The organism is Paenibacillus sp. 22594 (assembly GCF_052044425.1).
Classification (GTDB): domain Bacteria; phylum Bacillota; class Bacilli; order Paenibacillales; family Paenibacillaceae; genus Paenibacillus_AQ.
In genome coordinates this window covers 173,015-230,685 of sequence record NZ_JBQENA010000005.1, presented here as the reverse complement: position 1 = coordinate 230,685, position 57,671 = coordinate 173,015, and the positions used below count along the sequence as shown (strand labels likewise).

54 protein-coding genes and 2 pseudogenes (2 of these 56 running past the window's edge) are annotated in these 57,671 nt (G+C 44.0%); 43 read left to right on the top strand and 13 right to left on the bottom strand.

Translation table 11 applies throughout. The features are described from left to right. The 8 genes from nagA to ACTJKB_RS18265 all read right to left on the bottom strand — a co-directional run. Positions 1-426: the 5' portion of an N-acetylglucosamine-6-phosphate deacetylase gene (nagA, locus tag ACTJKB_RS18300; RefSeq protein ID WP_440835842.1), read on the bottom strand. The gene continues 771 nt to the left of window position 1, outside the view; only the first 426 of its 1,197 coding nucleotides appear in the window; it begins with the start codon at positions 424-426; the stop codon falls past the left edge of the window. Further along, positions 414-1,142 (bottom strand): glucosamine-6-phosphate deaminase, encoded by a 729-nt coding sequence (nagB, locus tag ACTJKB_RS18295; RefSeq protein WP_440835841.1) that lies wholly within the window; start codon positions 1,140-1,142, stop codon positions 414-416. Before nagB ends, nagA begins: the two co-directional genes overlap by 13 nt. Continuing rightward, on the bottom strand, positions 1,142-2,026 hold the full coding sequence (locus tag ACTJKB_RS18290; protein ID WP_440835840.1) for a MurR/RpiR family transcriptional regulator: 885 nt from the start codon (positions 2,024-2,026) through the stop codon (positions 1,142-1,144). Before ACTJKB_RS18290 ends, nagB begins: the two co-directional genes overlap by 1 nt. Positions 2,027-2,784: 758 nt before the next feature. After that, positions 2,785-4,758: an FTR1 family iron permease gene (locus ACTJKB_RS18285; RefSeq protein ID WP_440835839.1), complete on the bottom strand. Its 1,974-nt coding sequence runs from the start codon at positions 4,756-4,758 to the stop codon at positions 2,785-2,787. A gap of 138 nt (positions 4,759-4,896) precedes the next feature. Further along, complete coding sequence (gene efeB, locus ACTJKB_RS18280; protein ID WP_440835838.1) at positions 4,897-6,234, bottom strand: iron uptake transporter deferrochelatase/peroxidase subunit; 1,338 nt, start codon at positions 6,232-6,234, stop codon at positions 4,897-4,899. Positions 6,235-6,239: 5 nt separating this feature from the next. Next, entirely contained in the window at positions 6,240-7,136 is an 897-nt protein-coding gene (gene efeO / locus ACTJKB_RS18275; protein WP_440835837.1) for an iron uptake system protein EfeO, read from the bottom strand. Between the two features lie 476 nt (positions 7,137-7,612). Next, positions 7,613-8,587 carry a LacI family DNA-binding transcriptional regulator gene (locus tag ACTJKB_RS18270; protein WP_440835836.1) on the bottom strand — a complete coding sequence of 325 codons (975 nt, stop codon included), beginning with the start codon at positions 8,585-8,587 and terminating at the stop codon, positions 7,613-7,615. Positions 8,588-8,682: 95 nt separating this feature from the next. Then, entirely contained in the window at positions 8,683-8,838 is a 156-nt protein-coding gene (locus ACTJKB_RS18265) for a hypothetical protein (protein WP_440835835.1), read from the bottom strand. A 74-nt stretch (positions 8,839-8,912) separates the two neighbouring features. Here ACTJKB_RS18265 and ACTJKB_RS18260 point away from each other — a divergent pair, with 74 nt between their 5' ends. From ACTJKB_RS18260 to ACTJKB_RS18170, 19 genes are all read left to right on the top strand, one after another. Continuing rightward, entirely contained in the window at positions 8,913-9,137 is a 225-nt protein-coding gene (locus ACTJKB_RS18260; protein ID WP_019908812.1) for a helix-turn-helix domain-containing protein, read from the top strand. A 200-nt stretch (positions 9,138-9,337) separates the two neighbouring features. Further along, positions 9,338-10,375 carry a helix-turn-helix domain-containing protein gene (locus tag ACTJKB_RS18255; protein WP_440835834.1) on the top strand — a complete coding sequence of 346 codons (1,038 nt, stop codon included), beginning with the start codon at positions 9,338-9,340 and terminating at the stop codon, positions 10,373-10,375. 6 nt (positions 10,376-10,381) lie between these two features. Next, on the top strand, positions 10,382-11,641 hold the full coding sequence (locus tag ACTJKB_RS18250) for an FAD-dependent oxidoreductase (protein ID WP_440835833.1): 1,260 nt from the start codon (positions 10,382-10,384) through the stop codon (positions 11,639-11,641). Positions 11,642-11,932: 291 nt separating this feature from the next. Next, entirely contained in the window at positions 11,933-12,847 is a 915-nt protein-coding gene (locus tag ACTJKB_RS18245; RefSeq protein ID WP_440835832.1) for a DUF5692 family protein, read from the top strand. 162 nt (positions 12,848-13,009) lie between these two features. After that, positions 13,010-14,980: an ABC transporter substrate-binding protein gene (locus ACTJKB_RS18240; RefSeq protein ID WP_440835831.1), complete on the top strand. Its 1,971-nt coding sequence runs from the start codon at positions 13,010-13,012 to the stop codon at positions 14,978-14,980. 27 nt (positions 14,981-15,007) lie between these two features. Further along, on the top strand, positions 15,008-15,598 hold the full coding sequence (locus ACTJKB_RS18235) for a nitroreductase family protein (protein WP_440835830.1): 591 nt from the start codon (positions 15,008-15,010) through the stop codon (positions 15,596-15,598). 155 nt (positions 15,599-15,753) lie between these two features. Beyond that, positions 15,754-16,227 carry an SRPBCC family protein gene (locus ACTJKB_RS18230; protein ID WP_440836006.1) on the top strand — a complete coding sequence of 158 codons (474 nt, stop codon included), beginning with the start codon at positions 15,754-15,756 and terminating at the stop codon, positions 16,225-16,227. Between the two features lie 272 nt (positions 16,228-16,499). Further along, positions 16,500-16,817, top strand: coding sequence for a hypothetical protein (locus tag ACTJKB_RS18225; protein ID WP_440835829.1), 318 nt, complete (start codon positions 16,500-16,502; stop codon positions 16,815-16,817). Between the two features lie 213 nt (positions 16,818-17,030). Continuing rightward, positions 17,031-17,768 (top strand): hypothetical protein, encoded by a 738-nt coding sequence (locus tag ACTJKB_RS18220; RefSeq protein ID WP_440835828.1) that lies wholly within the window; start codon positions 17,031-17,033, stop codon positions 17,766-17,768. Positions 17,769-18,256: 488 nt separating this feature from the next. After that, on the top strand, positions 18,257-18,706 hold the full coding sequence (locus tag ACTJKB_RS18215; RefSeq protein WP_440835827.1) for a hypothetical protein: 450 nt from the start codon (positions 18,257-18,259) through the stop codon (positions 18,704-18,706). 767 nt (positions 18,707-19,473) lie between these two features. Next, entirely contained in the window at positions 19,474-20,052 is a 579-nt protein-coding gene (locus ACTJKB_RS18210) for a hypothetical protein (RefSeq protein WP_440835826.1), read from the top strand. Between the two features lie 656 nt (positions 20,053-20,708). Then, positions 20,709-21,470 carry a SagB/ThcOx family dehydrogenase gene (locus ACTJKB_RS18205; protein ID WP_440835825.1) on the top strand — a complete coding sequence of 254 codons (762 nt, stop codon included), beginning with the start codon at positions 20,709-20,711 and terminating at the stop codon, positions 21,468-21,470. Positions 21,471-21,480: 10 nt separating this feature from the next. Beyond that, positions 21,481-21,642, top strand: coding sequence for a hypothetical protein (locus ACTJKB_RS18200; protein WP_440835824.1), 162 nt, complete (start codon positions 21,481-21,483; stop codon positions 21,640-21,642). A gap of 351 nt (positions 21,643-21,993) precedes the next feature. Further along, positions 21,994-22,314 (top strand): GRAM domain-containing protein, encoded by a 321-nt coding sequence (locus tag ACTJKB_RS18195; RefSeq protein ID WP_440835823.1) that lies wholly within the window; start codon positions 21,994-21,996, stop codon positions 22,312-22,314. 675 nt (positions 22,315-22,989) lie between these two features. Then, positions 22,990-23,391: a hypothetical protein gene (locus tag ACTJKB_RS18190; RefSeq protein ID WP_440835822.1), complete on the top strand. Its 402-nt coding sequence runs from the start codon at positions 22,990-22,992 to the stop codon at positions 23,389-23,391. Positions 23,392-23,529: 138 nt separating this feature from the next. Beyond that, on the top strand, positions 23,530-23,700 hold the full coding sequence (locus ACTJKB_RS18185; RefSeq protein ID WP_440835821.1) for a hypothetical protein: 171 nt from the start codon (positions 23,530-23,532) through the stop codon (positions 23,698-23,700). A gap of 25 nt (positions 23,701-23,725) precedes the next feature. Next, on the top strand, positions 23,726-24,199 hold the full coding sequence (locus ACTJKB_RS18180) for a hypothetical protein (protein WP_440835820.1): 474 nt from the start codon (positions 23,726-23,728) through the stop codon (positions 24,197-24,199). Between the two features lie 413 nt (positions 24,200-24,612). Then, entirely contained in the window at positions 24,613-25,065 is a 453-nt protein-coding gene (lepB, locus tag ACTJKB_RS18175) for a signal peptidase I (RefSeq protein ID WP_440835819.1), read from the top strand. Between the two features lie 53 nt (positions 25,066-25,118). Further along, entirely contained in the window at positions 25,119-25,904 is a 786-nt protein-coding gene (locus ACTJKB_RS18170) for a hypothetical protein (RefSeq protein WP_440835818.1), read from the top strand. Positions 25,905-26,115: 211 nt separating this feature from the next. Here the strand turns inward: ACTJKB_RS18170 and ACTJKB_RS18165 are convergent, their stop codons facing one another. Further along, on the bottom strand, positions 26,116-26,991 hold the full coding sequence (locus ACTJKB_RS18165) for a hypothetical protein (protein WP_440835817.1): 876 nt from the start codon (positions 26,989-26,991) through the stop codon (positions 26,116-26,118). Between the two features lie 1,344 nt (positions 26,992-28,335). Here ACTJKB_RS18165 and ACTJKB_RS18160 point away from each other — a divergent pair. The 12 genes and pseudogenes from ACTJKB_RS18160 to ACTJKB_RS18105 all read left to right on the top strand — a co-directional run bounded on the left by ACTJKB_RS18160 (position 28,336) and on the right by ACTJKB_RS18105 (position 38,352). After that, complete coding sequence (locus tag ACTJKB_RS18160) at positions 28,336-28,590, top strand: hypothetical protein (protein ID WP_440835816.1); 255 nt, start codon at positions 28,336-28,338, stop codon at positions 28,588-28,590. A gap of 32 nt (positions 28,591-28,622) precedes the next feature. Then, positions 28,623-28,784, top strand: a pseudogene (locus ACTJKB_RS18155) (NUDIX hydrolase); the annotation flags it as partial. A 48-nt stretch (positions 28,785-28,832) separates the two neighbouring features. Then, on the top strand, positions 28,833-29,396 hold the full coding sequence (locus tag ACTJKB_RS18150; protein WP_074107042.1) for a GNAT family N-acetyltransferase: 564 nt from the start codon (positions 28,833-28,835) through the stop codon (positions 29,394-29,396). A gap of 462 nt (positions 29,397-29,858) precedes the next feature. Then, complete coding sequence (locus ACTJKB_RS18145; protein ID WP_440835815.1) at positions 29,859-31,682, top strand: ABC transporter ATP-binding protein; 1,824 nt, start codon at positions 29,859-29,861, stop codon at positions 31,680-31,682. Next, a complete protein-coding gene (locus tag ACTJKB_RS18140; RefSeq protein ID WP_440835814.1) occupies positions 31,651-33,450 on the top strand; it encodes an ABC transporter ATP-binding protein in 1,800 nt (599 codons plus the stop codon). The genes ACTJKB_RS18145 and ACTJKB_RS18140 overlap by 32 nt, the downstream gene beginning before the upstream one ends. Positions 33,451-33,575: 125 nt before the next feature. Beyond that, positions 33,576-34,028, top strand: coding sequence for a GNAT family N-acetyltransferase (locus ACTJKB_RS18135; RefSeq protein ID WP_218618992.1), 453 nt, complete (start codon positions 33,576-33,578; stop codon positions 34,026-34,028). Between the two features lie 181 nt (positions 34,029-34,209). Next, complete coding sequence (locus ACTJKB_RS18130; RefSeq protein WP_440835813.1) at positions 34,210-34,977, top strand: SPL family radical SAM protein; 768 nt, start codon at positions 34,210-34,212, stop codon at positions 34,975-34,977. A 50-nt stretch (positions 34,978-35,027) separates the two neighbouring features. Continuing rightward, positions 35,028-35,591: pseudogene (locus ACTJKB_RS18125) on the top strand (ATP-binding protein). A gap of 4 nt (positions 35,592-35,595) precedes the next feature. After that, positions 35,596-36,093: a CHAP domain-containing protein gene (locus tag ACTJKB_RS18120; protein WP_440835812.1), complete on the top strand. Its 498-nt coding sequence runs from the start codon at positions 35,596-35,598 to the stop codon at positions 36,091-36,093. Positions 36,094-36,235: 142 nt separating this feature from the next. Continuing rightward, positions 36,236-36,733 carry an AAA family ATPase gene (locus tag ACTJKB_RS18115; RefSeq protein WP_440835811.1) on the top strand — a complete coding sequence of 166 codons (498 nt, stop codon included), beginning with the start codon at positions 36,236-36,238 and terminating at the stop codon, positions 36,731-36,733. A gap of 113 nt (positions 36,734-36,846) precedes the next feature. Continuing rightward, positions 36,847-37,503 (top strand): DUF4085 family protein, encoded by a 657-nt coding sequence (locus ACTJKB_RS18110; RefSeq protein ID WP_440835810.1) that lies wholly within the window; start codon positions 36,847-36,849, stop codon positions 37,501-37,503. 36 nt (positions 37,504-37,539) lie between these two features. Further along, positions 37,540-38,352 carry a GNAT family N-acetyltransferase gene (locus tag ACTJKB_RS18105; RefSeq protein WP_440835809.1) on the top strand — a complete coding sequence of 271 codons (813 nt, stop codon included), beginning with the start codon at positions 37,540-37,542 and terminating at the stop codon, positions 38,350-38,352. Between the two features lie 103 nt (positions 38,353-38,455). Here ACTJKB_RS18105 and ACTJKB_RS18100 read toward each other — a convergent pair whose 3' ends face one another. Continuing rightward, the gene (locus ACTJKB_RS18100) at positions 38,456-38,995 is read right to left on the bottom strand and encodes a PadR family transcriptional regulator (RefSeq protein WP_440835808.1); all 540 of its coding nucleotides are present in this window, start codon (positions 38,993-38,995) and stop codon (positions 38,456-38,458) included. Positions 38,996-39,213: 218 nt separating this feature from the next. Here ACTJKB_RS18100 and ACTJKB_RS18095 point away from each other — a divergent pair, with 218 nt between their 5' ends. Both ACTJKB_RS18095 and ACTJKB_RS18090 read left to right on the top strand, forming a co-directional pair. Beyond that, entirely contained in the window at positions 39,214-40,482 is a 1,269-nt protein-coding gene (locus tag ACTJKB_RS18095; RefSeq protein ID WP_440835807.1) for an L-lactate MFS transporter, read from the top strand. Between the two features lie 39 nt (positions 40,483-40,521). Further along, positions 40,522-42,471, top strand: coding sequence for an oxidoreductase (locus ACTJKB_RS18090; RefSeq protein ID WP_440835806.1), 1,950 nt, complete (start codon positions 40,522-40,524; stop codon positions 42,469-42,471). Positions 42,472-42,621: 150 nt separating this feature from the next. On the opposite strand, the gene ACTJKB_RS18085 is transcribed toward ACTJKB_RS18090, so the two are convergent. Beyond that, entirely contained in the window at positions 42,622-45,960 is a 3,339-nt protein-coding gene (locus ACTJKB_RS18085) for an S-layer homology domain-containing protein (RefSeq protein ID WP_440835805.1), read from the bottom strand. 227 nt (positions 45,961-46,187) lie between these two features. Here ACTJKB_RS18085 and ACTJKB_RS18080 point away from each other — a divergent pair, with 227 nt between their 5' ends. Beyond that, positions 46,188-48,515 (top strand): helix-turn-helix domain-containing protein, encoded by a 2,328-nt coding sequence (locus ACTJKB_RS18080; protein WP_440835804.1) that lies wholly within the window; start codon positions 46,188-46,190, stop codon positions 48,513-48,515. A 12-nt stretch (positions 48,516-48,527) separates the two neighbouring features. Beyond that, a complete protein-coding gene (locus ACTJKB_RS18075; RefSeq protein WP_440835803.1) occupies positions 48,528-50,132 on the top strand; it encodes an extracellular solute-binding protein in 1,605 nt (534 codons plus the stop codon). A gap of 110 nt (positions 50,133-50,242) precedes the next feature. On the opposite strand, the gene ACTJKB_RS18070 is transcribed toward ACTJKB_RS18075, so the two are convergent. Together ACTJKB_RS18070 and ACTJKB_RS18065 are read right to left on the bottom strand one after the other, a co-directional pair. After that, complete coding sequence (locus tag ACTJKB_RS18070; RefSeq protein WP_074111618.1) at positions 50,243-50,428, bottom strand: hypothetical protein; 186 nt, start codon at positions 50,426-50,428, stop codon at positions 50,243-50,245. Between the two features lie 299 nt (positions 50,429-50,727). Next, complete coding sequence (locus ACTJKB_RS18065; RefSeq protein ID WP_440835802.1) at positions 50,728-51,021, bottom strand: histidine kinase; 294 nt, start codon at positions 51,019-51,021, stop codon at positions 50,728-50,730. Between the two features lie 277 nt (positions 51,022-51,298). On the opposite strand from ACTJKB_RS18065, the gene ACTJKB_RS18060 reads away from it, so the two are divergent. The 8 genes from ACTJKB_RS18060 to ACTJKB_RS18025 form a co-directional block, all read left to right on the top strand. Next, positions 51,299-53,014 carry a cellulase family glycosylhydrolase gene (locus ACTJKB_RS18060; protein ID WP_440835801.1) on the top strand — a complete coding sequence of 572 codons (1,716 nt, stop codon included), beginning with the start codon at positions 51,299-51,301 and terminating at the stop codon, positions 53,012-53,014. A gap of 112 nt (positions 53,015-53,126) precedes the next feature. Next, complete coding sequence (locus ACTJKB_RS18055) at positions 53,127-53,255, top strand: hypothetical protein (RefSeq protein ID WP_440835800.1); 129 nt, start codon at positions 53,127-53,129, stop codon at positions 53,253-53,255. A 99-nt stretch (positions 53,256-53,354) separates the two neighbouring features. Next, positions 53,355-54,365, top strand: a complete 1,011-nt coding sequence (locus ACTJKB_RS18050) for an ABC transporter substrate-binding protein (protein WP_440835799.1) — start codon at positions 53,355-53,357, stop codon at positions 54,363-54,365. Continuing rightward, on the top strand, positions 54,346-55,122 hold the full coding sequence (locus ACTJKB_RS18045) for an ABC transporter ATP-binding protein (protein ID WP_440835798.1): 777 nt from the start codon (positions 54,346-54,348) through the stop codon (positions 55,120-55,122). The genes ACTJKB_RS18050 and ACTJKB_RS18045 overlap by 20 nt, the downstream gene beginning before the upstream one ends. A gap of 50 nt (positions 55,123-55,172) precedes the next feature. After that, a complete protein-coding gene (locus ACTJKB_RS18040) occupies positions 55,173-55,868 on the top strand; it encodes an ABC transporter permease (RefSeq protein WP_440835797.1) in 696 nt (231 codons plus the stop codon). A 124-nt stretch (positions 55,869-55,992) separates the two neighbouring features. Beyond that, positions 55,993-56,244, top strand: a complete 252-nt coding sequence (locus ACTJKB_RS18035; protein ID WP_440835796.1) for an FAD/FMN-containing dehydrogenase — start codon at positions 55,993-55,995, stop codon at positions 56,242-56,244. A 75-nt stretch (positions 56,245-56,319) separates the two neighbouring features. Continuing rightward, positions 56,320-57,027, top strand: a complete 708-nt coding sequence (locus tag ACTJKB_RS18030; RefSeq protein WP_440835795.1) for a response regulator transcription factor — start codon at positions 56,320-56,322, stop codon at positions 57,025-57,027. Continuing rightward, positions 57,020-57,671: the beginning of an ATP-binding protein gene (locus ACTJKB_RS18025; protein WP_440835794.1), read on the top strand. 683 nt of this gene lie beyond the right edge of the window; 652 of the gene's 1,335 nt are visible here — the first part of the coding sequence; its start codon is at positions 57,020-57,022; its stop codon lies beyond the right edge, outside the window. Before ACTJKB_RS18030 ends, ACTJKB_RS18025 begins: the two co-directional genes overlap by 8 nt.

Genomic DNA, 57,671 nt, shown 5'->3' with positions numbered 1-57,671 from the left:
GCCTTCCAGATGGACCCCGGCCAATTGGGCAAAGGGCATCGGGGAGGAGCGGAAAGCGTATACTTCTGAAAGCGCCCGGTCGATATCCTTTTTGTCTGCAGTCATCGTTGTCGCCAGCATAGTGGTGGTCCCCTGCGAAGCGTGAAACCGTGTAATGATCTCCAGGGATTCAGCATCGGCATACATGAAGTCAAAGCCCGCTCCCCCGTGAACATGCACATCTACAAATCCGGGAATCAGCAAGCCGGCACGGGTTTCCGCGTTTCCGGCGGGCCATCCGGCATAAGCTTCCGGCAGCCAGGCCACTTCACCAACATAATGAATAGACTCCTCCGATACAGCGATCACACCCTCCTGGATGATTCCTGCAGGTGTCAGAACTTTTCCGAAGAGCAACTGGCCTGTGGTGGGTGTTATTTCAGCCATTTTGCCGCACCTTCATCCAGCAGTACAACGACATTGGGATGGCTCTGGAGCAGGGAAGCCGGGCACTGTGTGGTGATCGGACCTTCCAGCGCATTCTTCACCGCTTCCGCTTTCTCTTCGCCGCGTACCAAAAGTACAATTTGCCGTGCCTTAAGAATGCCGCCGATACCCATTGTAACCGCCTGCCGTGGAACATCTTCCCGGCTGTCAAAGAAGCGGGCATTGGCTTCCAGGGTCTCCGGCAGCAGATCAACGACATGTGTGCCGCTGGTGAGACTGGCATCCGGTTCATTGAAGCCGATATGGCCATTGCTTCCGATACCCAGAATCTGCAGGTCCACCGGCCCTCCATCCTCAAGCAGCTTATCATATGCGAGGCATTCCGCCTCCAGATCAGGGGCGTTGCCATTCGGCACATGTGTTTTGGCCAGGTCGATATCAATATGATTGAACAGATGCCCGTTCATGAAGCTGCGGTAGCTCTGCGGATGATCCGCAGGCAAACCTACGTATTCATCCAGATTATAAGACGAAGCTTTGGCAAAGCTGACGATTCCTTTTGAATGCATTTCAACCAGCTTGGCGTATACTCCGACCGGTGAGCTTCCGGTAGCGAGGCCCAGCACGGCCTTGGGGTTGCTCTGCAGCAGGCTAACAATCAGGTTGGCTCCGGTCTGTGCAAAGTCTTCATCGGTTTTAAATTTCAAAATATTCATTAGGATTGACCTCCCCGTTTATGACGGTAATGTTGGACATTCAGGTAAGACTGCTCCAGCTTGGGAATAAAATCTCCAAAGCGTGTGCTGACCATTCCGGTGAACAAAATATCGATAATATGCAGCTGTGCGATCCGCGAAGCCATGTCTCCCCGCCGCATGCCTTGCTCCAATGAGGAAGAGAACAGCGGGATATCGGCCAAAGTAGCCAGTGAACTACTGCCGTAGGAGGTCAGCGAGATAGTGGCTGCTCCACTGGCTGAGGCACAGCTTAAGGCGTCAATCGTCTCCGGGGTTTCCCCGGAATAAGAGATGGCGAATGCCACATCGCCTTCCTTGAGCGAAGAAGCGGATGTAATCTGCATATGGGAATCGGAAAAGGCAGTGCAATTCACGCCGATGCGAATCAGCTTCTGGTAAAAATCCTGGGCCACAATTGAAGAGGTGGCCATCCCGTACAGATCTACCCGCCGGGCCCGGCATAACAGATCAATTGCACTCTGCAGCCGCTCCAGATCAAGCAGTGAAGTAGTATCCCGGATGGAGGCCAAATGATTGGCCTGCATGGCTTCGACAATCACCGAAAGCGGATTGCCTGCAACTATATCCTGATAAGAGGATCCGCCATCCTGAGGGGAGTTATCGCTGTGGTTGTGGGCAATTTCCGCCGCCAACTTAACCTTGAAATCCGGAAACCCTTTAAAATGCAGAACCTTGCAGAATCGTGTAATTGTAGCCGGGCTGATACCGCATTGCTCTGCCAGCTCCGTAATCCCCATATGGACAATTTCTCCCGGAGAGGCCAGAATTCGCTCCGCCAGCTTGCGCTCCATCTGTGACAGCTTGGATTTCTCATGCTCCAGAGCATGCAGGATGGGAGACATCCCTCCACCTTCTTTTCTTTAGATGTGGTGAAATTATTTTTAATAATATAACATTATTTAAGAAAATTATTTTCATATCTAGAATAAAGCATTACCAGTGAGGATGCAAGAGGGAGTTTTATCGGGTTTCTAAAGAGGTGGCGAGTTGGTAGTTAGCGAGTAGTTACTGAGTAGTTACTGAGTAGTTACTAAAAAGAGGTTATAGTAGTGTTCCCAGGGGGTATCTCCGCTCTTCGCTCTCCGGTAGTGGGCGCAGGGTGAGTAAGCGCTTACAAATAATAAACGATGGAGTATAGTGGAAAAAAGGAAACTAATCTGTAGATTTCACCGATTTTTTATTAATTAGGTGGATAAAGTAGACTTAATTACCTCCCTTTCCACGCCATTCAGTGATTTTGAAGTAAAAAAGTGGATTTTTTCCCACTAAACACCTTTGGGGAGATTACTGAACAGCACGAAGTGGAGAAATTCCACCTAAGTTACCTGGAAACTAAGTAAGGCAATCGCCAACCGAAACGATCTGAAGTGTTGAACTGCAAGCCCCTCTATTCATAAATTCCGTAAGCGCTGTCCGATCGCCAATACAGTAAAAAAACCTCCATAGAGCGCAATAGCGGATTTGTAGTCCGCGAAGCTGACTCCATGAAGGCGGTTGTAGAGCAGATAGGATTCTGAAAAATCACACTGTAGAACGTGAACTTGAGAAGGCTCATAATTAAGAAATGCGTTGTTATTCAAGGCAGTTCCGCAATTAGCCGCTATTCCGCTGTCTGTGACTTGCCGGCTGCGCCTCTGCTGCGCAGCAGCTCCCAGAGAATGAAGATCAGCATCAACAGTTGTGGCACCAGGGTTTCCCAAGTCGGGAACAAACCGAGCCAGCCGATGGAAGGCAATCCGTTCTCCGCATGTGCAGGAAGACTGCCTGCTACCTGAAGGGCATGAATGCTCTCGCCGAGGAAGCGGAATACCAAATAGTAGATCAGCACCGTGGCTATGCGGAAGAAGGCGGCGATCGGCAATTTTGCACTTAAGGCGATAATGGCATATCCCAGGACGATCAGCACGGCCAGCGCACCCCCAATCCCGAGCAGCAGCTGTGAAGCAGCAATAGAAGGTGCCATTCCCACATAGAAGATGGTGGTTTCCGCACCTTCACGCAAAATGGCCAAAGCTGCTACCAGGAACAAGGACCATAGATTGCCCCGGGCCAGTGCGCCGTCTACCTGATTGCCTACATAATTGTTCCAGGCTGCAGTATTGGACTTGCCGTGCAGCCAGCGGCCGATCGTAAGCATCATCACCACGGCAAACAGCCCGGTAATGCCCTCAATCATCTCGCGCGCTCCGCCGGAAGCCGCTTTGGAGATGGTCATACTTAAGATGACAGCGAGCAGGATGCTGCCGGTAAGTCCGGCTGCAGCCCCGGACCAGATCCAGCGCCGGGTACCGGGAGTACCTTCCCTTTTGAGGTACGAGAGGAGAGCGGCGAACACTAGAATGGCCTCCAGACCTTCGCGCAGCAGAATCAGCGCAGCATCCCAGGCTGTATAGCTTGTTTCTCCGGCCAGCGGCGTCAGCTCAGAGAGCATATTGTCCATGGCTGCAAGCGCCTGATCGAGCTTGGGCGGATTGGAAAGAAGATCGCCAGTGACCGCTGCGCTCTCATTTTCAATATTCGCGTAGACCTTGGGCGATGCAATCTGAACCTTGCCTTCGGCTGAAGGCCAGGCCGTGATGAACTGCTCCATGATGCCGGCTGCTTCTGCGCTGTTACCCGCGGTTGCTGCGGCGGAGGCCTGCTTCAGGTAGCCGATAAGGGCTTCAACCGATGCCGGCTCCGCGGAGGCGTCCCCGGTATCGACCGCTTTGCCTTCATGGTAATCGGCTAGCAGCGTATACAGCGCTTCCGCTTCGGTCAGCGCGGCTTCTTCGCGCAGCGGCTCTGCCTGCAGCGAGATACGCAGCAGACTCATCTTCGTCTCCAGCATGCCGTAGACGGCTGGATTATCGGCGCGGATGCCGCGCTCCGCCGGCGTCCAGCCGCTCACCACGGCGCGGTACGCTTCCTTGGCCGCAGCCCAATCACCGCTGCGCGCCGCGTCCCGCACGCGCTCCGCTGCGGGCAGCAGCTTCGCCGCCGCTTCACGGCCGGCGGCGCCGGAGTCCGCGCCGCCCGTGCCGGAGGCGGCGCTCACATACGCATCCACGCTTCTGGCTAGCGTGGACAGCGCAGCTTTGGCGGGCGTTCCGCCGCCCGCCGCAAGGGCTGCCGCCGCGTCTGCGAGCGCGGCGTCCACAGCGGAAGCCGGACCGGCGAGTGCCGGGTCCGGCGTGCCGGCGTTCGCGGTGCGCCACAGCGCAGCGAACGTGTCTACATCGGCGGCGGCCGCGTCCCAGCGGCTCTGGCCGGCCTCGACGAGCGCGCTGCCGACTGGCGGCAGCAGCTCGTCCAGCGGCGTACCCGCCGCCGCGGCTGTGGCTGCTGGACTGCTGAGCAGCAGCAGGCACAGGCAGCCGAGCAACACGGCTGCCTGCAGTCCACGGCGCTGCGTCTTCCTGTGCGATTCCGGTACAGTCAGACGCTGACGTGGTTTCGGCAGCCATCTGCCCGGGACTTTTTGCACCAGTTTCTGTACCAACAACAGCATCGGGATAACCCCTTTCCATTTTAACCGGGTAAGCCGGAAGTCGGGCTTGTGCTCTTCTATGGTTGTACATGCCTTATCCTTCACTGCGATTGACCCCCGTTTATCTTTTTTTGTTCAAATAGAAGGATTTATATGTTTCACGCTAAAAATCATCCTTCTATTTCTGGCTGAAACGGATTCCGTCTCTTAAAAGGACGGCGAAGCCGTTTCCACTTGGTGTACTCAGCCCAGCAGGGCTTCCCCGAGGTAGCCACCTTCGCGCACGCCCGGCAGGCAGGCAAACACCGCGCTGCCGGTATGTACCATGTATTCGTTCAGACGGTCATTTTTGGCGAGGCGTTTCTGAATGCTCACGAACTGCTTCACCAGATCCTTCTGGAAACTGATGAACAGCAGACCCGCATCCAGCTGCCCGGTGGTAAGATCCATGCCGCTGGAAAAAGAATAGGAGCGGCGCAGCATTTTGACAGTGCCGTCCCCATGGGCCAGCGCCGAGTGGGAATCGGGCGGGATAACCGGTTTCCCGGCGGGATCGGCCGCATCGAGGTTCAGCTTGGCGAATTCATCGGTGGCTCCGATAGGTGCGCCGCTTTTACGGTGGCGTCCGAAGGTGGCCTCTTGATCACTTAGCGAGGATCGGTCCCATACTTCAATGCGCAGCCGCACGCGGCGCACGGCCATGTAAGTGCCGCCGTTCATCCAGGCGGGGCTTTCGCCGCCGCACCAGACTACCTCACGCATTTCGGCCGCATCAGTCACATCGGGGTTGCCCGTGCCATCCTTGAAGCCAAGCAGATTGCGCGGAGTGCCGCCTTTGGGGTCGGCACCGCCAGTGCGCTGGAAGCCTTCCTGTGTCCAGCGGAGTACAGCGGTTCCTCTGGCGATGCGGGCCAGGTTGCGGATGGCATGGAACGCCACCTGCAGATCGTCCGCGCAGGCCTGCACGCAGAGATCGCCACCACACCACTGCGGATCCAGACTGTCTCCCGCAAAGGCTGGAAGATCTGCGAACGTAGACGGACGTTTTGAAGCAAGTCCGTAACGTCCGTCAAACAATGAAGGGCCCACCCCAAAAGTAATCGTACATTTGGACGGTGTGAGTCCGTCGGCTTCTCCTGTATCGGATGGAGGCAGGTTTGGATTTTCATTGGCGTTGCCGATCAGGGTTCCTGAGGTCAAGGTAGCCGCAGCCGTGGTCCAGGACTGTAGCAGCTTTTTGACATCAGCGATGCTGGAAGTCGTCAGATCAAATGAAGCGAAGCAGAGGAAATTTTGCGCAGGAGTCAGAATTCCGGCCTGATGGCTGCCGTAGAACGGGATGATATCCTCACTGGAGGCTTGCGGTGCAGGAGCGGCCGGATGAACGGCACCACTGGCCGCCAATATGCCGCTGACCCCGCCGCCGCCCAGCAATAGCCCAAGGCCGGAGGCTCCGGTAAGCCGCAGCATCTCGCGGCGGCTTAGTTTTTTATCAAAAATTTGTCCACTCTTGCTTCCGTTCTTAACCTCTTCTATGTCTGCCTGCCCGTTATCGTGCAGGTTGTTTACTTTCTTTTTCATGCCGGTCACACTCCTAGAATGGTCCCCATATTGGAGAGGGGTTCCGCCAAAGCATCAAGATTCTGGCTTAATTTACGTACTTCATCTTCTTTAAGAGTTTCATAGGAAACGTATCCGTCCCCGGACTTAAAAGGAGCCAGTTCGGCCAGCAGAGCGGTGAACTTGTCACCGATCATTTTTTCCAGTGCCGGATCTTTCTTGGCCAGCTCAGGCTTCAGCAGCTCGTAAATTTTCTGCGCACCTTCCACGTTGGCTACAAAATCATATAAGTCCGTATGGGAGTAACGTTCCTCTTCACCGGTTACCTTGGAGGAGGACACCTCGTTCAGCAGCTCGACCGCTCCTGTAACAAGCAGGCTTTCGTCAATATCCACCGTTTCGACCTTGGCGCGCAGCAGCTGGGCATCCTTCAGCAGCTGATTTGCCACCTCGGCCATTCCGTTTGTGGTCTTATTCTGCCAGAGTGCTTGTTCAATCTTGTGGAACCCGCGCCATTCAGCCGGATCTACATCATTTTCACGGGCATCGATATTCGGGTCCAGATCTCCAAGCGCCTCAGCAATCGGCTCGATCCGTTCGTAATACATGCGGGCTGGAGCGTACAGCGCTTTGGCTTCATCCAGCTTTCCGGCTTTGACAGCATCGGTAAAACCTTCAGTCTTCTTCACAAAAGCATCGCTCTGTTCAATGACATACGCACGGTATTGCTCAATGGCAGAGGTGAAGTCGGGAGCGGCAGCAGAAGTTTCGGCAGTGGCTGCTGGAGCATTCGTTGCAGCAGCCGTGGCCGCTGCCTCATTATTGGAGTTGTTCCCTTTATTATTGTTACCATTGTCCCCACAGCCGGCGAACAGAATGGAGGCCGCAATCAGGCCGGCGGGAAGCGCATAACTATACTTCACTCAAAACACCCCTTTTTTATGTATGCAAATGATAATCGTTATCACTAGTACTGGATTTATCATAAGTGCCTGCACAGGGGCTGTCAATATAAAAATGTGATTTATGTCATTGTGTTGTCACGATGCGAATTATCACGCGCGCATGAGGAGTAGCTGGATAAGTGCAAGGGGATGTCAGGCAGAAGTAAGGAGAACGTGACAGGGGAGTAGGATGTTGTGTAGAAGAAGGGGGTGATAAGTAGCTGAAGTCTGGGAAACTCATTGCAGTTTGTGCATGTTGAAAGTGCAGCAGAATCCGAATTCCCCTTTTCTGAAGCTAATCTGTTACAGATGATGCAGTCATAGCCACCGTACGGCACCCAAAGAACAAACTGATCTTATCCGCTGTGACACATTTACTATAATAAGTATACGATGTACAGCCATCTTATAAGTTATAGCCGCATCGTTATCTGAAGCCTGTGGGCACCTCGGCCTTACACCGTAGACCGCTCAATAATCCGATATTCCAGCTTGCGTGTCACCGGCAGGCTGCTGCCGTGAATATGCTTATGGACAATTCCGAAGGCCGCTGAACCCATCTCATAGAGCTGGTTGTCAATCGTTGTGATCTCAAGCAGCCGTCCAATCGGCTGGTTGTCGAACCCCATTACCGCGAGCTCCTCCGGAATACGGAAGCCGTGTTTGCGGGCTTCAATAATCAGGCCTGCAGCCACATGATCGCCGGAAATAATCATTGCATCAGGCCGGCATTCCGTATCCAGCAGCCGCCGGGCCACCACCGCACCGTCCTCTTCCCGCACACAGTCGAAGATCATCCACTCCGGGTCAAAGGGAAGCCCTTTTTCCGCAAGAAAATCCTGAAAAGCACTCTGGCGGATAGAGGCACTGCTGCCGTTCTCCCGGCCTTCACAATAACCGATTTTGCGATGTCCCTTGCTGTGCAGATAATCCAGCCCGTGGCGGAATGCGGCATAATGCTCAATATATACGGAAGAGTACGGGCGTTCCCCGCTATTCTGGCAGGTTACAATCGGTCCGTACGCACAGTATGGCTCAATCGTCTCAGGCTTCAATGCGGTCGAGACAATGACTACTCCGTCAATTTCTTTGTTCCTCAGCATATCCAGCACTTTAAGCTCCTCTTCGGGGACATAGTTGGTCTGGCACAGAATCAGACGATATTGCGCCACTAGCGCTGCTTGCGCCAGCCCGTCCATCACCACCGAGAAATAGAAAGAATTGATCATCGGCAGAATAACCGCAACCGCTCCTGTGCGGCCCGTGATCAGATGAACGGCGTTCATATTGCGTGTATAATTCAGCTGCTCTATGGTTTTCAGCACGGCTGTTCTTTTGTCTTTGCTTACATAAGGATGATTGTTCAGCACACGTGATACAGTCGTTACAGAGACCCCGGCAATGCGGGCAATTTCTTTGATATTGGCCATCAGACTGCCTCCTGGGACAAGAGATATAGTTCTTCTATATTAGCATATTGTTCGCTTTCAGCCCTCCAAATATAAAGCTTGCTATGGAATCCATTTCATAAAATATACTGAAGCTGCAGCAGCATTACCGGAGAAACCGGCGTGACCGCAAGGGCGTGACGGACCGGTATATGTAACGGCTGGGCTTTCTGATGGACAAGCAGGCGCAGCCGCCCATTTATAGTTGTGACCGCACCATTATCACCCCCCATACATAAAATGATTTTGACTGTATCCCTTTACCTTGTTATACCAAACAAACCCAGGGCAAGGAGGGGTGACACCATTGAAAGGGAACGAACATCACAGCAAATTTCTCTTGACGCATCGTGAGCGCGAAGTATTCGAGCTTCTTGTGCAGGACAAAACCACACGGGATATTGCCGGATTGTTATTCATCAGTGAAAAGACAGTCCGCAACCACATCTCCAACGTCATGCAAAAACTAAACGTCAAAGGCCGTTCGCAAGCGGTTGTCGAGCTGATCAAGCTTGGGGAGCTGAAGATATAGCTGCCGTGCTACAGAAGCGACGCGTTTACGCCTTCTTTTACCTTTAGGGGTGAGGGGAGGTTTTTTGTTGTGAATAGTTTTGCAAGGATATGGCTGAGCCTTTCTAAGCAGGGTTCTGAATATATTGACCGCTTAAGTATAAGAAATAAAGCTGCTCAAAAGGCCGGATATGTATAATATAAAGACTGGGGGTGTACACATTGAATGCGAAAACTAAATATACGATCCTCATGCAAGGAACCACCAGCAAAAATGTGAGTAAAACCTGCAAAGAGTTCGGCATTTCCCGGACCATTTATTATAAGTGGCAAAGTGCTTACAAAAAACAGGGTATGGATGGTCTTACGGAGAAAGAAAAAAAACCGGTAATGCCAAATAAAGTAGACAAGCGCACGGAAAGACTGATTTTACAGTATGTTGCCAAGTTTCCTGCAGATGGTCCGAAGCGTATCTATTATGAATTGCAGGACGAGGGGGAGAAGGTAGGGGAATCCGGGATATACAATGTTTTGCGCCGGCACGGTCTTAGCAAAAGGGTGCAGCGGGAGGCCTATGCCAAAGAAATCAAGGAGAAGAAATGGCAGAGTGACACAGCTGCTAAAGTTCCAAAGAGCAAGGTAAGAGAAGACCTTTTGGACTATAAGATGAAGGATCCGAACCATGCCCACCCCGGCTATATCTGCCAGCAGAGTATTTATTATATGGGGGAGTTCCCGCAAATCGGGAAAGTATATCAATATGTGATTTATGATGTCTACTCAACGATAGGATTAGTTAAGCTCTATAACCGTAAAGCTACTATGCACTTCATTGATTTCATGCATCTGAAGGTTATCCCCTTAATGAAGTCGCTACATTTTGAGATTGACAATCTGGTGACGCACAAAAGTCGCGAATTCACAACGAACTGGGATAGAGGCAAACATAAATATAGTGACTTTTTACATAAAAACAATATTAATCAAGTAGCTGTCACTGCGAAAAATGCAGAGATATTTCAGCCTTTGCAGCAATTTGTTGCAGTGTTGACGGAGGAATTTTACCAGCAGGCCTGGGGAGATCCTACGATCAATTCCTTTGAAATGCTGGAAAACCGCTTACAAGCGTACTTAAATTATTATAACTTCAAAAGAAAGATCACAGACGGTCCTAATAAAGGCAAAATACCATCGGATGCAGCACTTGAATGTACGGGACAGCAGGAGACCTTGCCACTATGGTTATTTACAAGGAGATAACGGAAGATGGACAACATGAAGCGCGAAGACAAAATTTGTATTATCGGTGCAGGGATTTCCGGGGTTTCTGCTGCCTATCATTTGGCTAAAAAGGGCTATACCCATATTACCATCCTTGAGAAATCAGACCGTGTTGGAGGAAAGTGCTTTTCCATTGAGTATAAAGGGAAAACGTATGAAATGGGGGCGCTGTTCGGACTTCCCTCCTATGCCCATACGAAGAAACTGATGATGGAATTTGACCTGATGGACGAGGGGCCTTTATTGGAGCGGGGGTTTTTCAATATTAACGGAAGGCAGACCTCGCAAATTCCTCTAGATCAGGTACAGGCTTTTACGCAGGAGTTCAAACGTTTACCGGAGATTTCCAAACGCTACGAGCAGTTAAATGAACCGGGCCTTCTCCATTTGCCGGAGGACCTGTGCCAGCCCTTTTCCTTATGGTGCGATGAGAATGAGTTATTTGTCATTAAGCAGGTCTATATGCATTACTTCAGTACCTTTGGCTTTGGCAGTATTTATGATGTGCCTGCGGCGTATGTTCTGAAATTTCTAAGCTTCGATAATCTGCTCTCCTTTATTGAAGTTACGCATATGATCACCTGGCCTAAAGGGGTTACTGAGCTCATAAGACGCATAGCAGACCAGGTAGAGGACCTGCGTCTGACTTGTGAAGTGATCCATATGGACTACGAACCAAACGGCAAGGTGCGGGTGGAAACCAATCAGTCTGCTCTTTATTTTGACAGAGTTATTTATACGGCTTCCTTGCAGCATATTAGTGAAATCGTTGATTTACCTGCGGCAGACCAAAGGGTATTGGAGCATATTACCTATGAACGGTTTCGTGTTTACGCTTATAGAGTCGAAGGAATTCCTGAACTTTCAGGTTACATTCCCGGCAATATGTACCCTGAGTCTAAGGGGCAGATGATGGCCTGGTATTACCGGTGGGCAGATATGGGAACTACGGATTTGATCACTATTTATGTAGTTGAGAATGAAGACATGACCGATCTAGAGATGCGTGAAGCTGTAGAGACTAAGCTTAGGGATCTTGGCGGAACAAACATCCGTTTCTATATGATGAAAAGATGGGAGCATTTTCCCCATGTGGAATCTGCTGCGCTCCGCGAAGGTTTTTATGAGCAGCTTGACCTGATGCAGGGGAGAGACCAAATTTATTATGCCGGAGAAATCATGAACTTCCCCACTCTTGAGAACTGTATCGTATATTCGAAATACCTGGTCGACCGTTTTTTTTAACTATAATACTAAACACTGGCCTTGCTCACAAAGCACTTTGTGGGCAAGGTTTTTTTACTTTGGGGATAGGTTTACAACATGTAGTTCTAAAGATATAGAATCTATTAAAATCGTCAGCCAGTGTCAGAGTCTTGGGTAATCCGGGGCAGATCCGCAGTGTAAACGTAACATGAAAGGAGAGTTATAAAACGTTGATTTAACAACGTTTTGTAAAGTTTGATGGAACCGGACGCTTTGTTTATTCTTGAGCTAAGACACACATTGAATACATAATATAAGGAGGAGTAAGTCATGTTTCTATTCGAATCTATTCCCTGGTACTCTGCTCTGATGTGGTTTGGGGTACTTGGCGGATTAATGCTCGTCAATGAAATTGCCCGCAAGAGCAAATGGGTTTCGCTATTATTGTTTTTAGCCGTTCCGATTGTTCTGACCCTCGCGGTCTGGCCGGATACGGCAGGTAAAGGTTCAAGTGTGGGAACGTGGTTTCATTGGGTAAAAGTATACTCTGCGCTGGCAGGCTGTTTAGGCTTCATGGCGATCCGATTTGTGAAGGGCTGGAGCAGTAATAAATACATATTGATGTTTCCGGCCATTATTCTGGCTGTGAATATTCTGGAAGCGGTCATCCGTGATTTCCAGGTATACAGTTTGGACGGCATGGTTGACGGAGTGATGATGGTGGGTGGTCCATGGAATATTATGAACGGGATCGCAGGTATTTTGAACATTATTACGATTTCCGGCTGGATGGGCATTGTGATCAGTAAAGACAAGAGCAAAGATATGCTGTGGCCCGATCAGCTCTGGTTCTGGATTATCGCGTATGACCTCTGGAATTTTGCTTATGTATATAATGCGGTCTCTGACCATTCCTTCTATGCAGGTGCTGCACTGCTGATCTCATGCACCATCCCGGCGTTCTTCTTCAAAAAAGGTGCCTGGTTACAGCATCGTGCACAGACTTTGGCGATTTGGATGATGTTTACGATGTCGTTCCCGACCTTTGTCGGGGAGTCAAAGTTTTCTGTACAATCCTCACACAGTGAAACAGCGTTATGGGTTGTGAGTGCGTTGTCTTTGGCTGCTAACGTAGCTGTCATTGTTTATCACTGCTATAAAATATTCAAACATAAACGTAATCCGCTTAAAGTGGAGGTATACACAGATTTGGCGGCTTACAAAGCCATCGCAGACATGAATTAAAGGAAATACATCCCTGCATTATAAGATGTTCCGGGCCAGCCTTGGCCGGAACATCTTTTTTTGTTGTGGTTGAGAATGATTATCGATAGAATGGGTGTTAGTAAAAAAGTAAGCTAGTCTTGCTGGTTTTAGCATGCATAAAGTTTTATGGAAGGTGAAGCGATGCACATAGAAGAGCATATTAAGCTTTGGAATCTGGCCTCGATCAAAATATGGGATGTACGGCATAGGGTGTTGCGCGCCGGCGAACAAGTCAATGCCTATCGATTGCCAGTCAGCGGGTTTTTATATACGATACGGGGAAGTGCTGCGGTTACGCTGGACGGCACCACGTACGCAGTTGATAAGATGCAAGTCTTGCATGGAGGTAAGGGAGTATGTTTGGATATTACCCTCACAGATAATCACTTTGAATATTACATAATATTGTATCGGGCTAATCTGTCTTTGTCTGGCAGCCGCGAGATTCAAGCGCTATTAAAGCAACATGCTCCATTTCATGTCCAATATGCTTTTGTTCCAAGCTATCCCGCCGACTTATACGACAAAGTCCAAAAAATAGACCAATATTGGAGGCTGACGGATGAGTTTGCGAAATTTCAGGTGAAAACGCTATTCTACCAATTTATTAACGAATTGATGAGACAGCTAAATATGCAGGATATTCAAACTGCCAAGCCCAATCTGGTCGCCCAGGCTGTTCGTTATCTTCATGAAAACTATGCACTGCCGATTATGGTCGATCCATTGGCGGAACTTCTGGACTGCAGCGCAGGGCATCTGTCGAGAATCTTCAAGAAAGAGACTGGAAGCAGTCTAATCACATATTTAACCCGGATTCGAATGGACAAAGCCAAGGAGCTGTTGTTGCGTACGGACGCATCCCTCCAGGAAATTGCCGAAGGTATAGGTATCCCGGATGTTATTTATTTCAATCGCTTATTCAAAAAGCAGGTAGGGGTATCGCCAGGCCGTTTCAAACAGGTGTGCATCAGTCTGCCTGTGAGTCAGGATATTACTATAGGAAGGTCAGAATTGTCCATTGTCAGACATAAACTTCGCGCTTATAATCCTACTGATGATGATAATCATTATCAATATAAGCGAGAAGGAGACTTACGCACGCTCATGAAATCGAGACAATCCGTTACGATGCTACTGATACTCAGCCTTACACTATTATTAGCTGCCTGCTCCTCCCCTCAGAATACTTCGCCAGCAAGCGGGAGTGGACAGAACGGCAGTGCGCAACCGACTGCTGTTGCACAATCTACGGAACAGCCTGCATTACAGGAGCGGGTGATTAAGCATGCATGGGGAGAAACTGTCATTAAGGGTGAGCCCAAGCACATTATTTCACTGTTCCCGGCCGCTACGGACTATTTACTTGCTCTCGGCATTGTACCCCAGGCTGCATCGAGTAATGAAGAAGGCAGCGATCAGTTTCCTACCTATCTGTCAGATCAATTGGAAGGGAAAATGAATTTGGGTTGGCAGGTGGATCCGAATTTTGAAAGTATATTAGCGACAGATCCGGATCTTATTATTGGCCAGGACTTCATGGGTGATGCCTACGGGAGTCTCAGTAAAATTGCTCCCACCTTGCTGGCAGAGAAGGTGAAGGATGAGCAAGGCGTTATTCGTATGAAAACGAGCTTGCTAAAAATGGGGGAAATGTTAGGCAGAACGGAACAAGCCAAGCAGGTTATTGAAGAATATGAGAAAAAGGCTACAGATGCCCGTGAGAAGATCAAACAAGCTATCGGAGATGAGACAGTGATGTTTCTGCGGTTATCCGATAAAGAAGTGCGGTATTACAGTAAACGGAATTATGAGGTTCTTTATGATGATCTCGCCCTTACTCCGCCTTCTTCTATACCTGATCCGGCTGAATCGATGCAGATTATCTCGATGGAGTCTTTGCCGTCTATTAATCCGGACCATATTTTCCTCCTGTCATCAGACCCGGAAGAAACAAGCGAGTTGGAGAAAACTGCAGTGTGGAAAGGCCTGAAGGCTGTTAAAAACAACCATGTCTATATGGTTGACTACGGCTTGTGGTTCCAAGGCCCAGGCGGTCCGATCGGACAAAGTAAAATTATCGATGAAGCGGTGCATTGGCTCACTCAATAAAGGAATGTGACGGGAGGATCAACCGATATGGTAATATCCGCAATAGAGATGCTAATTCGTGAAAGAAGAACCATTCGTCAGTTCAATGAAAAACTGCTGGCAAAAGAAACGATCGTAAATTTGTTGGAAGCAGCCGTGTGGGCACCGGTACATTCACGTAAGGAGCCGTGGCGATTCATCTTATTTATGGAAGAGGGAAGGAAGCAATTTGCTGATGCGGTCCTGTATACGTTCTCCAAGGACGAGCGGGAGCGCTGGGAAGAGAAGCTGCAGAACGATTATTGCGAGCGTATTCAAGCCCATCTGCTTGTTGTTATTGAAGCCGATCCCAGACAACGGGAATGGGAAGACGCTGTGGGGGCAGGCTCAGCCCTTATTCAGAACATACAACTGCTGGCATGGGAGCAGGGAATTGGCGTAGTGTGGAAGACGAATGAATATAATTTCGATCCAGATTTCTGCAGACTGACAGGCGTGAAACCAGGCGAGAGAATCATCGGCACGCTTCATCTTGGTTATTTCGATCAGGATAAGATTCCTAAGCCCCGTCCTCGTACACCCGCACGAGAACTGCTGACCTGTATCTCATCCGTAGACGGAGATAAGCAGCAGCAATAGTAATAGATGATTCCAAAAATATTGGAGCCTTTGAGGTTGAACAACCTTGAAGGCTCCATTTTTATTCCCAGTATTTAGAATAGTTGCTATACTGAACATTATACGCATATGAGCGTGAGAAGAAGGCCTTTATTAAATCATGTTCATTGAGCGAGGTGTTCTGTATGGTTACTGTAAAGACTGAAATTATTATAGATGCTCCCATATCTCATTGTTTTGACTTAGCCAGAGATATCGAATTACATACCCAAACCGTTTGGAAACATACCAAGGAAAAAGCAGTAGCAGGCACAATAACCGGGAAGATAAACGAAGGGGAAATCGTAACCTTTCAGGCTTCTCATTTTTTGATTAGACAGAAGTTAACATCGCGAATTACCGCATTCAAGAAACCGTATTATTTTGTAGACGAAATGATGCAAGGAGCATTTAAAAGTTTAAGGCATGAACATAAATTTGAAGAATATAACGGGAAGACCATAATGACAGATACATTAATATTTACAGCCCCGTTAGGAATTGTGGGATGGATCATCGAAAGAATAATATTAAAAAACTATATGAAGAGATTTTTAGAACATAGAAATAATCAACTAAAGATAATTGCAGAAGAGAGATCCGGAAGATAGTAGCAAGGAAGTATTCAGCCGGACACACTCGCACAACCCAACCGCGTAGCAGCCAGTCGCTCCGCTCCTTTAGCGTCGTGAATACCAGAAAGTTATTACAAATTGGCAGTTCATAAGGAAAGTGATTCAAATGAAGGAAAAACAATGAGGGAAAAACATTATTAGCAGTAGCTCAGAATTTTAATTACAAAAAAATTGAGAGGTATTTTAACTATGCGAGTTTGATAATTAGTGTAATTTCTAAGGAAAGTATATTTATAGATACTGATTTTTTGGAAGAGCAGATACCAGCGCCACACAATAATTTATTTGGTTTCGAGTCATGCAGAAAAAATTTATGGGGAATTGATTTAATCAGAGAACTTGGATGTGAGCTAATATATTCTTTAAAAAGTAGAGATATTATTGTATTTGATGGAGAAATAGAAAAGCTGAGAAGCGAATTACTTATTTTGTTTGATAACTTAGATATTATAAAACTACATACAATTTATGATAAAGATTTTATTGAATTTAGAGTAAGAAATGCCTTGGAAATGATAAAGGTAGTACTTAAAGAAAAAGATAAGGTTGGAATTGCGATTTGGTGAATATATTTCGAGGAAGTCGCCGACATCATATAACAAAGCATTCACCATCGGAACCTGTCGGTCCCTTGGTCTACAAGAGGAACATCGGAGAAGTGAATAAACGGAAACCCTGCACTGACTAAGCGCTACGTACTCAGGCCTTTGACCTTTAAGTCGGTGAGTGTTCGTGAATATAACAACGTATCGAAAATTACAGATAATAGGAGAAAAGTCATGTTAAGAATCATTAGATGTTTCTTTTTCACATTATCAAAAATTGATCTTTTTTTAAGACAACCATTTAAATGGGGAATGAGCGGATTCCAGTTTATATTTTGTACGCTAATTCTTTTTGGAGTTATTGGAATGAAAGTTGACGAATTTATTGGGTTTGATTTATTTATAAAACAAACGACTTTTTTAATGGGAACTTTAATCTATTGTTTAATTCCATACATGTTCTATAAGGGTGACTCAGTAAAAAAATATATTCTGTTTGGTCGTAAGGAAGCCATAGAAGAAAGTTCTAAAAAATTTAATAATAAGGGATATGTACTCTTTGTTGCATTTTTTTCATATTTCTTGTTTTTTCCTCTACTAGGTATACCAATGTTAATTAGAATATTTCAATTCAACAGTGCCTATAACTTCATAATAAATAACGTAGTAGTTCTTGCTTATGTACTCATTTCCATAACATCGATACTATGGTTTTCCTATCACATAGTTAATTCAAAAGTTAGTTTGCAAAAAATTAAAATAAAGGTCGCTCAATATATCGCCATTGCTTCAACGTTGGCACTTTTTAAATTAAGGGATTTTGAACAATTTACAGTCGTTGCTTCATGTCTTGTAGTTAGCTACTTATGGATTCAATATATTATAGAGTTAAGAGCTGAAGAGGAATTAAGTTTATCTGACTCAAGGAAGGCTGTAGCACCCGATAACAACACATTCACGCATCAGGCCTAAAGGCCTTCGGTGCACAGAGGGATTCAAGGAAGCGGGATCAGCGAACAACCCCTACGGGTTTCATGAATACACAGACGTTATAGGAAAGGACAGCAAACCTTGTAAATAATTATAAAATAAAGGGACGAAATCTATGAAGAAAAGATATGGGGCAATGCTTAATGGTAAATTACTTTGTGATGAATACTTACCTGAAGACCAAATATGGGTATTTTAGTAATTTGGAATAAAGAATATGAAAATATGAGTACCCTTTGTGGGGTTAATTTGACGAAGGTTGCCCCATCTTATAACATCGTATTCACGCTGCGGCCCTTGACGGGTCCTTGGTCTGCAAGAGGGTTTTCGGGGAAGCAGAGTCAGCAGACAACCCTGTACTCTAAGTCCGTGGGAAATCGTTGCTTGCCCCTAAAGCCAGTGAGGTTTCGTAAATACATGAACGTTATACAAAAGGACGAAGCATGGAATTAATAAGGGAGTGAAGATTAATGACCACAAGAAAGCTCATTAATGATTTTGATTTTATTTTGTTTTCTTTAGATCGTAGGTCTAGTTTGCAGTTCACTTTCATTGACATTGAAACTGAAAGATATCCATCAATTTCATTTTTAGTAGATGTCATTGATCATTCATTTACAGGTTCAATTGAAATTTGGATAGAAAAGAATATACTTGAGGAATTTTATAATAGCCTCAAAGAAACGATGAATAGCAGAGAAGGTAATTTGAGCTTAGGTTCAATGAGTCCTGAAGAATTTAAATTATCAATGATTAGTATTAGAAAAGATTTATTTATAATTAATTACACAATTAAGAGAACGAAGTACTTGAATAATAAATTAAGTGAAACAATATTGAGCGGATCATTTGAATACGACCGGGAATATTTAAATAAATTCGAACAAGATTTGAGGAATATAAAGAAATTATTTAAGTGACCATGATTTGAGGGTATCTCAAGACTCCCTTTGTATAACGATATATTCACACTGCGGGCCATTCGGCTCTGGGTCTGCACCATATAGTACTTCAATTAATAAAGAGAGCTTGCTTAAGGAAATAATTGAGAAGGCAAGAGCTAATAAATATATTTTCAAGCATCGGTCATGCGCCAGGCATCGTGAATATAGAACATTATCTTGAAAGGGAAATAAATGAAAATAAATATAAGATATCCTTTAAATATTAGGTTAATTATCGGCATGTCGATCCTGACTTTATTATGTATTCTTAATATCATTGTTACAAGCGATAGATCCAATAAACTACTTTATTTGGCTTTTAGTATTGTCTATCTACTAATTATTACTGCAGCTGTTACAAGGAGATTTCTTAAACCCAAGCTATTGCAACTCGAAGGTAAAGTATTAATTATCAAAAACTATCAACTTGAAGCCAGTGAAATAAGCCAAATAAATATTGAACGTAATGGCATAATCGGAATTAAACCAAAGAGGAATAGAATTGTCCCAATAGGTTTATGTTTTAAATTTAGTAACACCAATAAGGAAATAAATACCTTAATAGAATGGGCGAGGAACAACAATATTGAAGTGAATCATAAAACGTTTTTTAAATGGATCTAAGGAAATTAAAAGTTATTCAATAGTGTCCCCTGCAGAGACTTAAGTTGGTGGGACGTCGTGAATACAACAACATTATAGGGAAATCAGCTTAAATCAAAAAGATATTGGAGACCTGATAAATGTCTAGATCAGTTCTTATAAAGCGAGTAACAAGTAGATTGAGCTCCAAAGTTATTACGACTGTTATATTAAAGCAAAACGATATAAACATTAAAGTAAGGGATGAGCTAGGACATATTCTTTTAATAGACGCAGCTGATAGTGGTGAAATGTTCTTATTGGCAAGTTTATTTCAACATTCTATGAGAAGTCATGATCTAATCTATTTAGAAAGAAAAGATACAGTAGATACAGACTTATTTATATTCAATGGTGCAATTAATCCTTTTACTCAGAAAGACTTAAAGAAAATCAGGTCATCATTAAGGTTCTTTAGAACGGATAATTATAGAATTCCCTTGCTGAGCACACATGATGAAAAAATATGGGAGGCATGGGAACATTGGAAGTATGATGAACAACTTAGAATAAAATCAGGTAAAGATATGGCAATCATAAATTCATCACAACTTGGTTTTGAAATGCTAGTTCATAGTTGTTGTTATCTTGCTACTTCGTATTCAGGCCATTCTCATTTTGACTGGAACTCTACGAATTCTTCACCAGAATTAATTATAAGGAATATTGCACGTAATTAATTAACGGAAGTGAAGATGGTGGGGAATTCAGAATAATCGGAAATCAGAACAGAAGAATATGGATCAATAAATACTATTTTGCTGAGGGCAAGGTGGAAGTTCCAATAATACAAGGTTGGAAGTTCGATTAATAGTTGACTCGAAGGAGGCTAGGGCATCGCGTAAAAACACATTCACGCTGCGGGCTATTCGGCCCTTGGATCGTCAGAAGGTAATAGGTCAGGAAGTGGTTCAAGAGATCAACTTTTGAAAATGAAAGGAGATAACGAAATGACTTTACTCCTTATAGTTATCTTGGTAATTGGATTGGCTGGAATTATTGGAAATCAATATTCTGGACTAAGAAAGATGGATGATCTTCAGCGGTCATTAAATGATCTAAAGTCAAAAACTAAGGACCATGAATAATTGCAGATTTATGCGGCGGTCCTGGAAATCCATGGTCTGCAGCAGCTTTAGGGAAAGCGGAAACAACTGAAGAGTATAGCTGCGGTGCTACAGAAGCGATGCATTATGCCTTCTTTTACCCTTAGGGGTGAGGGGAGGTTTTTTTGTAGTTTGCTCACCCAAAACAACTGAATAGTGCGTTCGATCACCTTCTATTTTTTATGACATGATAAATTAAAGCTATAAAAGGTAATTCAAGAGGATCAGTTATGAAAAGATACGAACAACAAAGGCACTTTCTGAAATCCCATTTTCATGAATTCAAACATATAAAAACAGATAAGATCAAAGGACTTGCACAACCGCCAATTGTTAAATCCTTTGATCCGAAATCGCTAATTATTGATTTGCCAAAGATCAGCAAAGACGTTGTGTGCAAAGAAAACATTTTTGATATTATGGATCAAAGAAGAAGTACAAGGTTTTATTCTGAGGAGATTTTAAGTCTGAATGAGTTATCCTATTTATTATGGGCTACCCAAGGGATTACCGGTATGAATAAGAACGGACTTACGCTACGAACTGTACCATGCAGTGGGGCGACACATACATTTGAAACCTATTTGTTTATTATGCGGGTAGAAGGCATTGAGCAAGGAATCTACAGATACCTTCCTGTAGAACATAAGCTCTTATTCATGTTTGTATTAGAAAAAATTGAACAGAAGATTGATGCGATTACTTTGGATCAGCCATTTGTCCCTAACTTTGCAAAAAAGGCCTCTGTACTGTTTGCATGGAGTACAACTCCCTATCGCTCCGAATGGAAGTATGATATTTCAGCTCACAAAAAAATCCTCATTGATGTTGGACATGTATGTCAAAACCTTTATTTAGCCAGTGAATCTATCGGTGCAGGTGCTTGCGCCATTGGAATCTATGATCAAAAGTTGATTGATGAGATCTTAGAATTAGACGGGGATGAAGAATTTGTGATTTATCTCGGTGCAGTTGGGAAGAAACGGGAATAGCCACTCGCGAATGGGTAGAACGTGTCCAAGACTGGGGGGCAAATGTTGTTCAGGCTTCCGAACCAAGGACGATGCCGGCAGCCTGTGGCTGAGCCGTTCTAAGCAGATTTCTGAATACGGTGACAGCTTAATAAATGACTCCAAAAGCATTGGAACCTTTGAGGCTGAATAACCTTGAGGGTTCTTTTTAATTCCCAACATTTAGAATGGTTGATATACTGGAGTAGGAAAATTGGAGAGATAAAACTGAAGAGAATATAAGGAAATTGGAAATGAAGTAATCAAACATATTGAGTTTTGGACAGATTATTAGAGTAGTCAAGTAGAAAGTACGTCATATAACCCATATTCACGCTGCGGGCCGTTCGGCCCTTGGTCATAGAAGTTAATAACCCTGCGAGGCTAAGTCTGGCGATCCGGAAGTTTTTAAACCTCCCGGGTTCGTAGATACACAAATCGGAAATATCACAAAAAAAATAATAAAAGAGTAAAATAAAAATTTTCTAGAAGGGGCATTAAACCAATGGAATTAAAATCAACAGAATATTTCATTATGGAACATGTACCAGCGAACTTATTCAGGGGGATAGAAGCGGTAGGCGGTAGGTTATATATAACCAATGAAAGAGTAATCTTTAAGCCTCACAGTTTTAATATCCAATCGAAACCACTTGAAATTAGTATCCAAGAAATCGTTAATATTGAAAAACGGAATACATTATTAGTAGTTCCGAACGGAATGAGAATAAGTATTAAAAATGGTCAAGAGCACAAATTCGTTATTTGGAATAGAGCGAAGTTAATAGAGCTTATAAAAGATACAAAAATCAAAATGAATGTTTAAGACACATGTAAGTTTAGTTGAAGAGGTGGTACATCTGATAAATCACCATATTCACGCTTCGGGCCATTCGATCCCTCGTGTAATTTAAGAACGTTATAAAAAATTGGCGTGTATTAAAATTCATAAAAATAAAAATAGGGTTTCTTGACACTTCAATTTTTTTGTGGGGGAGACTCAGCTTTTAAACGAGGCGCTGTGTTAAAAAAATAATTATGGAAACTAAATGACTACTTTCTATTTGTATGTCACTGAAGTAGTCTCTTTCGCCTTCTATTAGATCATGAACTAAACCTGGAAAACCTTTATGTATTATAATTAAAGTTTTAGAATTTGCTTCTCTATTAGCCTCTAGTTCCCCTTTATTTTTTGTTGTTAATTTTGGTGCTAAACGTGCAAATATTTATAACAAGGGGGAGAACCCAGTACTGACGTCTATTTCAGTAGATTTCGAGGGATATAAAGGGACTTGAAAACACGGGTAAACATATGGGCATAACACTATTGAGAGGGACGAACATCACAGCAAATTCCTGTTGACGCATCGCGAGCGCGAAGTATTCGAGCTTTATTTAGAATGGTTGATATACTGAAGGAGGAAAAATACGCAAATATATCAGGAAGGAACCTGATACCTAATGGCTTTTGGTCTGATACTATGAAATGGCGGGGAGCTATATGAAAAATAGAACAACAAAAACTATAAGCGTATTCTCGATAATTATATTAGTAATAATAATTGTTCACTTAGTTTTCTATTTGATTGCCCGTCAACAAGCCGTACATTATATAGATAATAAATATAATAAAATGAATATGAAAGTCGGTTGGCCAAGCCAAAGTATTTTTAATACTATCTTTGACGGTTGGTATAGTGTTCCTGTTTATACTGTCAACAATGGAATGAACATTAAATTTTATGTGGATTTAAATATGTTTGATGGCATAAGAGATGATGACTTGTTGAGTTGGGCTTTGAGAGCAGATGCTGAAAGACAATTTACTAAAAATGTGCAGGAAATCATTCCTAGCGCCACGGTGTCCGCTATTGATTTATTCCCACTCGATGAAGAAAGCTAACTTGAAAAGTTCGGGACCCAAAATATCCGCTACGTTCATAACGATGGTTCAAGTGGTAGTTTCACTTATTCTGTCTTTATTGATTGGGTAGAAGAAAGGGAGTTATCACAAGCTGAATTTGTAGCTAAAAGTGAGGCTGTGGGTAAGCATTTTTTATTTGATTATCCTGTCTATGAAATCACCTTTTCTTACAAATATCGAGAAGATGAGGATACACGAACCTCTATTAGATCATCTAAAGATGGACCATTGACCGATGATATAGATGTTGAAGTGCTTCGTAATAATATCAGTAATGTTGAACATTAATTAATAATAATGAAAGGAATTAAGAATGAAGAGATACATTGAATTTTCTTTTTATCTACCATTTTTTGATTTGATAGATGATACAGATGAGGTATTTTGTTTAGAAGAATTAATGAGACAACTAAATATAAGATTTAATATTATGGAATTATATGACCAGTATATATCCTATGGAGAAGGACCTTGTAGGGCAGGAAAGGGAGATGTTTTTGTATTTTTTACGAAAGATGATAAGGATAGTTTTATATTAATAGATTTGTTTAACGACTTTACTGATCAGCATAACATGGTGAAATTAGGAGTTCGCTGTGAGGTGAAATATGATAAATGGATAAGGAATATACTTAATAATATACACTCAAGGGCAGAGATAAAAAGTAAAATAAAAGAGAGTGATGATGATTTACTGAAGTTGGAGATCAATAGCGAAGATTATCCAAAAGAGATTCGTTATGGGGATCAAAAATACATGAAGAACATTTATAATGACACCATATAGACATATGCCAGCAGTTCAAGCAGGCAGATATATCATATAACACCGTATTTACGCTGCGGACCTTAGGGCTCTTGGTTCGCAGTAAGCAAGGCAACAACATTTCTTAATTCTAACAGGACACAAGAACACAACAAACGAAGGGGGGAATTATTATAAACACAATATATGGTAAAGTTCGACACTGGCTTTTTTGGTATTATCCTTCCAAAGGGATTATGCACCGTTTGTGAATAATCCAACATAAATATTCAATCCCCTAGTAAAATTCAACAATTAATACCTCAAGAGAAAAGCGATTATGAACGAGTAAATCTACTTAAGCAGCAACCTCTAAATAGCTGAAACCAATCCTTCCTGAACTCTTGGTATGGCAAATAATTATTGTTTAAGAAACTCAAGAAAAGGCGGTAAATATGAAGAAATGCATAATAGCATTATTAGGTTTTGTGGTCATTAGCGCTTGTAGTGAAAGTACAAACTATAAAAAAATGGAGATAATGGGTCCTTCTATGGAGCCGACATTTAAGGATGGTCAAATTGTTAAGTTAGATACAGATTATTATAATCAGCATGAAGTAAAACGTAATGAGCTTGTTTGCTTTTATGTAGATGAGAAAAATAAAAAGTATGTTAAACGAGTTGTAGGGTTATCAAACGAAAAGATAAAAGTAATGAAAGACAAGATACTAATTAATGATGATCAAGTCGAATTACCCGTTAAAATGGTCGACAACTCCAATGTTGGTGAATACGAGATAGGAGCAAATCAATATTTTGTAATTGGAGATAATTATAACGACAGTTTGGATAGCAGAATTTTCGGCACGATTAGTAAAGAACAAATTGTTGGGAAGATCATAGAATAATTGATTGAAAATCGAAGATGCCAAATCTTTAAGAAATGGAGTAATGTAACTCGATGAAGAAATTAATAATTACTTCTGTTAGTGTCGTTGCACTTTTAAGTTTTATAGTTGGATGTAAAGAGGATCCACACATTCCGACAATTGAACAGGAAACCGAAAGTAGCTCGATACCCTCAAACAAACCAATACTCCCAGAAACAACTCCATCAATATCTCCAGATACAGACAAAGAAGCATTAGAAGTGGAAGAAGCTATAAAATCAATAATTCCAGAAGGATGGAATATTTTAGAACTCATTCAAGGAGAGCCAGTTATCGCAGAAGGTGATTTAAATAAAGATAGTATTCAAGACATTGCAACAGTAATTGAGAAAAACGTGGTTGATCAAACGGCGTCTCCGAGATCACTATTAATCGCATTTGGCGGTAAAAATAATACATATTCCGTATCAATAATAGCCGATAATGTCATTTTGAATGCTGATGAGGGTGGAGTATGGGGCGACCCTTTTGATAGTCTAATCATTGATCGTGGTTCTGTCCTTGTTAGCGATTACGGGGGAAGCAATTGGAGATGGTACAATAAATATAGATTTAGGTACCAAGCTAAAGATTGGTTTTTAATAGGAGCAACGATGGGAAGTTACTTTACAGGAACAACGACAATCGATAAATCTGACGAAGATGATATCAATCTATTGACCGGAGAATTCATCCAGCGAAGAACTGACGAAAAAGGAAATACAACAACGAAAAAAGGAAATACAACAACGAAAAAAGGAAATCGGGGTAAAAAAGCATTGATCAGGCTGAAGGAATTCAACTTAGAAAACATGTAAGGATGAACATTTTAAAGAAATGAATTTATTGATCGAAGCTATTATAACTGAGGTGATTATCCATGAAGAAAAAAGCCCCTTCCGCCGTTTCGGCAGAAGGAGCCAGTTCAGCAAGGTATTTTGAAAGGACGTGAAGGAAATACAAATCTCGATCAAAATCGAAACGGAGTTACAGTTTGCATACACGTCCTAATTAGTCCTTTTGCAATAATTAAAGTTCCCTCATAGCATTTGAGAACCCTTTTAAATAGGGCTTCATTTCTTTCAATTTATTTTTTAGATTTTTATCAAGAGTAGCATAGTACTCATCAGGTTGGTAAATGGATTTTTTCTTGACAATTTTTCCATCCTTGTATGTTTCTTGTGTATAAAAATCATCCCCATCACTACCTGAATTATAAACTCCAGATCTTAATACAAAGTAGGTTGATCCATTTTCTGTTACCTTTTCATACGTACCTATAGAATAGTTAGAACCAGAAGACTCTGGTTCATATGCAAACGAGTATCCTTCATAATACTTACCAGTCTTCTTGTAAATATGAATATTAGATGCTTGCTCTCCAATAAAGTTCCCACTTAATAATTTTCTAGCTAGTTCTTTACTGTTAGTACCGAAACCGACTGACTGTTTCTGGTCAATATAATCAAAATCGTAGTACCCTAAAAAAAATCGTGCTTCATAACCATTTATAAACTCATTATTGTTAAATGTACCTTGTTGAACTAGCGATGGGCCATATTCGCCCAATGTAATTTCCTTTAACAGGCCCTTACCGTGTTTTTTATCATTTTTCCAAGAACCGTTATAAGTTATTGTTCTCGTTGTATCAGTATCAACGATTTCGTTGAACTTATAGTATCCTTGACCCGACCTTTTTCCATCTATCCAGTCACCCGAATAACTTTTGCCTCCCCAGTCCATGGACCCTTTTCCGTTGGGTTTTCCATCCTTTACTTCGCCATAGTATGTAACGCCTTTCGATAATTCTAAATAAACTTTTGTATTCGTAGCTTGAACCTGGTTAGTGCTCAACATTGGTAATAAGATAACTATACAAATCAAAAACAAAATTCTGTTTTTCATTTTTTTCATCCTTTATATTTTATTAAGTTCGGTTGTTAACAGATTATGAGTCTCGTTTAGTCCCTTAGTATATTGCTTTATGGTTTTCATAACCACACCTTCTCTTTTTCCATTCTTCCAATCCCCTTTGTTGTGAAAATTCATTCATCAAAATTCAGGAGATATCCAACTTTAACGTCAAACCTACACGTTGCCAATATGTTAACCATAAAATCAATGTGAAGATTCGGTTCCGCAAAAAAATACGTGATTTCATTCAGGAATATTTTACTATAAGTATTTGATATTATACACGAATCCCCTGTATCTCGCCAGATCCCCTATAGTTACATTTATTCTACAAAAAAGAAAGGAATGTAGCGCGGTGAACTGTAACAAAAAAACACGAAGAGTAGCTTCTGGAGCTTGAACGAAGTGATCAGGAATCAACGACAGAACGACTAAAAGTAAATATAAGCCAAGCGATAGCCGTCCAAAAGGCTTGTCACTTGGCTTATTTTGTAATTGGAATTTCCAATGTTTCGAAATCTACTGTACACCCGTCTCTCAGCATAAAATCAATTCCGAGTATAATAAAACATGCATGGGGAGAAACCGTCATTAAAGGTGAGCCCAAGCACATTATCTCGTTGTTCCCGGCCGCTACTGACTATTTGCTTGCACTCGGCATAGTGCCGCAGGCGGCATCGAGCAATGAAGAGGGCAGCGATCAGTTTCCTACCTATCTAGCCGATCAATTGAAAGGAATGCGGTGCTGCATACGTTCTCCAAGGATGGTGAACTGTTGACCTGTATTTCAATCCCTAACTCCAATGTCTTTTTAATTCCCAATATTTTGAATGGCTGATATACTGGAGGGGAAATGTGATGCAAATCCAACTGAGTATGCATGATAATAGAACCATTGCCATAAAAAGGAGTCCATACATGAAGACAAGGATACACTTTCTCTTAATCGTGGTATCAATTTTTTGTTCAATAATTTTACCTTTATTAATTCTAGAATTATTTCATCTTTTGTTTGCTGAGTTTTATACTAAGGGATTCTTAACTGGAATCGGTCATCTTCTTATATGTGGACTAATGATAATTCTGAATATAGTTACTAGCCAAATAATAATACAAAGTCAATATAATAAGGGAAAGGAGGACATGACAAGATCTATTTTTATATTTATTATCGTCAGTATCATTTTACAGGTAACACTAAGTATCATGATTGAGAACCCATTTAAAGATCCTCTCTTACCTAATATAATCATGTGATTCTAAAAACAGTAATAACCAATTACTGCTAAAAGAAGGTGAAAAATGGGGTTTTGTGTATTGTTCAAATTATTTGAAGTGAAAGATACTAAGGCAACATATCATTATGGTGATTGTTCAGAAAATTATGAAGGTATCTTCGAATTAGATTTGTTTAAACTGCTTTCTGGAGAGATAAAAGGGGATACCCCAATGAGTGAAGTGGTTAAGATCCTTAAACCATGTATTAGTGAAGGCTTCAATCAACATAAAGCAAATAGAGCATTTAGTAAGATTTATCAACATTTTCACGAGACCAATGAATACATAAATGACGGTGGATTTTATTCATAACCCTCAATGATAAGAATGAATTATAACTGACTAAGGTCCAAGAAGGGGAGTCCCTTACTCAAGTTGCAATAAGAGAAACCAAAGAGGAATCAGGAATCGATGTAGAAATTATCAAATTCTGCGGGATTTTTAAAAACGTAGAGAATTCAATCTGTAACACCTTATTTTTAGCGAAACCAATTGGTGGAGAAATTTGAGGGTAACGTTAGCGGAAATGGCCCAAATCCTGAAGGGAGAAGAAGATGTCTCAATTTCCTATATTAGAAACAGAAAGATTAATACTCAGACAACTTAAACAAGACGATGCCAGGGAAGTTTTTCAATATTTCTCTTTGGATGAGGTTACGAAGTTTTATGATTTGGAGAGTTTTACTACTATCAATCAAGCAGAAGCATTAATTGGGCGCTGGAATCAAAAATTCGAAGAAAATCAAGGCTTTCGCTGGGGAATAACTTTGAAGTCAGATCACAGAGTCATTGGAACCTGTGGATTTCATGGTTGGATGAAAAAACATTCTAAAGCTGAAATTGGATATGAACTCACTCCTGAATATTGGCGTAAAGGTATTATGACCGAGGCGAATCAAAAGATCATTGAATTCGGATTTAACGAACTTAGATTGAACAGAATCGAAGCATTTGTAGAGCCGGAGAATTTGAGTTCAAGGAAGGTGCTTGAGAAAAAGGGGTTTTGTGAAGAAGGGGTATTGAAGGAACATTATTTTTGGGGGAACCGGTTTGTGGATGTTGTGATATATGCCTTGCTTAAGAAAGACTATCTGAATGACATATGTAATCTGGGCTAGGACAATAGCCTTGTGGCACTGGATCGCCCGGAGATAAGAAGCCAAGAGGTAGAATCAGACGATTACCCCTGAAGGCCTAAGTCTTCCCCCGTTCGCTGCGCTCACTTAAAGTTCTCGGGTTCGTGAATGAAAGAACGTTAGATGAAATTTCTAATAAGCAAAGTTAATAAACCACGGAAAGATATTGTAGAAAACCAAAAGTGTAAGAAAGGGTTATTTTAGAGGTGCTGTTCCAAAGCCATTTCATGGCTTATCGGGCAGCCCTTTTTTATTTTGTCTGCTAAAGGTTTCTGTTCATTGAATTACCATTAAATAATCTTATGAGTCCTAATAAATTCATATAGTTACCAAATAATAACATTGTTAGAATATATACAAGAAATATTTATATTACATAACTTTGTGTAAAGGTGGAGTATAAATAAAGATTTTTGTAAGTGAGTGAATAAGAGGAGCGTGACAATGCTCAAAACAAGTTTCCAATCTTCCACTGGGTCCAGCATACGATATGTTCTTTCAACAGCGTGGATTCATAGTAAGCTTTCGGTTATCTATTATTCGATAGTCACTCTGCTTACTGCTCTTCAGCCCTTTATTCTGCTATTGTTTCCTAAACTCATTCTCGATGAATTAATGGGAAAGCAAAGACCCCTTCGTTTTATATTACTAATTGCACTCATGTTTGTTTTATCAAGTACCATTGGTTTTTTAACTGCCTATCTGCAAAATATAGGTCAAACCCAACTGATGAAAGTTGTATTTAGTCAGTTGCATGCACATACCGCGCAAAATCTGAATGCGGATTTCAAAAATACGGAAGATCCGGTATTCCTCAATCAAATGGAACAGGCTAAGAGATCTCTGCAAAGCGTAGAGAATGGTTTTCAGGGTTTATTCCATACGTTATTTTCGTTACTGGGGGGGATTATTGCTCTTTCTGGATACTTCACAGTAATTTCCAGGCTAGGGATGTGGATTATTCTCTTTTTAATCGGATCGGTTGCAGGTTCATATTTTTTTTCACTACGGGCAAAGAAATATGAATATGAGCAAGAACAACGACAATCAGTGCTGGACCGTGAAAAACGTTATTATTGGGATGTGATGCAGGACTTTGCTTACGGGAAGGAGATTCGAATTTATTCGTTAAACAAGCACTTTGTTTCTCTATTCCAGGCAGTTACCGATAAGAGAAGGACACTTCAGTACAACATAAGCAAGCGTTATTTTCAGAGTGATGTATTGGACGTCATCATTCGTTTCGCCAGGGAGGGAAGTGTATACAGTTATTTAGCCTACCTATATGTCCATCACAGGATAACGGTAGGTGATTTTGCTATGTACACCGGAGCTGTAGCGGGTTTCTCATCTGTTCTCCGGGGAACGATAAAAGATATTGCCCATTTGCGGACACAGAATCTGTACATACAGGAACTGCGCAGTTTTCTTGAACCTACTAAGAGAGAGGAGAAAGGGGACAGGCTGCCGATTCCGTCAGGACCCTACACCATAGAATTTAAAAATGTTTCCTTCGGTTATCCTAACAGCGGCCGGCTAGTATTCGAAAATTTATCATTTATAATCCCTGCTCACCAGAGGCTTGCCATTGTAGGTCATAATGGAGCAGGGAAAACAACATTAATCAAGCTGCTCTGCAGATTGTACGAACCGGACAGCGGAGAGATTACACTGAATGGAATCAATATTCAGCGCTTCTCTCAAAGTGCGTACTGGGATTTATGGTCTACTGTATTTCAAGAAATTCGAGTGCTGGCCTTTACAGTAGCTGAGAATGTCTCTCTTCAGGAGAACGGGGAATTCAATGCTGGAAAGGTTCACAATTGCCTAGAAATGGCGGGTTTAGGCCCGAAAATCTCAACACTTAAATACGGCATTAACACTCATTTGCAGAAATTTTTGGATGATGAAGGGGTTGAATGGTCTGGCGGAGAGAATCAGAGAATGATGTTAGCCCGTGCTTTATATAAAAATGGAGATCTTATTGTATTAGATGAACCCACCGCAGCGGTTGATCCTCTAGCAGAGTTCAGTTTATATAAGAGTTTTGATGAAATGATTGGAGATCGCACGGCCTTATATATTTCACATCGTTTGTCCAGTACCCGATTCTGTGATCAGATTCTGTTGATGGAATGGGGTGAAATTGCGGAGCGGGGCACACATAAAGAATTGCTAGAGCGGAATGGAAAGTATGCGCAAATGTTTCAGGTTCAAGCACAATATTACAAAGGGAGTGAAGATAAAGAATATGAACCCATTCCCTGAACTGAAGAAGGATTCTCAAGTCGTCGTTTATTTTTGGAAGCTGGTTAATTCCTACTCTAAGACGTATATCCCTCTGATGCTATTGGTTGCATTGTGTAGTGCATTTTTTCCCTTTATCAATATTATTGCACCCAAGTACATCATTGACGAACTTATGGGGGAAGCGCGGGAAACGCAATTACTTCTATGGGTTGGTATTCTGGCAGTAGGTAATGCCATTTTTGGGTTACTCCAGAGTTATTTGGATCAAAAAATTGAACAGGCCAATCTGCAAGTAATGGATGGCTTGGAGCTTCATGTCGGCAAACATATTATGAATCTCGATTTTGAAAGCTTAGAGAATGCTAAGGTTCTAGATTTGAAGGAGCAGGCATTATCACCGATTCAGCAGCAGGATGTTATACGCAAAATGATGACCAGCATGAGAATGCTTCTTCAAACGTCTCTATCCCTTATGGCATTGACCGCTCTGATCTCCACATTGAATGTAGGGATTATTTTATTGATCCTTGGGATGATTTTGCTGAATACCTATATTTTCAAGAAATCACAGCAGACCCAGTTCAAATTCTACAAAATACTGGCCCCGCTAAATCGTAAATTTGGTTATTACTCCAGGCTGGCAACCGATTTTTCGATGGCGAAGGATGTTCGTCTGTATGGAATGGCACCTTTTTTATTGAAAAAAGTAGATGCATATCACAAGGATTCAATCCGCGGATTTGGAGAATTATACGGACAGGTTGGGCGTTACAAGGGGTTAACGAGTATTAATCTTCAACTGCAAATGGTGGTGATCTATGGCTACATGATTGTTAAGGTAGTGAGTGGAAGTATTCAAATCGGTGATTTCATAATGTATATTGCAGCTGCCAACAGCTTTTCTACACAAGTATCGGTGGTGTTTAATGCTTATGTTGAACTTCGACAAATGTGCAAGTATCTCGAGGTTTTCAGAGAATTCGAGAGTCTTCCTGCAACCATGAGAAGTGGAGAACGAATGATTGGGAAGTTGACAGAAGCTGAGATAGAGTTCAGAGGTGTTTATTTTAAATATGCAGGGAGTGAGGTCTATTCCTTGAAAAATGTGTCTCTTACGATAAAAAGTGGTGAGAATCTGGCTGTCGTCGGACAAAATGGTGCAGGAAAATCGACTTTTATTAAATTACTCTGCCGATTGTATGAACCCGAACAGGGTGAGATTTTGCTTAATGGATATCCCATTCAACAATACCAATACGAAGAATATATGAAGACCCTGGGTGTAGTCTTTCAGGATTATAAATTATTTTCTTTCTCCATAAAAGATAATTTAAGCTTGAAGTTTACTTTAGATGCAGAAGAAGAAATGCTATCGATGATGAAGCAAGTCGGGCTTGAAGAAAAAATCAGCGGTTTAGAAAAGGGGCTAGACACACAGGTACTTAAAACATTCGATTCGGAGGGGACGGATTTTTCAGGGGGAGAAGGTCAAAAAATGGCAATGGCCAGGGCTTTGCTTAAAAAATCCCCTATTCTCATCTTGGATGAGCCCACGGCTGCCCTTGATCCATATGCAGAATACGAAATCTATTCTAATTTTAACCGCATGACAGAAAAGCATACCGTTATTTATATTTCTCATCGTTTATCTTCCTGTAAATTCTGTGATAAGGTTGCCGTTTTTAAAGAAGGTGAGTTAGTGGAGTACGGGCATCATGACCAGCTTGTGAAGAATGGACAGGATTATAGTTCGATGTGGGAGGCACAGGCACAATATTATGATTAGTAGGTAGTTATATGAAAACGTGACACTTTTGATCGCAGTAGCTCCACAGTCGGGACTATTATGAAAATGCAGAGTTCAGACAACATTGTATTCACGAAGCGTGCCAAAGGAGGGGTTTCATGGAAATTAAGATCCGACCACTAAATTCAAGCGAAGAAATACCCTTTGATTTATTACTTCTTGCTGATCCGTCGAAGGAAATCGTTAAGGAATATTTGGGAAGAGGACAATGCTTAGTAGCTCTAATAAACGAAGAAATAATTGGAGTCTTGGTTTTGATTAGGACTCGACCTGAAACCATAGAAATTGTAAATATCGCGGTACAGGAAGACTACCAGGGGATAGGGATAGGAAAGAAATTAATTGTATATTCGATAGATAAGGCGAGAGAAGAAAAGGCTAAAACTATTGAAATCGGAACCGGAAACTCAAGTGTACATCAGCTCATGCTGTATCAAAGATGCGGTTTTCGGATAACAGGAATAGACCGGGATTTCTTTGTAAGGCATTATAAGGAAGAGATTTATGAAAACGGAATACAATGTAGGGATATGATTCGATTAAGTCTTGATCTGTAATGCGAAATGAGCCGAAACCAAAAAAATAAAACCCCAAGATCATTAGAATCTTAGGGTTTGTATGACTATTTTTTTCAAGACCTTATTCAACATCATAACAGAATGGTTATTATAAGTCTATATTTTTTTTAGAAATTCATGTACCATCGTCTCATAAACGGACGAATGGAGATGGATGAAAATGCTTAAAGAAATATGTGTTAGTAGTGCAATGACATATGAATATCCCCCTGACGGAGAAACATTACCGATTATTGATCCGTATGATGGTTGTACAATCGGGTGCCCCTATTGTTTCCAGCTAGAAGATGAAAATTGGAATAAAAACTTAAATGTTAAACTCAATATTGCGGATATTTTAGGTAAAGAATTCATTCACTGGAATCAAGAAGATATCGTATATTTGGGAAGTAAGTGTGATCCTTATATGGAAATTGAACGGAAATATCAGTTAACCAGGAAATGTTTGATCGAATTAAGTAAGTTAAACGTGAAGTGTATGGTCACAACTAAAGCCGGGTCAAAACTAATTTATAGAGACCTCGATGTGGTTAAACCTATGGGAGACAAATTCACTTTGCTGTTAGGATTATCCAACCTGGAACAGTTGAAGAAGGTTGATGATTATACACTGATGAGCAATATTCAGACAGCCAATGAGCTACATAGAATGGGGATTAAGGTTTGGGTATTTATCACTCCGATTTTACCCGGAATAACAGATGTGGATTTAATGATTCATGCTCTGGATAAGGACATACCCGTATTTTTAGATAAAGTTAGAATAGGAAAAAACACAGGGCCTACTTTGGAAAAGTTTATTGGACGTAACTATCCTCAATTAGCTGGCACTTATAAAGAAATCATAAATAATAATGTAGATGTTTACTATGATGGGATACGAGAAAAGTGGTGCGGAGATCAACGGGTAAAGTTTGTTTTTGAATAATCTGCGAACCTAACTTCTTCGCGGCCTCAGATGAATTGGAGGGAGTATTCTTGAAGCGACTCGCTATTATTACTGTAGGTAAAACACACAGTGGCAAAACAACATTTGCTAAAGAACTAGAACAACAATTGAATAACTCAATCGTAATTGATCAAGATACCCATGCTGAATTCATCAATACATACTATAAATTACTACGTCCAACGCAGGGACCAAACACAATCAAATATGCGATAACGAATACAATTGTAGATTATGCTGTAGAGATGACAGAGCTTCACCTCATCCTTAGTAATTCAAACTGAAATACGATAGGTCGTTCCAAACTTCTAACGTATTTTCATGATAAAGGATTTGAAACCGTACTGGTTCATTTCGATTTTCCTGATTTCATTCTGGAGGAACGTGTCCATAAGAGTGCTCGTAGTAAAGCGATATTCCGAACGGCCTCGAATTTTGTAGAAGTGCTAAACAGACAAAATGCAGAATCCAAACAAGACAATATTTCTGACCCCACAGAGGGGGAAGCAGATTATTTTTTTGTTATTAAAGATTCAACAGAAGTTCATTCAGTCATTGAAAAATTAGTAGCCTTATATACAAACGGAGGGTGAACCCATGAGCAGAAGAGAGACTCTGGCTAAAATAGCTGAAGAATTAGCTGCAAGACCGTTGATCGGAAATGAAGATAAATACGGTCCGGATTTGGAACCCATTCTAAGGTGTTTTCCAAGAGATAATCCAAATATTGGTTTCGATTGGTGCGCTGCATTTGTATATCATTGTTGTACGGAGGCAGGATTGAAGTTACCTGTACGATATCCAGAGCCGGTTTCACGTAATTTTGCATGGGTAGAAGCTTGGTTAGAATGGGGACAGCTATATGGTTTTTATCATCCTATAAGTGATCTATCGTTCATCCCAGATCAAGGGGATCTTATCGTATTTGATAATATTGTGGGGGATGGACCGAATGATCATATCGGAGTGGTATTAAGAATAGAACAGGATAAAATAATAACAGCAGAAGGGAATTTTAAAAATAGATCAGGCATATTTCAAAGGACCCGGGAACAAATAAACGGATATATAAGAATCAGCGATACGTATGCATAGATTTTGAAAGTGTGTCCATAGATGGAGATTACATTACATAACAACGATTTTTAGCATAATCATTGGAGCTTCTTGGTTGCCAGTGAGGGTTCGTTAATACAGAAATATTTTGAGGAAAAATACAATAATGAAGGTGTATTCGATGAAGAAATTCATAGTGATAAGCGGCACCATGGGAGTTGGGAAAACCACAATCAGTAAAGAACTACTTGAGTCACTGAATAATGCAATTTGGTTAGATGGAGATTGGTGCTGGATGATGAACCCCTGGGTTATAAATGAAGAAAATATTAGAATGGTAGAGAATAATATTATATACATGCTTAGAAACTTTTTGACAAATCCAAATTTTGGTTATGTTATTTTTAGTTGGGTTTTACATCGTGAGGATATCTTGAATAGTTTGCTTGAGCGAATGAGTGATTTAGAATTTCAACTGGTTAAGGTGAGTTTAACTTGTTCAGAAGAAGTATTAAGACAGAGGATGGAACTGGACAATAGGACACAAGAACAAATAACCTTGAGCACCAATCGGTTAAAATTATATGAGAATATGGATACAGTTATAATTGATACAAGTGAAACAACCATTCAAGATCTTATTGATAGAATAAAAGGAATAATAAACAATAATAAGTAAGCAGATTCAAAGAAAGGGGGGACAATACCTAATAATTAGACACCCCTCCAGTTCGTGAGAGAAGAAACGATTGCAACCAGGATGAAGGATTTTGTAGATAGGGGGAATAAAGAATGAAATATTTCACTCGGGAATGGTATGAAGAAATGCAGATCACAAGCTTTTTGAGATTCCATGAGACGGAACAGGATTGGGATCAAGATGTGGCTTGGTATCATTCTGAAGGTATGGACATTGAAGAAATACGCAGGTACGATTTAGAGAATAGAAAAAATGATTTGTTAAAATTCCTCCCAGAGTCCTTTCACCCTTACATTCAAGACGGAACGATAAATTCCCAATTTCCCTCAGACAAACTTAGAACAATGGCTGAACAGTGGCTAAGTGAGTACGATAAGCGAATGAGCATGATTTGGAATGAATACCGCGGGGACTATTTGTCGATCAAAGGCTCACTCCCGGAGATGGTTGTTCAATTGTGTGAAAAGTCATTACATGATGCAAAAGTAACTTCAATCGAAATACCTTCTACGGACATTTTCATCATGAACCTGGATTGTAGAGGGGGCTACCATTATCAAACCGATATCAAAGTAACATTTACAGGGGTGAAGTGCCTACAACCTTCAGACTTAAGTGCAGGCAGTTACTGGCTGTACGATGAAGTGTACTCTACAGAAGCCGGGTTTGAGCTTAACGTTTTATTTGACAGTCCATTAGTGGAATTCACGGTCATAGCGGATAACGTTATTATCGAGATTTCTTCATGAAATGACCCGGCACGACAGAGAATCAGCTATTATTGAATGAAAACGGAGGATGGCTTGCCGCGTTTTTATATTGCCGTACAAAATGGCTCAATCATCGGTACATATGCGTTGCTAAGGAATGACTTGATCAGCCGCCAAGATGTTTTTCCGTGGCTTGCTTGTTTGTATGTGGTACCGGAGTTTAGAGGACAAAAGATGGGAGCCAAACTACTGCAACACGCGCTTCAGGAATCCCGGAAACTGGGACATGACAACCTGTACCTCTGTACCGATTTGGACGGCTATTACGAAAAGCTTGGGTGGAGCTACTTCACGAATGGATATATATTTAATGGCACAGAAATGAAAATTTATACGGCCCCTACATCAACGATTACATCTATAGATGGGTATCCAGTGATCCAATCCATTAAGGAATGCCCTGAACATAGGGATGCCTTTATCACATACATATCTGAATCCTGGCCAGCCGTAAAGAACATCGTGATCGCTCAAATGGAAGAAAGTTTATCTACAGCGGACGCTTTACCATTGACCTTCTTAATGTTAAGGAACAACCGGATTATCGGCTTCTATCAATTGAATGAACAGGAATATTTGGTTCGAAAAGATTTATCACCTTGGATCGGACCGTTGTTCATCGACAAGGACGAGCGGGGACAAGCTTTCGGAGCGTTGCTATTGCAGCACGCAAGGAAAATGGCAGGCAGCCGGTTGGGGGCTGCAAAAGTCTACTTAACAACAGATCATATCCGATATTACGAAAAATATGGTTTCCGGGAGATCGGACTGAGCCTTTTTGACTGGGGCCGCCCCAGCAAAATATATGAGCATGATACTTTATGCTGACGGGTTTCTGTATACGTTCATAGCTGTCATGCCTCAGAATAGATTCACTTATACCTTCTTTTATCCTCCGGGATGAGGGAAGGTTTTTCTGTATGCTTATCTGTTACAACGATTTGCAATATTGAATGAAGTTTTCCAGCCATTGTATCGTTACCGTTTCACGTAAAATAGCTCCATCCAATATGAAATAATCACCAAAATCCACGCTATCATATGGTGGAATACTTTGGTGACGTTCGTTGTTTTTGCGTAAATGTTGCAGCCGCTCCTGATGCTGAAGCAACTGATGCTCTAAGAGGTGTATCCGGGTTGGCACATCCAGATGATTCGAAAAATACATTCTAAGCCGAAACACATCTTTGGGAGTAGGTTCTAAAGGCTCTGCTTGTTTTAACCATTTCAAAAAAGCTTCTTTGCCCTCCTCCGTAATCGAATACATTTTTTTCTCCAGGATTTCTCCGCTAATTTGTATTTCGTAAACGATAAGTCCCTCGTCAAACAGTTTTTTTAATTCCGGATAGATCTGGCTGTGCTTTGCATTCCAGAATTCACCTAAATCTTTGCTGAATTCTTTACCAATATCATAACCCGTCATAGGTTCGTTATTTAGCAATCCCAAAATGGCATACTTTAAAGTTCTCATAAGGCTCTCTTCTTCCTATACATTTCGTCTTTTTGATTTGTTAAGTATAGCATATTTTGGTGCTCGTAATAAGGAGTGATACAAGACTCGCACAACATGTACATTAGAACATATAAATACAAACATGTTTATATTGATATAAATAAAATCCTGTGTTAATATGTACTCAAATGGTGTGAATAAATTCACAATACAATTTGAAGGAGAGAAGAATCTCAGTGGAGCTTACGAAAAAGCGATGGATTATTCTGATTGCAAGCTGCTTTATTAATCTGTGTATTGGATCAATTTACGGATGGAGTGTATTTGCTGCCCCAATGGCTGAGTATTTGAGCAATGTCACAGGACGTACTTTAACACCGGGGGATTTGGCTATTGCCTTTACCATTACAAATTCAGTAGGGCCAATCACGATGATTTCTGGTGGGTGGATCAATGACCGATTTGGACCCAAGAAAGTAATCTTTGCAGGGGGCTTGTTATTTGGAGGCGGTATGCTTTTATCAGGGTTTGCAACATCTGTAGGCTTTCTGGTATTTGCTTACGGTATCGTACTCGGCCTTGGTACAGGAATGGTTTACGGATGCACGATCAGCAACTCGATTAAGTTTTTTCCTGACAAACGGGGTTTGGTTGGCGGTGTAACCACGGCTGCTTATGGATTGAGTTCAGTGATAATCCCTCCGATTGCCAACGGATTAATAAGTACTTCCAGTGTAAAAACGGCATTCATTATACTCGGTATCGCATTTCTTGTGATTATATGTGCTGCTTCTTTCTTCATCGGGAAATGCCCATCTGATTTTGTTCCGTCAGGATGGACACCAAAGGCTGTACATGTTGGCCGCTCGCTGAAGAATGACAAGGACTGGAAAGGCATGCTTGCCAATCCGCTATTTTATGTAATGATCGCGTTATTGATCAGTGGAGCTTTTGCCGGACTAATGTGTACATCCCAAGCTTCACCTATCGCGCAGAAAATGGTTGGCCTGTCTGCGGCAGCCGCTACGACCGCTGTTTCCATATTGGCTCTTTTTAACACGGGTGGGCGAATCATTGCAGGCTATATTTCAGACAAAATCGGTCGAATCAATACCCTGGCAATTTCTTCTCTCTTTTCGGTAATCGGACTCACCTTGCTTTATTTATCCGGAGAAAACAGTGTGGCGACCTTTTATATCGGTATTTCGGTGATCGGATTAAGCTTTGGCTCACTGATGGGGGTATTTCCCGGATTTACTGCGGATCAGTTTGGTGCAAAAAATAACAGTGTGAATTATGGCATTATGTTCATTGGATTTGCAATCGCAGGATATTTTGGTCCGTCCATTATGAAGAATGTGTACAGCGCAGACGGTAGTTACCAGAGAGCTTTTGTCATTGCAGCTGTTTTTGGAATCACCGGATTCGTCCTGACCTTTGTATATAAGTGGGCTGTCAAGTATAAGCAGACGGCTGCCAATAAGAATCAGAAGGCTATCATTTAAATGTAAGAAGAATCATCTACAGAGAAGGAGTAAGAAAGCATGCACAGAAAATATCCAAACTTAAGCAAGCCCATCACCATCGGCAATGTGACTTTTAGAAATAGAATGTTTGGCGCACCTATGGGAGGAACAGATATTACTGCTGACTGCACCATTGGTCCCAAATCTACTGCTTTTTATGAATTAAGAGCAAAAGGCGGCGCTGCCTCAGTTACAGTCAGTGAAGTTGTAGTTCACCCTGAGACAGAAGCTTCTCATATGTATCATCTGGATTTGGGAACAGTGAATTCTTTGGCCAGCTTTACGTATACAGCAGATGCTATCCGCCGTCACGGGGCCATTGCCAGTGTGGAGCTATCCCATTCAGGTCAATATGCAGGAACTTATCTGACTGATAAAAATAAGAAACAGGGACTTGCCCAGTGGGGCCCCAGCCCCGGGGTGCGCTCAGACGGCAGAGAAGTTAAGGAGCTTACGCAAGAACTGATTGATGACATTGTAGCTGCTTATGGTACCTGTGCGGGACTTGCGAAGCGAGCAGGTTTTGAAATGATTATGGTTCATGGCGGGCATGGTTGGTTGATTAATCAGTTCTTTTCTCCTCATTTCAATCGCAGAACAGACAAGTATGGCGGATCTTTGGAGAATCGGGTGCGTTTTGCCCAGGAGGTCCTTGACAGTGTCCGTGGAGCTGTTGGCGTTGGTTTTCCCATAGAGTTTAGAATGAGCGGCTCCGAGTTGTTTGAAGGCGGCTATGATCTGACAGAAGGGATTGAAATTGCTAAATTACTGGAATCAAGGATCGACCTGCTACATGTATCTGCCGGAACGTATCAGACAGGGTTTGGTATCACACACCCTTCTATGTTCTTGCCTCATGGCAGTAATGTTTATCTTGCGGCAGAGATCAAGAAGCATGTTAGTGTTCCGGTTGCAACGGTTGGCGGGTTAAATGACCCTGCTCAAATGGAAGAAATCATTGCCAGCGGTCAGGCGGATGTTGTAGAAATGGCCCGTGCACTCCTGGCGGATCCCGAGCTCCCCAAAAAGGTGATGAGCAACCGGGATGAGGATATTATCAAGTGTCTGAGATGCTTCACCTGTATGGCAGAACGTGCCGAAACATCCACAAGACGCTGTACAGTTAACCCGCTCATTGGTCGTGAAATGGATGGAACCGAAATATATCCTTCTCCTAATTCACGCAAGGTTTTGGTAGCTGGCGGAGGCCCGGGTGGACTGTATGCCGCGCTTACCGCAGCTAAACGCGGACATCAAGTCATTTTATGTGAGAAGTCTGATGACGTGGGGGGTATCTTGAGGGGCGAACAGGCCATTCCATTTAAATATGAGATGTATGAGTTGGGAGTAACTCTCGGAAAACTCGCCAAGGACGCCGGTGTTGAGATTCGTTTGAATACACCTGTGACTAAAGCGTATGCTGAAAAAGAAGAGGTTGATGCGTTAATTATTGCCGTCGGTTCCGCAGCCATTGTTCCTCCAATCCCTGGATTAAACGGAGATAACGTAGTCGTTGTGAATGACTATTATCTGGAGAAGGACAAGGTTAGCGATAGCGTAATCGTATTGGGAGGCGGTCTGGCAGGCTGTGAAGCCGCCATTCACCTTGCCCAGGAGGGTAAGACTGTCCATCTGGTAGAGATGAGAACGGAGCTGGCTCCTGATGCTAATATCAGACATCGTCCAATTATGCTGAAAGAAATTGAAAAGAACAACATTCAAGTGCATTTAGGATATAAAGGGCTGCGTGTCACACAAGAAGGTGTGGTTTGCGCGGAGCCAAATGGGGAAGAGGTTCTTGTTCCGGGTACTTCGGTCATTTGTGCGCTTGGACAACGAGCAAGAAGAAATGTAGTAGATGAGTTATTGGATTGCGCACCTTATGTTGCCCAAATTGGGGACTGCGTTAAGGCATCAACGATTACGACTGCAATCTATCAAGGTTATCATGCCGCACTTGATATTTAATGCTGCTAAACCTTCTTTCATCCTTCGGGATGAGAGAAGGTTTATTTTTGTTCGGTGAGAGAGTAGCTGAAACTAGAAAAAGACGATGGACAGCAATCCGATTAAATAAATTAATCTGTGATTTGCTGGCTATCGCCCTGGTTGTTGAAGCTATTGAATCATTTCCTGCAAAAGCACTGTCATCATTTTAGCGGCCTCCGCTCTGGTTGCGCCGCCTTTAGGATCCAATGTGTTGTTGCCTTTGCCGGACAGGATTCCTGCCTTCTGCAAGGCGGTTACCGCATCTACGGCCCAGGCACTAACGCTGCTGCTGTCTGCAAAGCCTGCATTGCTGACGTTGGCAGGCAGTGCGTAGCCCTCAAGATCAGCATACCGCCCGATCATGACGCTGATTTCCTCGCGGCTGATGAAGGCATTCGGATTGAAATGATGGTTGTCTGCCCCATTCACGATGTTTTTCGCGGCAGCCCACGCTACATAAGGCAGGTACCAGTCATTGGCTTTGACATCGGTAAACGCTGAGGAGGAATACCCTGACACATCCGCATTGGCGAGTCCTGCCAGCATTTTGGCAAATTCTGCCCGGGTAATCCCCTTATCGGGTGCGAACGTGTTGGCGCCTGTACCGGAAATAATGTTGTGCGCAGCCAGGTAGGTAATATAGCTGCTGCCCCAGTGACCGGATGTGTCGCTAAAGCTGATTTTGTTATAGCCTACGGCGTATTTGCTGAGGTGATTGGTTAACAATGAGACGGTTCCTGTCTCCTGGTTATATCCCGACTTGGCGACCGCATTAGGCTTGCCGCTACTGTCAATGTAATAGGCGGTAATGGCGTTAGCATCTTCACCTTGGGCGAGCTTGAACGGAATACTGATCTTGATGCTTCCGCCTCCAAAGCTGGTCAGGCTAGAAGCGCCAGACTGAACGGTATACTCCAGCATAGGCCGTGTGCCGACCAGACTTGCTGCTTCAGAAGAAAGGCCAGAAGTAGCTGCTGGAGCGATTCCAATGCGGATACTGTCTCCCACGGCGTTTTTCAACGACCCCAAGGCGGCTTTGTTAAAGGACATGCTTCCGAACTGGGTTACAAGTTCCACTTCAGCAGCTTTACTCTCGAACAGCTTGCTGACGGCGTCCTTGGAAAGTGTGATTCCAACTGACTTTGCATGGTCTACGGTTCCCACGTTCAGCTGTACTGAGATCTTTGCTGCGGTAGAAGAGCTAATCTTAGTCAACAGGTCAGTGATTTGGGAATCCTTAATCGTTGCCTCTGCTTTTCCGCTGGAGTCGGCAGTTGCTGTTACCGATAGGCTCTGCTTCCCGTTATCTGTCCCCGGACTGGATGCGGGACTTGGAGCAGCCGAAGGTACAGGGGAAGGTGTTGGCGTTGCCACTGGACCATTCCCGCCAGAAGACGAGCTGGAAACGGTGCTCAAGGATGATTTTAAAGGACTGCTTGAGTTATCCGTTAGGTCATAAGCGATGACAGAGAACGAATAGGTTGTACCTTGAGTCAATCCAGTTACATTATAGGAGTAGGTAGCACCTGTTACGGTGTGAAGCAGTGTGCTGTCACGATAAACGCTGTAGCTGACTACCCCTTCGTTGTCTATCGCCGCCGGCCAATTCAAGGTAAGGCCCGATTGGGTAATATTTGAACCGGTCAGTTTGGCGTCTGCCGGCCAGCTTGGCGCCTCGAGGTCTACAGCGAGCTGGATGCTGTTAGCGTTATAGATTACCTTCATTTTGTATTGGCTGGGAAGCCCCGTCGTCTCCACGGAAGAAAACTCTCCGTTCCGCTGATCCTTACCATGGGTGATGAGTGTAATCACACCGTCAGGTACGTAGTTATTTAAAAAGTTCAGATGCAATGTACCGCCAGCCTGTACTTTTCCCTTAATATTGAGCAGATCGTTTGTACTGCTAAGGTTCAGTTCAAGTGTGCCACCGGCCGATTGGCTGAAATTCCCGCCGATACTCATCTGTCCAGGAACATTCTGAATCAGGGTTCCTCCATGGTTTGCCACATCGCCGGTTCCGAAAGCTGTCGCCGAATTTCCTTCAAGCGTACCTTCGTTCAGCTGTGTACCCCCGGAGTAACTATTGTTCCCCTGAAGCTTGAGCGTCCCCGTTCCCTTTTTGGTCAGCCTGCCTGTGCCGGAAATGTCATTCCGCCAGCGGTCCAGGGCATTGAAGCCGCCTTGATAGGTGTCCATGGTTACTGTAACGTCATTCGCAAAAGCACCATAGCCATCTGCTGCGGCAAAGAGATTAAGCCGTCCCCATCCTTCCGGGTCATCAAGGACTGGATAGCCGGAGGGAAGCCCTGTCGTGGCTAATACCCAGCGGCGCTGCGTGTCGTCCATGTACGGAAGGCGTGTTTCGAGCAGGACTTCTGCGCCTTTTGGAACCACCACTGGCTTAGTTGTGGATTGGATCGGACTGAATCCATAGGTTAAACGTTCTGTGTAGTCTTGTTTATTCTTGGAGTAATTACTGAACCGGTCTTCGGCTGTGCCGGTCTGTGTCAACAATAGACTATGCGCATCGTTATACGCCGTCTTTTTCAAAAGGCTATTGCTCGGTTCATTCAACGCAGCAGCAGACACCGCCGTAGCCATGACCCGTGCACCCATTACATCAAGCGGAGAGTGCATGCCGGCAACGATACGGTTGTTTCCAAGTTCCGATGCCCGGGTAAGTAGTTCCTGAAACCGCTCCGGTACAGCATAGGCCATCGCTATTGCACTCAGGTAGGCGGCATTGGTATGGCCGCTTGGAAATCCGCCGTCGTTGCTGGGGTCAGCACTTTTTGCAGGAACAAGGGAGGGCACAATAATGGCCGGGCTACTCCAACGAAACGGGCGGGGATATTTATAGTAGGTCTTTGCCGAACTGGTTGAAGCACTGCTGTTGCGGAAGGTATTCACCAAACTCACGATGCTGCCGAGACTGGAATTCGGATCGCCTGAACCATATTCTCCGCCGATTCCCTGATCCTCATATTTAACCGTTGTGGCATCTGCGGGAATACCGGTGATTGTTGTCGTTGCTCCCACATGAAGTCTGTAGATATCGGTCAGTGAACCCAGGCCATCCATTACGCTGTAGCTCTGTTTTCTCCGGTCATCCAAATAGGCTGCGTCAGCTTCACTGGAGGTTCGGTTGGCGGCCATGTCTACGACCTTTTGGATGTTGGCATCCAGCACGCTGCTGTTTAACTTCGTGCCAGTATCCCAGGTAGCACCAGGAGCCCACAGTTGTTCAAAACCGGAAAGAGTCCCGATCGCGGGATTTGAGAGGGGCGTCTTGTTGGAGGAAGTATTATTTTTGTAATTGTCTACATAATACCCCCAGGCCGGTGCAGGTGGCAGCGCCACTGATTCCGGGATGGGAGCCGCACTCGCACTCGCAACCATTCCACTTATGGAACTTAAAAGTAATGACAGACCCAAAGCTGCTGATACTTGCTTTTTCCTAAATCCCATTCTCAAAATGTATCACTCCTCTGTTTTAGTTCGACATCACTGTAGCATTCGGGTGATCCGGGCCTCAATACAACAATTTCCCCATTCTATAAAAATCGTATGTTCTCTTTAGAATCAAGCTTCTTTACATAAACAGGGTCCATGTATAACGTTCTGTGAACATACTTCCAATAAGATTAGGAGATGGTTAAGATGCTTCAACACTTTCGAATCCGGAGACAACAACGATGAAAAAAAACGGGAACTCTGCTTTTGCCAACCTCGCTATTTCCTATGTAACAGTCGTGATGGTCATTGTTCTTTTGCTCTGCTCCATCTTTTATATGTATTTTCCTAAAAACTATAATGAAGAAATTCAGAAAAAGAATCAGATTATTCTGGAGAGTGCGGCCAACTATATCGAATCGTCTGTGTTTCAGCGGGTGCAGCAAATCTATCTGGATCTTTCCCTGGGTGAACCTGTCAGCATTGACGTATTTGCCAAAGATACCCTGCAGGGCAATCACGGTACTGTGCTGGATCTACAGGACCTGCTTAAGAATGAAGTCGCGGATCATGCGGACATTGTTTCTGCGGTTCATTTGTATTATCCCAAGCAAAAGATCATGATTTCGTCGGACGCCGGGCTGCGATACTTGGATCAGGAGCGTGAAGGTGCAGCCGCAGCAGTAAGCTGGGTGGATCGTCTGCAGAACAGTGATTCAAGCTTTGTGTGGACCGAAGCGCGCATAGCATCCAAGGACATCTATAGGAGTCTGCCAGACGATAATCTAGTGAACCCTATGATTTCATACGCACATAGCTATCCTTTTCACTCCACCGGTGCCGATTGCGACCTGATGATTGCTATCGATATGAAGGAGGAGGCCATCAGCGGAATCATCCGGCATATTATGCCTTCTGATTATAAGAACACTTTTGTTTTGGGGCCAAGCGGGACGATCATCTCTGCGGCGGATAAGGGGATACTAGGCCATAGCGCCGGAAGCAGCTCACATATCAACAAAATTCTGTCTTCCACTGCTGTAGCTGAAAGCTTCACGGATACGATGAACCGGGGGTCCAATGAGGTTTCTTTTCACACCTTCCCATCCAATGATTGGAAAATATATAACATCACGCCTACAGACAACTACTATCAGAAATCGATTCTATTGCAGAGGACGGTGCTCCTGATTTGTCTGCTGGCGGCTATCGTAGGTATGGTCCTGTCCGGCATTTTCACCGTCGCCATTTATGATCCCCTGAAGCGCTTGAGGGACAAAATGAAAGGCATGTTCGACAATACCCCGGATGCCGGGCTGAATGAATACACGCTGATTGATACAGCCATCAACAAATTGACCCGCAAGGTGAGCAGTCTCGAAGAAACCCTGCAAGCCAACAGTCCGGTCATCAAGCATAATATTGTGCTCAATCTCCTGAATAACAGCTACAGTGATGCGGAGCTTGTAGAGCAGCTGCAATCTATCCATATTCCTATGTCTTATACCCACTACTGCTGCATGCTGATAGACCCGGTTAGCCCTGGTTTCAAAGCGCTCCATTCCAAAACCGCGCAATTTGTTCTCTACCGGATGATTAATCAGTTGGAAGCTGCGGACTTTGCTGGATGCCATATCATTGCGGAAGAACTTCCAGATAAAAAAGTAGCGGTTATTGTGTGTACAGACAAGGCGGAGGAAGGACTGCTGGAGCAGATTTCAGGCTTCATTCTTTCAGAGGTGAAACGCAGCTTTGACCTGGAGTTCAGAATATCCCTGGGCTGCTGGGTGCAGCGGTTTATGGAGGTGCACAAGAGCTTTGGTGAAGCGAAGATTCTTGCTAAATATGGATTCCTCCTGCCTGAGGTTTCCATTATTAAGGATACAAGCCTGCTGGAGAGGGAGGGCAGTCCTAACGAAATTCCGCAAGCGGTTCTGCTGAAATTCAAAGAAAAGCTTCAGGCAAGGAATATTGAGGGGGTTTTCGCAGCCATTGACCATCTGCTGGATCAGATGCGGGAAGGGGTGTATTCTGCAGATTACTGCCGCTTTATATTGCTGAATACGGTATCGGTATACTCGGATTATCTAATAAGTGTGAGGTATACCCCAGCGGATCATGTCAAAATTAACTTATACAATGAATATACTTCCATTCATGATATCAACGGCTATAGGGCATGGCTGACCGATTCCATTGCAGTGTGTATTGGTCATATGGAGAAGCGGAGCGACAATCGGACGAGCGAGAGCATTGAGGCGGTTAAGCAATATATCAGCTCACATCTTTCGGAGGAGCTTTCGCTTGATACGGTTGCGGGCAAGGTCTTTATAAGCCCCAAATATCTCAGCAAGATTTTCAAGGAAGAAACCGGAACGAACTATATTGAATATGTGACCGGGAAAAGGATGGAAAAGGCCCTGGAACTGATGGCTAACCACAATATGACCATCGAGCAAATTGCGAACACCGTTGGATATGGCACGACAGCTTATTTTATCAAAAAATTCAAAGAGAAGAACGGTTATACCCCTAAACACTATATACGACAATTAATGGAGCAGTCATAGGAGGCCGTGGACATGAAAATGAACCGTCTTCAATCACTCTCGTTCCTGTTGTTGCTGATGATGTCTGCTGTCAGCGGATGTGAAGCTCCCAAGAATACGGGGGAAGTCGCTCAAGCTGCACCTGCGTTGGACAGCACCTATACCATCTCCTGGACGATGCATCAGAATGAGCCGGTTCCCGCAGATGCACAAATGATTGAATATATCGAGGATAAGTTTAAGGTGGACCTGGAGGTCTGGAATCTCGAAAATAATAAATATGAAGCGCTGCTGAACCTGAAGCTCGCACAAGGGCAAATTCCGGACCTGTTTCGGATCAGGCAACCGCAGGATCTTTTGAAATACGAGTCACAGGGAGCACTTGCCGAAATCCCAAAGGACATTCTGCTCCACAATGCACCGAACCTCATGCAGGCGATTCATCACAATGCTCCCGGATATCTGAACTATGGGGAAATCAGCGGGAAGCTCTACGGGATCCCTGTGGTGAATCCGACGAATATCTATAGAATCCCAGTTGTGTACAGAAAAGATTGGCTGGATAAGCTTGGGCTTGAGGTTCCAGAGACCTTGGCGGAGTTTGAGAAAGTCATGTACGCCTTCACGAACAATGATCCGGACGGTAACGGCAAGAAGGATACCTATGGGCTCTCCAGTGAAGGGATGAATGTTGTTTTTGGGGCGTTTGGACAGATTGTTTTTGCCGACCAGCTGTATTTCAATGTCAAGGATCAGAACCTGGTCATCGGAGCTCTGGAGCCGGAGATGAAGGAAGCCCTGGGGCTTCTGCGAAAGTGGTACAAAGACGGTATTATTGATCCTGAATTCATCACCGGAGAGAATAAAGGCGGCTACAAACACCTGTCCCATGCTTTTATCAACGGCAGAATCGGGATGACCTCAATGGGCAACTATTATCACTGGATTCAGGCCGGAGATTACATGGATTTAGATCCAACAGGTAAAGAGGTACCTGTAGAGGCCACGTTCAATGCACGGGAGCTTGCAGCCAAGAACAAGGACGCCAGGATCATATTCGGGCAGCCTGTGACCGGCCCTCAGGGGAAAAGCGGCTCGAAGGCTTATGATATGCTGATGAGCTTCACGGCGATTGGTGCCGATGCCGTCAAAGAGCCGGGGAAGCTGGAGAAAATTCTGCAAATTCTGGACTATGTCAGTGCGAATCCGGATGAGGATGAAGCGATGTCCATGCTATACGGGATTCAGGGGGTACACTGGGAATGGTCGGACAAGTCCAAGGGTGATTTTATGATCCTTCCCCCGTTTGATACCATCACCAATTATACTAACCGGATTGGAGCCGGAATCGGAATGACCGTTCCGCGTAAGCCTATGGGCCGCAGAGAGCAGTGGGCCTCGACCTTGGGCTTGGACAAGAATGGGATATACAACGCCATGAAGGTTTCCACCCCTTCACTCATGAAGTACAGCGCTGGGCTGATCAAATTAAAAAACAAAGCCTATATTTCCATCATCACCGGGGACCAGCCCATAGATTATTTCGATTCCTTCTTCAAGGAATTTATGGAAGCGGGCGGTGAGCAGGTTTTGCAAGAGGCCAATGACTGGTACCATATGGAGCCGGAAAATGGATAGGAGAGAGAGAATGGATATAAAAAACCGCGTAAGCCGGAATTTCTCCGGTGTACGCGGTTTTATATTTAGAGCCATCCTTTATGGCCATGTTGGTTAGTTTAGTTGAAACTTTAGTGGTACTTCACCGATTTGATCCGTGCCTCTTCCTGATAGGAGAGCGGGCTTGGCGATGGTGGAGTATGCAGGTGACGTTCTGCCGAATATTCGATTTTCCAGTAATCCTCTTCTTCCGAGGCCATCCATGGCTGCCACATTCCCGATACCCAATTCTTAAGTTCTTTAAGTCCTGCCAGCATTTCTTCCATCCTCCTTGGGCTATGAAATCTATGGTTCAAAGCTCCTTTTGGTTACGCTTTCATTATAACATATAATAATGATATTGAAAGATGTGTCCGCCTGAAATAGACAAAAATATGTGAACAATTTGCGTAGATAAAGGGAATTGTTTCTGTTCAAGAGATATGTGTCCTTCCTGTGGAGACAATGTTGGTTATTTCTGAATAGTGGGGAAAAGTGACGGAGACAGATCATTCAATAAAAAACGGCTGCCCCGTTTTGAGGCAACCGCATGAACTAATTCTATAGGACAGATCTGTTATTTGATCCGTTTCAATGCCGCTTCCTGGTCAATCGATCGTCTGGACAGCAAATCAAGTGTGATGTCATGGCCACGCAGCGTTTCTTCGATACGCTCTATGGTGTCACGGGTGGCAATCACTTCGGCGTTCACTTCCGATACGGCCTGCTGGATCAGCGGGATCAGCTTGGTGTCCTCCTTAATGCTGGCGATCTCGGATTTCATGTCACTGATCTCGGATTTTATGTCACTTAAGTCAGACTGTACACCAGTTAAGGCAGTAAGTATTTGTTGAAGTACGGGGTCACTCATCGTCACAGCTCCTCGGCTATTCATAATAAATTATCGATGGATGATGGATGCGGGAGGGAGTTCTTCATCGGTGTAATTTTGATTCATTATAGCATAAATGAGGGTGGACAAGAATTGGAAAAAGCATGAACTCCGATGGATTCCCCGTGATAAAACGGAAACCTATAATTCTGACTGGTTTTTGCACTAATTATTGGGATATTTACCATTTCTCAAAGGTGCTATATTGATTTTAGTAAGCGGTTTCAAAAAACAATAAGGGAGGAAACAACTTTTTATGGCTAAAAAGAAATCGTTCCTGTCACTTGCATTTATCGCCGTTTTACTGCTTGCCATGGTTACACCTGCGGTATCCGCTGATTCATCGGAACAGGCACCGCACACCAACGCTGCAGCCGCAAATCTGCAATCTTATGTGGATGCGATGCAGCCAGGCTGGAACCTGGGGAATACACTGGATGCAACGGGGGCGGATGAAACCTCTTGGGGCAATCCGGCAGTTACTCAGGAACTCATTAAGAAGATTGCTGCCCAAGGGTACAAAAGCATCCGCATTCCAGTAACCTGGGATGTTCATGTTGGAGCCGCCCCGGGCTATATTATTGATCCGGCATATTTGGCCCGGGTTCAGCAAGTCGTTGACTGGGCAATAGGCGAAAATCTGTATGTTATGATCAACCTCCATCATGATTCCTGGCTGTGGATCAGCAAGATGGAGCAGCAGCATGATCAGGTATTAGCCCGCTATAACGCGATTTGGACACAAATTGCGAATAAATTCAAGAACCACTCCAGTAAACTGATGTTCGAGAGCGTCAATGAGCCGCGCTTTACTGATGGGGGGACTACTGATGAGAACAAAGCGCTCCAGATGCTGAACGAGCTGAATGTATCTTTCCACAGCATTGTCAGAAACTCCGGTGGAATGAATGCCGCCCGTCCGCTGGTGCTCCCTACTTTGGAAACGTCTCCAACACAGGTCCGCATGGATTCACTGAACAATACAATCACGAAGCTGAACGATTCCAACCTGATCGCGACCGTGCATTATTATGGCTTCTGGCCGTTTAGCGTCAACATTGCGGGCTATACCAAATTCGATACGGATACCCAGAATGACATCAATACTACCTTCACCAATGTATATAATTCCTTTACCGCTAAAGGGATTCCGGTCATCGTAGGCGAATACGGCCTGCTTGGTTTTGACAAGAACACAGGTGTGATTGAACAAGGCGAGAAATTGAAGTTTTTTGAATATCTGGCCTACTATCTGAAGTCCAAACAAATTACGCCGATGCTGTGGGATAACGGCCAGCACTTTGGCCGTACCACCTATCAATGGTCTGACCCTCAGCTATACAATATGATGAAAACCAGCTGGAGCAAGCGTTCATCTACTGCTGAAAGCGATCTCATCAACATAAAAAAGGGTGCATCTGCCAAAGACGTGACAGTGAAGCTTAACCTGAATGGAAATACGCTGTCCTCCATCTTTTTCGGGAGTCAGCAATTGGTGCAGGGAACGGATTATACACTGAGCGGCGACCAGCTAACCTTCAAGGCTGCCCGGCTCACCAGTCTTACATCCTCCGGCAAGCTCGGTGTGAATGCAGTATTGACTGCACACTTCAACAAAGGGGCGGACTGGAACTTTAACGTGATTCTTTATGACACGCCGGTACTAAGCAATGTTCAAGGGACTACCAGTTCATTTAAGATTCCTGCTGTCTTCAATGGGACTACCCTGGCAACGATGGAAGCTGTGTATTCCACAGGCGGCAATGCCGGTCCGCAAAATTGGACGCCGTACAAGGAGTTCGCTTATGCATTCTCGCCTTCCTACAGCACGAATGAGATCAGCCTGCTGCCGGCCTTCTTTAACGAAGTCAACAATGGTGATGTCATTCTGAAATTCCATTTCTGGAATGGTGAAATTCTAAGCTACAAAATTACGAAGAACGGGACGAGTGTTACCGGGGTAACGATGTAGCGAATGGAATAAGCAAGAGCCTTCTTTTATCCTTCGGGCTGAAAGAGGGTTTTTTTGCCATGGAGAGATATTAGGTAAACTATTTAAATTTAGAAATATACAAAATAGGGTAATGGGTGTAAAATTGCCTTACTTGAGTTTCCCGGAAAACGGACAGCGTACCTATGATCTCGCAAAACGGATTTCGTCAGTGAAGGACCGGCAGCCGTTTCCACTTGTTACACGTCCTTATGTGAATTAATTCGCATGTGCAAATCATATATTGCCAGTCCGGTCCGAAGAAGGAAGAGAAGCTCAGAAACCAATCAACAGAGAAGATGGAGGCTACCCGAGAAACATGATGAGAACAAACTGGAAACACCTGATGATGCTGTTAATGCTGGTTGCCGCGTTTAGTATGGTGGCGGCGGGCTGCGGCTCAAATACAAACAATACAGGCACGGCAGATACAGGAAATGCTGCTGGAGACACACCGGCTGCAAGCGAAGCACCGGCAAAGGCGGCTGAGCTTACCCTGGGACTGTTGCCTTCGATTGATGCAATTCCATTCATTTTGGCCCATGAGCAGGGCTTCGACAAAGAGCACAATGTGAATCTCAAGATTCAGACCTTCAAGAGTGCTAAGGATCGGGATGTGGCTTTTCAGGCCGGCAAAGTGGATGGCATCAGTGCCGATCTGGTGGCTATCTCGATTTATAATGAAGCGGGTCTGGATGTGAAGATTACGAGCACCACCACTGGCGAATTCGATCTGCTGACCGGTAATGACGAGATTCAGGAAGTGAAGGATCTTAAGGGGAAAACAGTGATTTTATCCAAAAACACCTCAACCGAGTATACTGTGGCTACTATGCTGAAGCAGGCAGGTCTGACGGAAGCTGATATTAAGGTGACCGAAGTACCGCAAATCCCAACCCGTCTGGAGCTGCTGAAGAACCACAAAGCCGATGCGGCTGTATTACCCGAGCCTTATGTTACTATGGGCAAAACGGCGGGGCTGCGCGTGCTCAGTTCGACCAAGACCGCAGGAGTGAATCCGTTTGTGCTGGCCTTCCCGCAAAGCGCGATTGATGCTAAGGGGCAAGCCATTCAAGATATGTACGCTGCATATGATGAAGCAGTAGCCTACATGAAATCACATGACCAGTCAGAGTATATCGATCTGATTATCAAGGAGGTCGGCTATCCGGATACCTTGAAGGATCAGATTACAGTGCCGGCATATCAGCCGGCGAACCAAGTAGATGTGAAAGAAGTGGAAGCGGCGTTCGCCTGGGCACGGGAAAAAGGCCTGCTGACCAAAAATATATCGGCTGAAGAAGTGATCTCCGATGTCCAGTTTAAGAAATAACGGTCTTATCATCAAGGGCCTTCAAGTGGAATATACAAGCGGACAACCGGCGCTCGGACAAGTCAGCTTGACCTTGCCTGAGCATGGAATCTATACCATTATCGGGCCTTCCGGCAGCGGCAAATCCACGCTGTTGCGCGCGGTAGCGGGATTGCTTCCAAGTTATGGGGGGGAATTGCTGTTCAACGGAAAATCCGTACATGACAAAGAAACTCTGATCGGGCTTGTCCCGCAGAACTACGGGCTGCTGCCCTGGAAAACCGTCCGTGATAACATTCGGGTGGCTATGCGGATTACACGTCCGGACCGGGAGAGCAAGGGAGTCGTGGAAGCGGAAATTTCCCACTGGCTGAAGTCGATGGGGATAGCTGAACTCGCCGGACGCTACCCGCTCTCACTCAGCGGAGGTCAGCAGCAGCGGGTAGCCATTGCCAGGGCTTTTGCCATTCGGCCAACTATTTTGTTGCTTGATGAGCCATTCTCCGCACTGGACGCCATTACCCGTGAAGCGCTGCAGCAGATTTTCCTGGACAATTGGCTGGCACATCCGGCAACTACATTATTTGTTACTCATGATGTGGAGGAAGCAATTTTGCTCGGGCAGAAAGTGATCGTAATGCCGTCCGCCAAACAGGATACTCCAGAAATTCTCGACAATACCTCTGTTTTTGCCATGAAGCATGAAGAGAAGCGGGAGAGCCATGAATTCTTTGAGCAGAGCAAACGGATCAGAAAGGTAATGCTTGCGAAATGGTGAAAAAACGGCGTCTTCCACACTTGCTGCGGTTGTTATTTGTTTTTTTGTGCATGAACATGATCTGGTATATGGCCTATCTGCTGATGAATCACCCGATTCTCCCCAGCCCCGGAGCAGTCTATAAAGCTATGTTCCACCTGGGAGCCAGGGATGTTGCGCTGAATGTCGGGTATAGCCTGCTGCGCATCTTCGAAGGTGTGCTCCTGGCGCTGCTGATCGGCCTGCTGATTGGTCTCTTGATGGGCCGCTCACAGCTGTGGAACCGGCTGCTGGACCCGGTGGTTTACCTGACTTATCCGATTCCCAAAATTGCGCTCCTGCCGGTGGTTATGCTGTTCTTCGGCCTTGGCGAAACCTCCAAGGTGCTGATGATCATGCTGATCCTGCTGTTCCAGGTCATCATCTCCGTGCGTGACGGTGTCAAGGCGATTCCTGAAAGCACTTATGATGTCTTGACCAGCATCGGTGCAAGCACAGGACAGAAATTCTGGAATGTGACGCTGCCCGGCGCACTGTCGGTCATTCTCAGCACGATCCGGATCTCGCTTGGAACAGCGATTTCCGTCTTGTTTTTTACCGAAATTTACGGGACGGAGCACGGCATGGGCTTCTTTATCATGGACGCCTGGCTGCGGCTGGATTATCCGGAGATGTACGCAGGTATTATGCTGTTCAGCCTGGTCGGCTTTGTGCTGTTCCTGCTGGTGGATGTTCTGGATTACAAGTTTATGAAATGGCGGCGTTGAAGAAGGCGGCTCAGAGATGAGCCGTTTTTTGCTTGGCACAAATATCGTCCAGCCTATCCCCAAAAGCAAATAAGTTCTTCACAACTTTAGGATATGCTGTATATATAAGAAGGAGGGAAACGAAATGAAAAAAATCTGGTTAGGCATTATCGCATTAGTATTGGTTATGGGAATCGGCACAAGCGTGTATGCGGCAGGCAATGACGATGGACAAAGCTGGTTTGAGAACATGCTGCCATTTGCGAAGCAGATGCATCCAGATCTGACCGACAGTCAGGTCAAAGATATGGTGAACCATTGCCGGAGTAAGCAAGGGACAAACACAGGCGGCATGATGGACAGTACATCCGGACGCGGCGGTATGATGAATTTCTGATTTAACAAGATGAAGATGGACCTCCGGCCCCGTAAGGGCGGGGTCTGTCTTTTTATATAGAAGGGAGGGTCGTCTATGAATACTTCAACCATTCTGCTTGTGGATGATGAGACGGATATTCTTGAGGTCATCAGGGCCTATCTGGAGAAGAGCAATTATATAGTATACGAAGCCGAGAACGGTACCCGTGCGCTGCAGCTTTTTGAACGTGTGAAGCCTGATCTGGTGGTTCTTGATCTTATGCTGCCGGATATATCCGGTGAAGAGATCTGCCGCATTATCCGCAGCAGCTCAAGCACTCCCATACTTATGCTTACCGCGAAAAGCAGTGAGGATGATCTGGTGAACGGTCTGCTGAGAGGTGCGGATGACTACATGACCAAGCCCTTCAGTCCGCGTGAACTGCTGGCACGGATAACCAGCTTGCTCAGGAGGGCACATCCCCCACAGAATCAGATGCAAGGCAGTGCCCTGAACTTTGGAGGGGGCGGCCTCTCCATTGATGCTGAACGGCATGAGGTTAAAGTGGACGGGGCGCTTGCCATGTTAACTCCTCTTGAATTCAAGCTGCTGGAGTGTCTGACAAGGAGCCCTAAGCGGGCCTTCAGCCGTTACGAGCTGGTTAATCTTATCCAGGGGGATGATTTCGACGGTTTCGAACGGACTATTGATGTGCATATCAAGAATCTGCGGCAAAAAATCGGCGATGATCCCAGGCGTCCCCGCTACATTGCGACTGTGTTCGGCGTCGGCTATAAATTTTTGGTGAACCGGGATGAATAAAAGCGGATTACGGACCAAACTGCTGCTATCCCATTTAGGTGTGGCCTTATGCTCTTTGCTAATCATTATGTTTCTGGTTAACCTGGTCATGAGCTTCTCCTTCGGAAGGTATGTGGAGGCGCGGCAGCGCGCGGAGGCAGGGTTCCTTCTGGCTGATCTGGAGCAGGCCTATGATTCCTCAAATTCTTGGAGTATGGACACGTTAATGTCGTTGTCCCATCAGGCCATGCTGCGTGATTATTCTATTCGCCTTTATGATGCGGCAGGGAAACTCATCTGGGATACGGGAAATATGGGGATGTCGGCGGTTGCTTCAGATGAGGCTGTCAGCAGTTATTCGGTGATGGGCAACGGGGCGAATGTTGGTACACTCGAAATTCAGGGGAATGGCGGAGCAGAGCAGATGCAGAACCGGGACTTTTTGCAGATGTTCAATCGGCTGTCATGGGGGGCGCTGCTGCTGGTGCTTGGCGGAGCCTATCTGTACAGCAGATACATGGCCAAGGATCTGAGCCGGCCGCTCGTGCGCATCAAGGGAATTGCGGTGAGAATGAGAGAAGGGGATTTGACGGAAAGGGTTACATTGCCTGCCAGTAGACAGACGGAAATTGATGAGGTTGGACAGGCACTTAATTATCTCGCGG

Excerpts from the sequence above, each read along its gene's own strand:
- ACTJKB_RS18195 (WP_440835823.1), top strand. The coding sequence starts at position 21,994 with ATGGAATTAAAATCAACAGAATATTTCATTATGGAACATGTACCAGCG.
- ACTJKB_RS18220 (WP_440835828.1), top strand. The coding sequence starts at position 17,031 with ATGTTAAGAATCATTAGATGTTTCTTTTTCACATTATCAAAAATTGAT.
- ACTJKB_RS18165 (WP_440835817.1), bottom strand. The coding sequence starts at position 26,991 with ATGAAAAACAGAATTTTGTTTTTGATTTGTATAGTTATCTTATTACCA.
- ACTJKB_RS18240 (WP_440835831.1), top strand. The coding sequence starts at position 13,010 with ATGCACATAGAAGAGCATATTAAGCTTTGGAATCTGGCCTCGATCAAA.
- ACTJKB_RS18065 (WP_440835802.1), bottom strand. The coding sequence starts at position 51,021 with ATGAGTGACCCCGTACTTCAACAAATACTTACTGCCTTAACTGGTGTA.
- ACTJKB_RS18110 (WP_440835810.1), top strand. The coding sequence starts at position 36,847 with ATGAAATATTTCACTCGGGAATGGTATGAAGAAATGCAGATCACAAGC.
- ACTJKB_RS18070 (WP_074111618.1), bottom strand. The coding sequence starts at position 50,428 with ATGCTGGCAGGACTTAAAGAACTTAAGAATTGGGTATCGGGAATGTGG.
- ACTJKB_RS18030 (WP_440835795.1), top strand. The coding sequence starts at position 56,320 with ATGAATACTTCAACCATTCTGCTTGTGGATGATGAGACGGATATTCTT.
- ACTJKB_RS18085 (WP_440835805.1), bottom strand. The coding sequence starts at position 45,960 with ATGGGATTTAGGAAAAAGCAAGTATCAGCAGCTTTGGGTCTGTCATTA.
- ACTJKB_RS18265 (WP_440835835.1), bottom strand. The coding sequence starts at position 8,838 with ATGGGGGGTGATAATGGTGCGGTCACAACTATAAATGGGCGGCTGCGC.
- ACTJKB_RS18060 (WP_440835801.1), top strand. The coding sequence starts at position 51,299 with ATGGCTAAAAAGAAATCGTTCCTGTCACTTGCATTTATCGCCGTTTTA.
- ACTJKB_RS18075 (WP_440835803.1), top strand. The coding sequence starts at position 48,528 with ATGAAAATGAACCGTCTTCAATCACTCTCGTTCCTGTTGTTGCTGATG.
- nagB (WP_440835841.1), bottom strand. The coding sequence starts at position 1,142 with ATGAATATTTTGAAATTTAAAACCGATGAAGACTTTGCACAGACCGGA.
- ACTJKB_RS18180 (WP_440835820.1), top strand. The coding sequence starts at position 23,726 with ATGAAGAGATACATTGAATTTTCTTTTTATCTACCATTTTTTGATTTG.
- ACTJKB_RS18235 (WP_440835830.1), top strand. The coding sequence starts at position 15,008 with ATGGTAATATCCGCAATAGAGATGCTAATTCGTGAAAGAAGAACCATT.
- ACTJKB_RS18150 (WP_074107042.1), top strand. The coding sequence starts at position 28,833 with ATGTCTCAATTTCCTATATTAGAAACAGAAAGATTAATACTCAGACAA.
- ACTJKB_RS18205 (WP_440835825.1), top strand. The coding sequence starts at position 20,709 with ATGAAAAGATACGAACAACAAAGGCACTTTCTGAAATCCCATTTTCAT.
- ACTJKB_RS18105 (WP_440835809.1), top strand. The coding sequence starts at position 37,540 with ATGAAAACGGAGGATGGCTTGCCGCGTTTTTATATTGCCGTACAAAAT.
- ACTJKB_RS18050 (WP_440835799.1), top strand. The coding sequence starts at position 53,355 with ATGAGAACAAACTGGAAACACCTGATGATGCTGTTAATGCTGGTTGCC.
- ACTJKB_RS18215 (WP_440835827.1), top strand. The coding sequence starts at position 18,257 with ATGACCACAAGAAAGCTCATTAATGATTTTGATTTTATTTTGTTTTCT.
- ACTJKB_RS18045 (WP_440835798.1), top strand. The coding sequence starts at position 54,346 with ATGTCCAGTTTAAGAAATAACGGTCTTATCATCAAGGGCCTTCAAGTG.
- ACTJKB_RS18035 (WP_440835796.1), top strand. The coding sequence starts at position 55,993 with ATGAAAAAAATCTGGTTAGGCATTATCGCATTAGTATTGGTTATGGGA.
- ACTJKB_RS18170 (WP_440835818.1), top strand. The coding sequence starts at position 25,119 with ATGAAGAAATTAATAATTACTTCTGTTAGTGTCGTTGCACTTTTAAGT.
- ACTJKB_RS18245 (WP_440835832.1), top strand. The coding sequence starts at position 11,933 with ATGTTTCTATTCGAATCTATTCCCTGGTACTCTGCTCTGATGTGGTTT.
- ACTJKB_RS18250 (WP_440835833.1), top strand. The coding sequence starts at position 10,382 with ATGGACAACATGAAGCGCGAAGACAAAATTTGTATTATCGGTGCAGGG.
- ACTJKB_RS18055 (WP_440835800.1), top strand. The coding sequence starts at position 53,127 with ATGGGTGTAAAATTGCCTTACTTGAGTTTCCCGGAAAACGGACAGCGT.
- efeB (WP_440835838.1), bottom strand. The coding sequence starts at position 6,234 with ATGAAAAAGAAAGTAAACAACCTGCACGATAACGGGCAGGCAGACATA.
- lepB (WP_440835819.1), top strand. The coding sequence starts at position 24,613 with ATGAAGAAATGCATAATAGCATTATTAGGTTTTGTGGTCATTAGCGCT.
- ACTJKB_RS18090 (WP_440835806.1), top strand. The coding sequence starts at position 40,522 with ATGCACAGAAAATATCCAAACTTAAGCAAGCCCATCACCATCGGCAAT.
- ACTJKB_RS18120 (WP_440835812.1), top strand. The coding sequence starts at position 35,596 with ATGAGCAGAAGAGAGACTCTGGCTAAAATAGCTGAAGAATTAGCTGCA.
- ACTJKB_RS18190 (WP_440835822.1), top strand. The coding sequence starts at position 22,990 with ATGAAAAATAGAACAACAAAAACTATAAGCGTATTCTCGATAATTATA.
- ACTJKB_RS18145 (WP_440835815.1), top strand. The coding sequence starts at position 29,859 with ATGCTCAAAACAAGTTTCCAATCTTCCACTGGGTCCAGCATACGATAT.
- ACTJKB_RS18270 (WP_440835836.1), bottom strand. The coding sequence starts at position 8,587 with ATGGCCAATATCAAAGAAATTGCCCGCATTGCCGGGGTCTCTGTAACG.
- ACTJKB_RS18080 (WP_440835804.1), top strand. The coding sequence starts at position 46,188 with ATGAAAAAAAACGGGAACTCTGCTTTTGCCAACCTCGCTATTTCCTAT.
- ACTJKB_RS18115 (WP_440835811.1), top strand. The coding sequence starts at position 36,236 with ATGAAGAAATTCATAGTGATAAGCGGCACCATGGGAGTTGGGAAAACC.
- ACTJKB_RS18210 (WP_440835826.1), top strand. The coding sequence starts at position 19,474 with ATGTCTAGATCAGTTCTTATAAAGCGAGTAACAAGTAGATTGAGCTCC.
- ACTJKB_RS18040 (WP_440835797.1), top strand. The coding sequence starts at position 55,173 with ATGAACATGATCTGGTATATGGCCTATCTGCTGATGAATCACCCGATT.
- ACTJKB_RS18290 (WP_440835840.1), bottom strand. The coding sequence starts at position 2,026 with ATGTCTCCCATCCTGCATGCTCTGGAGCATGAGAAATCCAAGCTGTCA.
- ACTJKB_RS18100 (WP_440835808.1), bottom strand. The coding sequence starts at position 38,995 with ATGAGAACTTTAAAGTATGCCATTTTGGGATTGCTAAATAACGAACCT.
- ACTJKB_RS18130 (WP_440835813.1), top strand. The coding sequence starts at position 34,210 with ATGCTTAAAGAAATATGTGTTAGTAGTGCAATGACATATGAATATCCC.
- ACTJKB_RS18200 (WP_440835824.1), top strand. The coding sequence starts at position 21,481 with ATGGGTAGAACGTGTCCAAGACTGGGGGGCAAATGTTGTTCAGGCTTC.